Source organism: Thermohalobaculum sediminis, from assembly GCF_023487995.1.
Classification (GTDB): domain Bacteria; phylum Pseudomonadota; class Alphaproteobacteria; order Rhodobacterales; family Rhodobacteraceae; genus Thermohalobaculum; species Thermohalobaculum sediminis.
Genome location: NZ_JAMFKN010000001.1, coordinates 724,376 through 781,819, shown reverse-complemented (window position 1 = coordinate 781,819; position 57,444 = coordinate 724,376). Strand labels below are relative to the sequence as shown.

The window sequence follows — 57,444 nt, the reverse complement described above, 5'->3', positions numbered from 1 at the left end:
TGCGACAACCGCGACGGGTGCCGGCGGGCAGTCGGGTCGATGCGAGGCGTTGTCAGCCGATGCCGGACGTGCATCAATACCCTGGTCCGCGCGGAGGGCCGGCTAGGCTGAGGCGACGTGGCTATTCAGTGTCGCGGGGCCTTCGGGAACCGGACGGGCGCGCGAGCGAAGGAGCCGCCACCACCAGCAACGACAAGACCAACCGGCCTCAGGGCACCGTCCCGAGCGCCGACGATCTGCGTCGGATCCTTCTCGAGAAGGAGCTCGAGGAGATGAACCGCCGCGACAAGGCGCGCGTCGCCGAGGAGAAGAAGCGGGCCGAGTTCATCTCGAAGTTCATGACCGAGCACGTGACCGAGGATGAGCGCGCCCTGATCCGCCGCCTCGTGATGAATGCCGTCAAGGACGGCAAGATGGAGGCGATGGTCTACAGCTTCCCCGCGCGGCTCTGCACCGACGGGGGACGCGCGATCAACAACGGCGACCGCGAATGGCCCGAAACCCTTCAGGGCAAGGCGAGGGAGCTCTACGATCGCTACGAGAACGCCGTGAAGCCGCAGGGCTACCGGCTGAAGGCGATGGTGATCAATTTCCCGGACGACGTGCCCGGCGATGTCGGCCTGTTCCTGAGCTGGGCGCCCGAGCATTTCTGACGCCCGCCGGGCCGACCTCGCCGATGCCGGCTGCCCGGGGCTCGGCCTGCTCAGAAACGCTGGGGAATCGTGCTGCCCTTGAAGCTGTGCTCGCCCATGCCCTTGGGCCGCTTCTGGCGCTTGCCGAGTCGGGGCTTCTCGAAGTCGACCCTCTCGTAAGGGATCGAGTCGAGGAGGTGCGAGATGCAGTTGAGCCGCGCCCGCTTCTTGTCGTCGGACGGGACGATCCACCATGGTGCGTGGTCGGAATGGCTCATCGCGATCATCTCGTCATAGGCGGCGGTATAGTCCCACCAGCGGCGATAGGATTCGAGGTCCATCGGGCTCAGCTTCCACTGCCGCAGGGGGTCCTCGATGCGCTGCCGGAACCGGCGCTCCTGCTCCTCCTCGCTGACCAAGAGGAAATATTTCAGCAGGATGATGCCCGCCTCGACGATCGCGGCCTCGAACCGCGGAATCAGTTCCAGGAAGCGCGTCGCCTGACGCTCGGTGCAATAGCCCATCACCCGCTCGACGCCGGGGCGGTTGTACCAGCTGCGGTCGAAGATGACGATCTCGCCGGCGGCCGGAAGATGCGCGATGTAGCGCTGCATGTAGATCTGGCTCTTCTCGCGATCGCTCGGCGCTGGCAGGGCGACGACGCGGAACACGCGCGGGCTGACGCGCTCGGTGAGCCGCTTGATGATGCCGCCCTTTCCGGCGGCGTCGCGACCCTCGAAGATCACGACGACGCGCGCGCCCGTCTTCTTCACCCAGGCCTGCAGATGGGCTAGCTCGACCTGCAGTGCTTCGAGTTCGCGCCGGTAGCCGAGCGGTTCTCCCGGCGGCGCGGCATCCTGCGGATCGGAACGCTCCCGCGTCGCCCGGTCGTTGCGCTTCTTCCCCATCGGCTCCCCCCTTTCCACGTTCGGCCGATCACCGTGCCGCAGGCCGTGCCGATGTCCTGCACGCGTCGTCCGACTTCACGCTGCTTTTGCGATTCGCGGAAGGCGTCGCGCGCGAGGTGGCGGTTCCGCTCCCCGGCGCCGGTCCGTCGCGACGGCGCGTCTTGACCGTGGCGCCCTTGGGGCATGGCACGCCGATGGGCGTGGCCTGGCCGACGCCCCGGCCGTTCGGCCGGCGGCATTCCGGTGCAAGACGACTGTGGAACGGAGGCCTGAAATGGAAGTATGAAGGGCCTAGACGCCTTTGAGTTGAAGAGTCGTGGCCTGCGGGGGAATTTGATGGGCAGGCATATCGAGGGGAGCCTTCTGATGGAGATCTGCCACCGCGCAACGGCGCTTGCCGCATGGCTCATCGCCACCACGCTGCTGGGACATGCGGCGCTGGCGCAGACGGCTCTTCCGCCGGCGGCTGTTCCGGTCGTGACGTCGGCGGTCTCGCTCAAGCCCGTGTCGCGGGCAATTTCGGTGACGGGTCGGGTCGAGGCGATCGACCGGGTCGAGATCCGGGCGCGGGTGCATGGCTTCCTCGACGAGGTCGCCTTCACGGAAGGGCAGACGGTGCGCGAGGGCGACATGCTCTACCGCATCGAGCGCGACCTGTTCGAGGCGGATGTGCGCCAGGCCGAGGGCGTGCTGGCGCAGGCCCGGGCGGCCAAGACGCTGGCCGACATCGAGCTGGAGCGCGCCGAGCAGTTGCTCGCCCGCGAGGTCGGGACCGAGCAGCAGCGCGACATCGCCAAAGCGGGCGCCGACCGCGCCTCGGGCGCGGTGGCGCAGGCCGAGGCGGCCCTCGCGACGGCCCGGATAAATCTCGGCTACACCAGCATTCTCGCCCCCGTCGCCGGGCGGATCGGCCGCACGGCGGTGACCAAGGGGGCGGTCGTCGGGCCCGACTCGGGGGTGCTCGCCGTGGTGGTGAGCGAGGACCCGATGCACGTGGCCTTCCCGGTGAGCGCGCGCCTGTTCCTGCGGGAGGACACGGCCGACCGCGTCGAACCCTCGCAGGTCCGCGTCAGGCTTCGGCTCCTCGACGGCACCTACCATGCGCATGAGGGACGGATCGACTTCGTCGACGTTTCGGTCGACCAGACGACTGACACGGTGCTGGCGCGCTCGACAATCGCGAACCCCGACCGGGCGCTGATCGACGGGCAGCTCGTGACCGTCGATCTCGAGGCCGCGAACCCGGTCGAGAAGGCGGTGGTGCCGCAGGCCGCCCTGCTCGCCGACCAGGGCGGGGTCTATGTCTTCATCGTCGAGGACGGCAAGGCGGCGGTCCGGCGCGTGCGGACCGGCAAGACCATCGGCGCCGAGATCGCCATCGACGAGGGGCTGAGCGCGGGCGAGCAGGTCATCGTGCAGGGCATAGAGCGCCTGCGCCCGGGCGTGCCGGTGCAGGCCGCGCCCGCGGTCTCGGAACGGGCGGACTGAGCCATGCTGTCCTCGATCTTCGTCGACCGCCCGCGCTTCGCCATCGTCATCGCCATCGTCACGACGGTCGCGGGGTGGCTTGCGCTCGTCTCGATTCCGGTGGCGCAGTATCCCGACATCATCCCGCCGCAGGTCTCGGTCACGACGACCTATCCGGGCGCCTCGGCGGCGGTCGTCGAGGCGACCGTCGCCCAGCCGATCGAGGCGCAGGTCGTCGGCGTCGACAAGTCGATCTACATGAAGAGCGTCTCGGGCGACGACGGCAGCTACACGCTGACGGTCTCGTTCGAGCTCGGCACCGATCCGGACATCAACGCGGTCAACGTCAACAACCGCGTGCAGGTCGCGCTCTCCAAGCTGCCCGAGGAGGTCCGTCGCAACGGCGTGACGGTGAAGAAGAAGTCCTCGGCGCTCCTGGGCGTGGTCGCGCTGTCCTCGCCGAACGGCAGGTACGATCCGCTGTTCATCTCGAACTACGCCACCATCAACCTGCTCGACGCGATCCGCTCGACGCCTGGCGTGGGCGACGCGAACCTGTGGGCGGCGCAGGACTACGCCATGCGGGTGTGGGTCGCGACCGACCGGCTGACCGGGCTCGGGCTGACCACGGGCGACCTGATCGCGGCGCTGCAGTCGCAGAACGTGCAGGCGGCAGTGGGGCGGATCGGCGCGCGGCCGATCTCGGACGACCAGCGCCTGCAGCTCAATCTCCAGACCAAGGGGCGCCTGACCTCGGTCGATGAGTTCGAGAACGTGGTCCTGCGCGCCAACCCCGACGGCTCGGTGCTCAGGCTCGGCGATGTCGGCCGGGTGGAACTGGGCGCGGCCAATCTCGACCGCGACACGCTGCTCGACGGCAAGCCCGCGGCGGCGATTGCGCTCTACCAGAACCCCGGCGACAACGCTCTGGCGACGCTCGACGCCGTCAAGGCGAAGATGGCCGAGGCGGCCACCCGCTTCCCCGAGGATCTCGCGTGGGAGATCACCTACGACCCCACGGTCTTCGTCACCGAGACCATCCACGAGGTGCAGAAGACGCTGGTCGAGGCCTTCATCCTCGTCGTTCTCGTGGTGTTCCTGTTCCTCGGTTCGCTCCGGGCCACGCTCATCCCGACCATCGCGGTGCCGGTGAGCCTGATCGGCGCCTTCATCGTGCTGAACGCGATGGGGTATTCGGCCAACTCGGTCTCGCTTCTGGCGGTGGTGCTCGCCATCGGCATCGTGGTCGACGACGCCATCGTCGTGGTCGAGAACGTCGAGCGCGTGATGGAGGAGCGGCCCGAGCTCTCGCTCCCCGACGCGACCAAGCTCGCGATGCGCGAGATCACCGCGCCGATCATCGCGATCACGCTGGTGCTGCTGTCGGTGTTCGTGCCGATCGCCTTCATCCCCGGCATCTCGGGCGAGCTGTTCCGCCAGTTCGCCGTCACCGTCTCGGCGGCGATGGTGCTCTCGGCGATCAACGCGCTGACGCTGTCGCCGGCGCTTTGCGCGGTGATGCTCAGCCGCCACCACGGCCCGCGCAAGGGGCCGGTCGGATGGGTGATGCGCTCGATCGACCGGGTGCGCGACGCCTATGGCGCGGTGGTGGCGCGGCTGGTGCGGATTTCGATCATCGGCCTCGTGATGGTCGCCGCCGCCAGCGTCGGAACCTGGGGAATGCTGAAGGTCACGCCCACGGGCTTCCTGCCGGAGGACGACCAGGGCGCGTTCTTCGTCGTCGCCAAGCTGCCCGACGGGGCCTCGGTCTCGCGCACCGCCGAGGTGATGGCCGAGGTGCAGGCGATCCTCGACCAGGAGGAGGCGGTCGCCCGTGTCACCACGGTGGTGGGCCTCAACTTCATCGACAGCTACTCCGAGGCGAGTTCGGCCTTCTCGGTGGTCACGCTCGCGCCCTTCGCCGAGCGTCTCGAGGGCGGGCAGGGCGTGCAGGACATCATGGCCCGCGTCGCGCCGCGCTTCCGCGAGATCCGGGGGGCCAATGTCGCCCCGCTCGCGCCGCCGCCGATCATCGGCCTCGGCACCGGCGGCGGCTTTACCTACATGCTGAAGGACCTGCGCGGCCGCGACTCGGCCGAGATGGCGCAGACGCTGCGCGGCCTCCTGGTCGCGGCAAACCAGAACCCCGACCTCGACCGCGTGTTCAGCACCTTCTCGGCCACCAACCCGTCGATTCACCTCGAAATCGACCGCGACAAGGCCGAGATCCTGGGCGTCGGCATCGGCGACCTCTTCCAGGCGCTGCAGGCCTCGCTGGGTGGCTACTACGTCAACGACACGAACCTGTTCGGCCGCACCTGGCAGGTGCAGGTGCAGGCCGAGGCCGCCGACCGCTCGGGGCTCGACGACATCTACCGCATCAACGTGCGCAACCGCGACGGCCAGATGATCCCGCTGCGCAGCCTCGTAGAGGCGCGCGTCGTGGTCGGGCCGCCGGCGCTGATCCGCTACAACAACACCCGCGCGGTGACGATCCTGGGCGCGCCGGCGCCGGGGATCTCGTCGGGCGGGGCGCTGGCGGCGATGGAGGCGGTGGCGGCCGAGACCCTGCCCGACGGCTTTGCCGGCGAGTGGACCGACACCGCCTTCCAGGAGAAGCGGGCCGAGGGGGCGCTGCCGATCATCCTCGGGCTTGCCGTGCTCTTCGCCTTCCTGTTCCTAGTCGCGCTCTACGAGAGCTGGACGATCCCGATCCCGGTGATGCTGTCGGTGTCGATCGGCGTGCTGGGCTCGATCGGCGCACTCCTCGTCACCCGGCTGCCGCTCGACCTCTACGGGCAGATCGGCCTCGTGGTGCTGATCGCGCTCGCGGCCAAGAACGGCATCCTGATCGTCGAGTTCGCCAAGGAGCAGCGCGAGCGCGGCGTGGCCCTCCTCGAGGCCGCGGCCGAGGGCGCGCGGCTGCGCTTCCGGCCGGTGATGATGACCTCGCTCGCCTTCGTCCTCGGCCTCCTGCCACTTGTCGTGGCCGAGGGCGCCTCCGAGCTTGCCCGCCGCGCCGTCGGCACGCCGGTGTTCGGCGGCATGATCCTCGCTTCGGTCGTCGGCATCTTCGCGATCCCGCCGCTCTACGTCACCTTCCAGTGGCTGCGCGAACGCGTCAGGCCCGGCGCGAGGCCTAAACCCGCGACACATCGCGAGGAGGCTGCCCATGCAACCGCCGAGTGAGGCGCCGTGGGGCGCTCGCGGCCCGAAGTCCGGCAGGACGCAACGCGCCGCAGCGCATCCAGAGGTGGAGGCCCAGATGCAGACAGCCGCGCGCCACATAGGCGGGTGGGGCGGGGGGCCGGTCCGGCCGCTCCTGCTGATCCTGGCGTTGTTACTGGGCGCCTGCACCACCGTGCTGGCGCGCAACCCCGTCCCCGAGGACGAGACGACGATCGCCGCGCCATACGGCATCGACGCGGGCGGCAGGATCCTGCGCGACTGGGGCGACGACCTCGTGCCGGGGTCTGGCAATCGCATCGTCGCGCGCTGGGCCGAACTCGCCCGCGTCAAGTATGCCGACGAGATCGCCCGGGGCGGCCCAATCCGCGAGGTGAGCCTCGCCCTGTCGGGCGGCGGGCCCGACGGCGCCTTCGGGGCGGGGCTTCTGAAAGGCTGGACCGAACGCGGCGACCGGCCCGAGTTCACCGTGGTGACGGGAATCTCGACCGGGGCGATCATCGCGCTCTTCGCCTTCCTTGGCCCCGACTACGATGACGAGTTGACCGAGATCTACACGACCTACCAGACGAGCGACCTGCTGCGGCGGACGATCTTCGCCGGCCTCACGGGCGGCACCGCGCTCACCGACACGCGCGGCTACCGGGCGCTGATCGAGCGCTATGTTGACGACGATGTGGTCGCCCACCTTGGCGCCGAGGCGCGGCGCGGCCGCGTGCTGCTGATCGGCACGACCAATCTCGACGCCGCACGACCGGTGATCTGGAACATTGCGGGCATTGCCGCGACCGGGGACCCGAACGCGAAGCGGCTGATCCACGACGTCATCCAGGCGTCGTCGGCGATCCCCGCCGCGTTCCCTCCGGTGCTGATCCCGGTCGAGGGCAGCGACGGCCGCCGCTATGACGAGATGCATGTCGACGGAGGCGCCACCCAGCAGGTGATGTTCTTCAGCCCCAAGGTGCCGATGCGCCAGATCGACGCGGCGGTGGGCGTGCCCTTCGAGCGCACGCTCTACGTCGTGATCAACAACAAGCTGAGGAAGCCCTATGACCCGGTGCGCCCGCGCCTCATCCCGATCGCCGGGACGGCGGTATCGAGCCTGCTCGGCGGCGCGGGGACGGGCGATATCTACAAGATCTTCGCGATCGCCGTGCGCGACGGGATCGACCTCAACGTGCTCGCCATCCCCCCGGAGTTCGACCGCGAGCCGGACGAGCCCTTCGATCCGGTCTACATGAAGGCGCTCTACGACCTGGGCCGCGACTACGGGCGCGCGGGTGACCGCTGGTCGCCGGCACCACCCGATTTCGCGCCGTGGCCCGCGCCTCCCTCGGGCGCCGGCGGCTCGTGACCCGGGCGGTGGGGATCCGGGCCCGGCTGCGCGGCGTCGTGGCGGGCGTCGCGCTCCTGCTCGCCGCGGTGCTCGCCGGCGCTCCCGCCGCAGCCCGCGGGGAGGGGACGCAAGCCCCGACCCCCGACGCCATCGCCCGGATCGTCGCGGCGGCGCAGGACGCGGGCGTGCCGCTGGTGGTTGTCGGCGCGCCGCCGCCCGCACCGGCCGCCGAGCCGCCGCCCGTGGGGCTGGCCGAGCGCGCCGCGCGTCTCTCCAAGGCGATCGGCGACCGACTCGAGCGCGATGCCGAGGACCTCGCCGATGCGCCCGAGACGATGCCCGCCCTGCTCGCGCGCCTCTCGGGCGAGCCCGGCGCGGACTGGGTCTGGCGGGCGTTGGCCGTCGTCGCCGTGACCCTGCTCGCCGGGATTCTGATCGAGCGCCTCGCCGCCGCGCGTCTCATGCCCGCGCTGCTGGGCGATCCCCCTGCGGGCGATGCCGGGCGCAGCGCGCGCCTGCGCTTCGCGCTGGGGCGCGCGGCGATCCTCGCCGGGGCGGCGGTGGCGGGGCTCGGCGCCGCCTTCCTCCTCGCCGCGATCGCCGTGCGCCACGCGCCGGCACAGGTGCAGATCGTGATGTCGGCCTTCGAAGTCGCGATCCTGATCCGCGCGACCCTCCTGTTCTTCCGCGTCACGCTCGCCCCATACGAGCCGGCCGCCCGGCTGCTGGCGGTGGAGGACGGCCTTGCCTTGAGGGCATACCGGGGTGTCGTCCTCGGCGCGGTCGGCACGGGCATGCTGGCCGTGGTCTCCGCCTGGCTCGACCGGATCGAGGCGCCTGGCGGTCTCGCCGACCTCGCGGCGACGGTGGTGTCGGCGATGGCCGCGCTGGTCCTGGGTCGCGCGGCCTGGCGGCTCAGGCATGTCGAGGCGGTGCCCGGCCGTGCGCCGCTGATCCCTTGGCTCGCGCGGTCCTGGCCGCAGCTTGCTGTCCTCTACCTGATCGTCGCCGTCGCCGCGACCGTGGGCGGCCGGCTCTCCGGGGTGCGCACCGAGGGGCTGATCATTGCGCCCATCTCGGCGGCGATGCTGGCGGCGCTGCTCTATTCCCTCTCGCTCCTCGTCGTCGACCGCGCCTTCCCGCCAACAGCCGAGGACGCGGCGCTGCCCTCGTTCCGGGTGTGGGCCGAGCGCTCGGTCCTCGCGCTCGCCGGGATGACGGCGGCCGGAATCCTCCTCGACGCCTGGGGCGCTGGCCCCTTCGAGGCGGACGGGCAGCTGCGTCCCGTATTTACCATCCTCATCGTGCTGGTGGTGGCCTGGATCGGCTGGTCCGCGATCCGCACCGCATTCGACCGGCGCCTCGCGCTCGAGCGAGCGGCCGCCGGACCGGTGAACGAGGATGCCGACGAGGGTGGCGCGGGAGGCACGCGGATCGAGACGATCCTGCCGCTGTTCCGCAACGCCATCCTGATCGCCATCGGCGTCATCGCGGCGATGGTCATGCTGTCGGCGGTGGGTGTCGACGTGGCGCCGCTGTTCGCGGGGGCGGGGCTCGTCGGCATCGCCGTGGGCTTCGGGGCGCAGACGCTGGTGCGGGACATCTTCTCGGGCGTGTTCTTCCTGATCGACGACGCCTTCCGCGTCGGCGAATACATCGACACGGGCGGCGCCAAGGGGACAGTCGAGCGCATCTCGATCCGCTCGATGCAGCTTCGCCACCACACCGGGCCGCTGCACACCATCCCGTTCGGCGAGATCCACCAACTCACCAACTTCTCGCGCGACTGGGTGATCATGAAGCTGCCGATCCGCGTGCGCTTCGGCACCGACACCGAGCGGGTGCGCAAGCTGGTCAAGAAGCTGGGGCAGGAGCTGCTGGCCGATCCCGTCATCGGCGCGAAGTTCGTCGAGCCGCTGAAATCCCAGGGCGTCTACCAGATGGACGAGTATGGCATCGTCATGCGCGTCAAGTTCAAGACGCGGCCCGGCGACCAGTTCGCCGTGCGCAAGGTGGTCTACCAGAAGATCAACGAGCTGTTCGAGCGCGAGGGCATTGCCTTCGGCGGCCGCGAGGTCGTCGTGCGCTCGGCCGATGGCGGGCCGGCCGGTGCCGGCGCGTCGCCGGCCGACCTCGCCGCGGCGGGCGCGGCCGACGCGGCGGCGGGAGGAGTTGGGTCGCGCTGACGGGACCGGCCGCCAGCCGGCCGCCGAACGCAAGGGGAGCGTGCAGGTGCAGGACGAGATCGGAAGGCATCGACGCGTGGTCCGCGACGCGGTCGACATCTACGTGACGCTGGGGCTGATCACGCTTTTCGTCTGGCTCTCGGCGAAGGTGGTGGCGCCCTTCGTCTCGATCCTCGTGTGGTCGATGATCCTGGCGGTGGCGCTCTATCCCGCCTTCGTCTGGATCAAGGACCGGATGGGCGGCCGCAGCGGGCTGGCGGCCACGGCGCTGGCGGTGCTCGGCCTCGTGCTGCTGATCGGCCCGACGGTCGTCATCGCCGACTCGATCATCGGCTCGACCATCGAGCTGGCCGAACGGCTCCGCGGCGAGACGCTCGACGTGCCGCCGCCGGACCCGTCGGTCCGCGACTGGCCGATCGTCGGCAACATGGTCTTCGGCTTCTGGTCGTCCGCCCATGCCGACCTTTCCTCGACGGCCGAGCATTTCGCGCCGCAGATCCGCGAGTTCGCGACCTTCCTGCTCGGGGTGGGGGCGGGGCTCGCGCGCGGCGTGCTGGAGTTCGCGGTCTCGGTCGTGCTCGCGGCGGTGGCGCTCGGCTATGCGGGCGGCCTTGGCGACATCAGCGGCCGGATGGCCGAGCGGGTCGCCTCGGGCCGCGGCCGGATGTTCCTCGATACCGCCAAGGCGACGATCCGCAACGTCTCGCGCGGGGTGATCGGCGTCGCGATCATCCAGGGGGGACTGGCCGCCGGCGGCATGATCGCGATCGGCCTCCCATTCGCGGGGCTGGTGGCGGCGATCGCCATCGCCGCCGCGGTCGTCCAGCTGCCCGCGCTCGCGATCCTGCCGACCATCATCTATGTCTGGACGGCCGAGCCCACGCTGCCCGCGGCGCTCTACACCGCCTACATGGTTCCGGTGATGCTGAGCGACAACTTCCTCAAGCCGATCCTGATGGCGCGGGGGCTGGCCACGCCGATGATCGTCATCCTGATCGGCGTCATCGGCGGCACGCTCAGCTCGGGACTGACCGGCCTCTTCATCGGCCCCGTCATCCTCGCGGTGTTCTACGAGATGTTCCGCGTCTGGATCGCCGATGTCGCCGTCCCGCGCGATGCCGCGGCAGGGACGGCCGGCGACCCGGCGGGCGGCTCGCCCTCGGCCGGTTGAGAAAGATCAAGTCGCTCCGCGCGCAGGCCGCTAGACTGCCCGCCGGGCGCGCGGTCGCGGGCGATCGCATCCGCCGCGTGCGGCGCTCGGCCGGGCGGGGCAGGGGCGCCCGGTTTGATCCGTCCGAGAGGCCAGCCGAGAGGACACGCGACCGCCATGACGAACGACGCCATCGCCGCGACGCCGCGGTCGAAATACGATCGCCTGATCGCCTCGGCCCGCGCGGCCACGCCCGCGCTCACCGTGGTGGTGCATCCCTGCGACGAGCCCTCGCTGCGGGGCGCGGTCGAGGCCGCGGGGCTTGGCCTGATCCGGCCGATCCTGGTGGGGCCCGAGGCCCGCATCCGGGCGGTCGCGGGCGAGCATGGGATCGACCTCGACGGCCACGAGATCGTCGACGCGCCGCACAGCCACGCCGCCGCCGCGCGGGCCGTGGCGATGGTCCGCGAGGGCCGGGGCGAGCTCGTGATGAAGGGCAGCCTGCACACCGACGAACTGATGCACGAGGTCGCCGCCTCGGCCACCGGGCTCAGGACCGAGCGGCGCATCAGCCATGTCTTCGTGATGGACGTCCCCGGCCACGCGGAGACGCTGTTCATCACCGACGCCGCGGTCAACATCTTCCCCGACCTCGACGCCAAGCGCGACATCGTGCAGAACGCGATCGACCTCTGGCGCGGCATCGGGCTGGGCGAGCCGAAGGTCGCGATCCTCTCGGCGGTCGAGACGGTGACGACCAAGATCCCCTCGACCATCGAGGCGGCGGCGCTGTGCAAGATGGCCGAGCGCGGGCAGATCACCGGCGGCCTCCTCGAGGGCCCGCTCGCCTTCGACAACGCCGTGGACCCGGAGGCCGCGCGCATCAAGGGCATCGCGGGGCCGGTCGCGGGGCATGCCCAGATCCTCGTCGTGCCCGACCTCGAGGCCGGCAACATGCTGGCGAAGAACCTGACCTTCCTCGCCCATGCCGACGCGGCCGGCATCGTGATGGGCGCGCGGGTGCCGATCGTGCTGACCTCGCGGGCCGACAGCGTGCGCTCGCGGCTTGCGTCCTGCGCGGTGGCGACGCTCTACGCGGCGTCGCGGCGGAAGGTGGCGGCGGTGCAGGCGGAATGAGCGTGGAGGCGATCCTCGTCATCAATGCCGGCTCGTCGAGCCTCAAGTTCCAGGTCTTCGGCCTCGTCGACGGCGCCCTCGCGCGCCACCTGCGCGGCGAGGTCGAGGGCATCGGCTTGCGCCCGCGCCTGCGGGTCACCGACGCGCAAGGCGGCGTGCTGGCCGAGCGCGGCTTCGATGCGGCCGCCATCCCGGACCTGCCCGCGGCCATCGCCGAGATGCGCGGCTGGCTCGGCGCGCGTGGCGGGTTCCGGCTGCGCGCGGTCGGCCACCGGGTGGTGCATGGCGGGCCGGACCATGCGTGCCCCGTGCTGATCGACGCTGCCGTGCTCGAGCGGCTCGCGCAGTATCAGGACCTCGCGCCGCTGCACCAGCCGAACAACCTCGCGCCGATCCGGCTGGCGATGGAGATCGAGCCCTCGCTGCCGCAGGTCGCCTGCTTCGACACGGCCTTCCACCGCGGCCACGCGCTGCATGCGGATGTCTATGCGCTGCCCCGGGCGTTCTACGACCAGGGCATCCGGCGCTACGGCTTCCACGGGCTCTCCTACGAATACATCGCCGGGCGGCTGCGCGAGATCGCGCCCGAAGCCGCGCGGGGCCGGGTGATCGTCGCGCATCTGGGCAGCGGCGCCTCGATGTGCGCGCTCGCCGACGGGCGCAGCGTCGAGAGCACGATGGGCTTCACCGCGCTCGACGGGCTGCCGATGGGCACCCGGCCGGGCCAGCTCGACCCGGGCGTGGTGCTGCACCTGGTGATGCAGCGCGGCATGGCGCCCGGCGCGGTCAACGATCTGCTCTACCGCGGCGCGGGGCTCAAGGGTCTCTCGGGCGTCTCGAGCGACATGCGCGACCTCATGGCCAGCGCCGAGCCGGGGGCGCGGCTCGCGATCGACCATTTCGTGCACCGCGTCGGGCTCAACGCGGGCATGCTCGCGGCCGCGCTCGGCGGTCTCGACGCCTTCGTCTTCACGGCGGGGGTGGGCGAGAATGCGCCCCGGATCCGCGCCCGCATCGCCGAGCGCCTCGGCTGGCTCGGCGCCGGGCTCGACGCCGCCGCGAACGAGGCCGGGCAGACCGTCATCTCGACCCGCGAGAGCCGCGTCGCCCTCTACGTCATCCCCACCGACGAGGAGCTGATGATCGCCCGCCATACCCTCGCGCTCACCGGCGCCGCGATCGCGTCGTGAAGCGGTGCTCCGGGCAAGGCGGGCCGGTCGCGGGATGGGCGCGAGCGTCGCGCCGGGGTCACTTCTGCACGCGTTCGAGGTAGCGGATGAGGGTGAGGATGCGGTCGGTCACCACGTCCTCGGCTGCGAGTGGCCGGCGTTGCGGATCGGTGGCGTGCTGCGCTTCCGACTTGAAGCGGGAGCCCCAGACGGGCATCGCCCGCGTGCCATGGGCGGCAACCTCGACGCGCCCGTCGATCACCCTGTATGCATGCTCGAATGGAAAGGTGCCGCCATTGCGCTTTGCGAGGGTCGTCAGGTCGGGCGGCGCGACCTTCAGGAGCCAGGACAACGGCCCGTCGCCGGTCGCACGCTCGCCATGACAGACGGCACAGTGCTCGATGTAGTCCTCCGCGCCCGCAGGTGGCGCCGCCTGCTCGGCAAGGCACGGGGTGGCAATCGCCAGACTACAAAAAATCGCATGAACCCCGGCTTTCATCGCTGATCTCCTCACCGGCTGGATGTTGTCCAGACAGCGTAGCCGAAGATGCCCGGGCTGGGAAATTCGGGCAATCGGCGAGCGTGCCGGCATGCGGCGAGCGCCGATCTCCGCGCGCGAGGCCGCACCGCCCGGGGACCGGCAACCGGCCGCCCCCCGGGCGCCATTCGCGCCGTAATCAGGCGATGTCGAAGCGGTCCGCGTTCATCACCTTGTTCCACGCGGCCACGAAGTCGCCGACGAACTTCGCGCCGTTGTCGTCCTGCGCGTAGACCTCGGCCAGCGCCCGGAGCTGCGAGTTCGACCCGAACACCAGGTCCACCCGCGTGCCGGTCCACTTCACCGCGCCGGTCCCGCGGTCGCGGCCCTCGAACACGTCATGCGCGTCCGAGACCGGCGTCCACACGGTGCCCATGTCGAGCAGGTTGACGAAGAAGTCCGCGCTGAGCTGCCCCGGCCGGCTGGTGAAGACGCCATGCGCCGACCCGCCATGGTTGGCCCCCAGCACCCGCAGCCCGCCCACCAGCGCCGTCATCTCGGGCGCGGTCAGGGTCAGAAGTTGCGCCCGGTCGACCAGCATCTCCTCGGCCGAGACGCTGAAGGCCGCCCGCTGGTAGTTGCGGAAGCCATCGGCCGCGGGCTCGAGCACGTCGAAGCTCTCGACATCGGTCTGGTCCTGCGAGGCATCGGTGCGGCCGGGCGTAAAGGGCACCTCGACCGTGTGGCCCGCCGCCTTCGCCGCCTGCTCGATCGCGGCGCAGCCGCCCAGCACGATCAGGTCGGCGAGCGAGACCCGTCTGCCGCCGCCGGCCGCGCCGTTGAACGCCGACTGGATGCCTTCGAGGGTCTCCAGCACCTTGGCAAGCCGCGCGGGCTCGTTGACCTCCCAGTCCTTCTGGGGGGCGAGCCGGATGCGCGAGCCGTTCGCCCCGCCGCGCTTGTCCGAGCCGCGGAAGGTCGAGGCCGAGGCCCAGGCCGTCGAGACGAGCTCCGCCACCGAGAGACCCGAGCCGAGGATCTTCGCCTTGAGCGCGGCGATGTCGGCGGCGTCGATCAGCGGATGGTCGACGGCCGGCACCGGGTCCTGCCAGATCAGGTCCTCGGCCGGCACCTCGGCGCCCAGGTAGCGCGCCTTCGGGCCCATGTCACGATGCGTCAGCTTGAACCAGGCGCGCGCGAAGGCGTCGGCGAACTCGTCGGGGTTCGCGTGGAAGTGACGCGAGACCTTCTCGTAGTCGGGGTCCATGCGCATCGCCATGTCGGCGGTGGACATGAAGATCGGCACGCGCTTCGAGGGGTCGGCCGCATCCGGCGCCATGTCCTCGGGCGCGATGTCCTTCGGCGTCCAGACCCAGGCGCCGGCCGGACTTTTCACCAACTCCCAGTCGTATTTGAACAGGACGTCGAAGTAGCCCATGTCCCACCGGATCGGGTTCGGGGTCCAGGCGCCCTCGAGCCCCGAGGTGATGGTGTCGCGCCCCTTGCCACTGCCGTAGGACGAGAGCCACCCCAGCCCCATCGCCTCGATGGGCGCGGCTTCCGGCTCGGGGCCGACATGGCTCGCCGGGCCCGCGCCGTGCATCTTGCCGAAGGTGTGCCCGCCCGCGGTCAGCGCCACGGTCTCGTAGTCGTTCATCGCCATGCGCGCGAAGGTCTCGCGGATGTCATGGGCCGAGGCCAGCGGGTCGGGCTTGCCGTCGGGGCCCTCCGGGTTGACGTAGATGAGGCCCATCTGCACGGCGGCCAGCGGGTTCTCCAGCTCGCGCTCGCCCGAATAGCGGCTGTTCGGCTTGTCGCTGGTGGCCAGCCACTCCGACTCGGCGCCCCAGTAGATGTCCTCCTCGGGCTCCCAGATGTCCTCGCGCCCGCCGCCAAAGCCGAAGGTCTTGCCGCCCATCGATTCGATGGCGACGTTGCCCGCCAGGATCATCAGGTCGGCCCACGAGATCGCGTTGCCGTATTTCCGCTTGATCGGCCACAACAGCCGCCGCGCCTTGTCGAGGTTGCCGTTGTCGGGCCACGAGTTGAGCGGCGCGAAGCGCTGCGACCCACTGCCCGCGCCGCCGCGCCCGTCAGCCGTGCGGTAGGTGCCGGCCGAGTGCCAGGCCATGCGGATGAACAGGCCGCCGTAATGCCCGTAGTCCGCTGGCCACCAGTCCTGGCTGTCGGTCATCAGCGCGGTCAGGTCCTTCTTCAGCGCCTGAAGGTCGAGCGACCTGAACGCCTTGGCATAGTCGAAGCCCTTGCCCATCGGGTTCCCGGCGGGCGGGTTCTGGTGCAGGATCCGCAGGTTGAGCTGGTTCGGCCACCAGTCCCGGTTCGACCTGATCCCGAAATTCGTGGCGCCATGGACCACCGGGCACTTGCCGGTGCTCGGGCTGTCGTTTCCGTCCATATCTCTCTCCGATCGTGGCTGCGTTGCGTAGAATCCGTCCGGCATGCGGGCCGCCGACAGCCTCGCGGAAAACTGCTCTGCCCGACAGGCGGTGTGACACCGCACCTTCCCTGGCGGGGCCGGGCACTCCCTGCCTCCGGCAGGGCATCGGCACATCCCGGCGGCGACGGGCCGGCGACTCCGCCCTTTTTCTCCGTCTCAGGTCTAGCGAAGTCGCGCCATTTGTTTAAGTTTAATATTCTGATTGCCGTAATAAGCCGAACTTATGAGAAACCTGACCCTCAGGCAGCTTCGCTACTTCGACGCGCTGGCGCGGCACGGCCATTTCGGCCGCGCGGCCGATGCTTGCGCGATCTCGCAGCCCGCCCTGTCGCTTCAGATCAAGGAGCTGGAGGAGTCGCTCGGCACCACCCTGTTCGAGCGGAGCGCCCGGCAGGTGCGGCTCACCGGCCTCGGCGAGGACTTCGCGCTCCGGGTGCGCGAGATCCTGCGCGCGGTGGACGAACTGGGCGACCTTGCGCGCGCCTTCACCGACCGGCTGGCAGGCCGGCTCAGGATCGGCGTGATCCCGACGGTCGCGCCTTACCTGCTGCCCGCGATCATCGGCAATCTCGCGCGCCAGCATGACGGCCTCGACATCCATGTGCGCGAGACGGTGACGCCCAAGCTGTTGCAGGAGCTGGCCGAGGGACGGCTCGACACCGCCATCGTCGCACTTCCGGTGTCCGAGCCCGCGCTGACCGAGGCGGCGCTGTTCGCCGAGGAGTTCGTGCTGGTCCGCCCCGCCGAGGACGAGGGCAAGCCGGTGCCGGACCGCGAGGCCCTGCGCGAGATGCGGCTCTTGCTGCTCGAGGAGGGGCACTGCTTCCGCGATCAGGCGCTGTCGTTCTGCAATCTGCAGGCGGCGCCCCCGCGCGAGATGCTGGACGGCAGCTCGCTCTCGACGCTGGTCCAGATGGTCGGTGCCGGCATCGGCGTGACCCTGATCCCCGAGATGGCGTTGCCGGTCGAGACGCGCTCGGCCGCGGTTTCGATCGCCCGCTTCGGGCACCCCCGGCCGTCGCGCACCATCGGCATGGTGTGGCGCCGCACCAGCCCGCTCGCCCGGCAGCTTCTCCAGGTTGCGGAGGTCGTGCGCCAGTCGGCCGAGGCGCTGCGCCGCCAGCAGGGCGCGCCCGGCCCTGCATCCGCCACCGGCACCTGACCCCTCGCGCCCCTCAGGCGGGATGGAGCGGTGCGTAGTCCGGCTCCCAGTTCACATGCGCGCCAGCGCCGTCGGTGCCGCCCACCGACATCGGCGCGGCGGCGCCCGGCAGCACCGCCACGTCGAACAGCTCGCGGATCGGCCCGCGCAGGCGGATCCATTGCACGACGTCGCCGCTCGCGAGGTCGATCACCTGCACGCCGCACCAGGGCTCGGCATCGCGGGTCCTCAGCGCCTCGTCGAGCGGCAGGCCTCTGAACGAGGCCTCGCGCGGCAGCGACAGGGTGATCACCGCGTGGTTGCCGACGAAGGCCAGCCCACGCAGGAAGCCGGGCAGGAAGGCGATGGGCTCGACGGCCCCCGTGCGGCGATCGACCCGGCACAGTTGCCCGCGCCCGCTGTCGAGCACGTAGAGCTCGCCGCCCCGGACTCGCGGCGAATGGGGCATCGACAGCCCTTCCGCGAGGATCCGGTCGCCCGCCGCGAGGTCGATGACCAGCCCGCCCCCGACACGCCTGTCGCGCCAGCCGCCGATCACGTCGGAGCGGCAGGCGGCGGTGACATAGCGCGCCCGCCCGTCCTCCATCGCCAGCCCGTTGAGGTGGCAGCGGTCCTCGGCGGCGAGGCGCGAGATAAAGGGCGGCTTCCAGACCGGCCGGAAGCCATGCACCGTCGAGACCGTGGCGAGGCAGGAATGCAGCGTGTTGACGAACAGGATGCGCCCCGACGGCTCGACCGCGATCTCGTGGATGTCGGTCTCGCCCACCGTCTGCGCGTTGCGCGGCACGAACAGGCGGTCGAAGCGCCCGTTCGCCCGCTGGCCGGGGGCAAGCACGTTCTCGAGCCGCCAGATCTGAGCCGAGGTCGCCATGTAGAGCCGCTCGGGCGTCGCCCACAGGCCCATCGCCCGGCCGAAGCCGTGCTGGTGGAACGAGACCTGTCCGTTCTCGTGATGCCCGACGAGGAAGAGCTGACCGCTCTGGTACGAACTGAAGGCGAGGCTCACGCGATGCCGCGCCAGCCAGCCCGCGAGCCCGGCCGAGCAGGTGATCCCCGCCGTGCCGTCGCCGGGCCCCGGTTCTGGCGCCCCGCGGTCGGGGGCGGCGGAGGGAAGGCCGTCGTCGCTCATGCCGGCTCCCGGCTCCGTGCGGCATCATGGGGAAACCTGCCCCCGGGACCGCGCCCGGGGACAGGCACGCATCTCAGAAGTCGATGGTCAGACCGACCTGCCCGAACAGGCTGTCGATGCCGTCCGACTGGAAGGCCTTGCGGCCGCGCAGGTCGCCGAACAGCGTGACGGTCTCGGCAAGGCGCACCTGCCCGCGCGCTGCCAGCTCGCCGCTCATGCCGCCGAGATCGCTCTCGACCTCCGAGCCGAAGCCGAAGCGCGTGGCGCTGGTGCCCAGGAACTCGTAGGCGAGCCCGCCGCCGAATTGCACCGACGAGGTGGTGCTGGTCGCGTATTCCAGCATCAGGTTGGCCCGCGCCTCGAGGCTTTCGGCACGGTCGAACGCGACCCGCCCGGCCGGGTCCAGCGCCGTCGGCCGCGCCAGGCTGTCGATGTCGGCGTTGAAGTAGACCACCTGTCCCAGCGGCGCGAGCGAGAGGTTGTCGGCCAGCGCGACCCGCGTGCCCGCCTCGGCGCCCAGCGTGTAGGAGACCGCCTCGCCATCGGGGCCCGGCACGCCCAGGTCGTGCCAGTTCACCATGCCCGTGAGATCCGCATAGGTGTCGCCGTCGCCGGCATACCAGGTGAGCCCGAGGCCCGCGCCGTAGCTCGTGGCATCGAAGGATGCCGACACCACGCCCGGCTGCCCGGCATCGCCGTTCGCGCGCCCGTACTGCGCCATCACCGAGCCGACGACCGAGCCCCCGCCCAGATCGACGCGGGGCAGGTCGACGCCAAGCTGCGTCACGACATGGCTGAGATCGAGCTCCACCGTGCGCCCGCCGCTGCCCGCCTCGCCGTCGTGATAGGCGCCCCCGATCCGGCCCCACAGGCCCGGCGCCGAGCCGTCCAGCCCCGGCCGGCGCAGCGCGTCGCCGGTGCCGATGCGCGCGCCGAGGTCGCCGAACAGGTCGCGCAGCATCGGCGCGAAGACCGCGCCCAGCGCCACCCCGCCCGCAACATCGCCCGCCAGCCCCTGCTCGACCAGCGCCAGCGTGAAGCTGTTGCCGACCTGCTCGAGGTCTAAGATCACGCCGCCGAACTCGACCGGCTGCGCCAGCCGGATATCCGCCAGATTGTCACCCGCGAAGGTGATCAACGGCGCCGAGGTGCCGCCCGGCGCGCCGCCCAGCAGCGGGTTGACCTCGATGAAGGCCGTGCCGGTCACGTCGGCCCCGAAGGTCACGAGGTCCGATGCCGCGACCCGCCCGCCGCCGAACAGCACGTCGAGCGCGATGGTGCCGCCCTGGCCGATCAGGCTGCCGCTGACGTCGGTGCGGTCGTCTGCCGCGCCGTCGGTGAGGTCCAGCCGCCCGGCCAGCGCCAGATCGCCGGTAATCGCGTTCGTTCCCGGGCTGTCGCCGCGCGCCACCAGCCGCGAGGTCGCGTCGATCGAGACCGTGCCGAGGATGTCATCGAGATCGCCGAGCCTCAGGCCCGAGCCGTTCCGCAGGAAAAGGCCCTGCGACGCGCTCAGCACCGACGCGCCCGCGGGGGCCGCGACGAGGTCGGCGCCGTTGTCGAGCGTGATCGTCTCGAAGTTCGCAAACACGGTCGGGTCGAGCGCGCCCGCGAGCCCGTCGAGCGCGAGCGCGTCCACCCCGTCCCCCGCATCGACCAGGCTGAGGCCCGAGATGTCGGCGGTCGAGAAGAAGCTGACAGTGTCGTCGCCGGCGTTCAACCGCGTCGCGCCGCTCAGCCGACCATGCACCTCGAGGGTGTCGACCGATGTGCCGCTCGACAGGATCGAGCTGGCCTGCGTCGACGAGACCGAGCCGGTCTCGGTGATCACGATCGTGCTCGACGTGCCGATCGCCCGGATGCCGGTCGAGCCCGCGCCAAGCGCCGAAACATCGCCCGACACCGTGATCGAGATCGCCGCCAGCGGCGTTCCGTACGGGGACGTGCTGGCGAACACGGCCGTCGCACCCGCTCCGACCGTCGAGACATCGGCGATGTCCATCGTCACCGCCCCGCCATAGCTGCGGGCCTGAACGCCGGACGCGAAATCGGTCGCGGTCGAGACCGACCCGGTCACGGTCACATCGATGGTGTTGCCCGCGCCGGCGCCGAAGTTGCGCGCGAAGATGCCCCGCCCGCCATCGCCGGTCGCGACGATGTCGTTGACGGTGATGTCCATCGTGCCGCCGAAGCTGTTCGCGAGCACGCCGTCGCCGAAACGGCCCGAGGTGGTGATCGTGCCGGTCGAGGTGATGCTGACCCCGCCATCCCCTTCCGTGCGGATGCCGTAGGACAGATAGCCCCGCGTGGTCAGGTCGCCGCTTGCATCGACGGTGATGAACCCGGCGCGCGAGATCGCCTGAACCGCGTTGGAATGATCCCCGCCGGTGTCGACCGGCCCGGTGGCGGTGATCACGACATCGGCACCGGGTGTCGTGCCGAAGCTGCTGCCATAGATGCCGCGCGATGAGTCGCCGGTGGTGGTGACCGCCGCGCCCGAGACGATCGTCACGGCCCCGTCGTAGCTGCGCGCCCAGATGCCCTCCGCGCCAGTCCCGGCGGTCGAGATCGTGGCGCCCGCGCGCGCGTCGACGGTGGTGTCGCCCGAGCCGAACAGCCGCAGGCCCGCCTCGGCGGTTGCATCGGTGTCGATGACAACGCCGCTTTCGATCACCACCGTCAGGTCCGCGACCGGCAGCCCGACATTGCCGTACTGGATCCCGTCGGCAAAGGGATTGCCCGCGGGCGTGCAGGTGACGGTCGCGCCCGGTGCCGCGCCACCGCATTCGTTTGCTGCATGGGCAGGACCATGGCCCGCGGCCATCGCGACCGCGATCGCGAGGCCCGAGGCGCCAAGGCGCAGCGCGCGCCCGGCCCTTCCGTGCGGTAGCGCGGCGGCAGCGCGCACGCCACCACCGCCGGTCACGGGCGATGTGAAGTTCGACGGGTGAAAGTCAGTCATTACACGCTCCCGGAAGCAGAATTAACCATTTTGAATCAGTCTCTTCCCCCCGTCCCGGCGGCGTAGCACCGGGCCGTGATCGCGTCTTTCGAACTTCTCGTGATCAGCGCGTGAGCCCCCGGCCACGCGCAGCACGGGCCCGGCGCGCCGGGTCTGCGGCCGGGGCGGCGGCGTAGGGGTCAAAAAGGGGGTGGCGCCCGCGCAGCCGTCGGGGCCGCCGGGACCGGAATGGGGGGCGGGCTCGCCGCCGCATCCCCGCCATCACGGGTTTCCAGCAGCCAGCGGGCGCCGACGCCCGCTGCGGATCAACCCGCTTGCGGGGTGCCGATGGGAGCGAAGCCCATGCGCCGCGCCGCGGCCAGGCTTGCGCGGTCGTCCGCGCCGAGGCAGAGCGCCACGTCCCGCTCGCCGCCCTCGGCGACATCGGCGAGGATGGCCGCGAGGCAGGCTTGCAGCCGAGCGCCGTCCGGCTCTGCGCCGCACCAGTCGATGCCGTGGATCAGCACGCAGCCGCTGGGGACGAGCCCCGCCGTCTCCATCGCCCGCGCCGCCGCCTCGCCGGGCTTGTCGGCGCGCCACGCGAGCAGGGCCGGCCCCTCGCCGTCGCCCGCGGCATAGAGTACCTCTCCGTCCTGGAAGCGCCCCAGGGCGGTCGACATTGCCGCCCGGCGGCGCGACGCCGGGGTCTGTGCCTTCGCCGCCATCATCTCGGCCCAGGGCTGGCGGCGCACGGGCGGCGCGCCGCGCGGCGGGTTCTCACGCGGCGTGCCGGCGGGACGCGCGAGCCAGATGCATCCTCGCCCCGCCCCGCCGCCGATGGCCGCGCCTAGCGCGCCCAGCCCCTCCTCGCGCAGCGCCTGCCGAGCCGCTCCCAGCCCGCGCCGCCATCGCGCGAGGCGGTCCTGCACCGCCAGGTCCTGCTTTGCCCACAGCGCCTGCACGGCGTGCCGCACGCGCCCCGCCGCACGCGCGCGGAGCGCGGCCATGCGCGAGCCGTGGATCGTCAGCCGCGCGAGTTCCTGCTCGCCGGTCGCGAAGCGCTGCTTGTAGGGGTCGGTCCCGGGGGTGAGGTCGAGCCGCTCGTACCCCGCCTCGCTCAGCGCCTGCGCCAGCTCGACCAGCAGCAGGCTGCCGGGCGAGTTGCGGCTCTCGTCGGGCGCGAAGGCACTGAGGCCCAGCAGGCAGGTCCGTCCGTCGCAGCCGCCGAAATGGAAGGCGATGGGCCGGTCGCCGTTCCACAGCACCGAGAAGTGCACGGCCTCCGGCTCGGCCTGCCGCTCGACGAAGAAGGCAGCCTTGCACGGATCGTCCGCGAAGGGCCGCACGCCGTTGATCACCTCCTGCCGAAAGTCGCACTGGCGCGCCAGTTCCGCCATCAGCGCGCGCGTCCGGGCCGGGTCGCGGATCCGCTCGAAGGAATACCCGCCGGCGCGGCGGTAGCGGTTCATCTTGGCGCGCAGCGACTTGTTGGCGACCAGCTTCTTCATCTTCTCGCCGTCGCGCAGGTCCAGCACGGGCGACATGCGGCGCTCGACCGTCACGTGCAGGCCCGCGCGCGCCAGCTCGGGATCCGCCGTCCAGTCCATCGGCGTGCCCGGCGGCGCCCAGCGCCACGCCCAGCTTGCGAAGGGCAGGGCGCGGGCAAGCTCGGGCAGGGCGCGCGGCAGGAACCCCGCCTCGGCCTCGGGCAGGGCGATCCAGCCGTGATACTCGGCCTGCTCGCCGCCCGCATGCATCAGCCTGCCGTCGCGGACCCGGCGCGCCAGCGGCATCAGCGCGACCGGCGCGCCCGCCGCGTCGCGCGCCGTCACCATCACCGGCTCGTGCCCGGCGCCATAGGCGCGGAACCAGGCCGTCACGAAGGGCCGTTCCTGCAGGAGGGTGAGTTTCGGGTCCGCGGCGGCCAGCCGGTCCCATGCCGCACGGAAGGCCGGGTCGGCCAGCAGCTCCCATCCGCGCGCACCGGCGGAAATCTCGACTCTCACGACTCGCGCACCCGATGAAAGCGGACCGAACAACACAACCGCAGGAAAGCCTAGCCCGCCACGGCGCGCGACGCTACCGAAATGGCGGCGGACACGCGGCGCCCGCCCGGCTTTCCCGGCACGGTCCGCGCGCGGCCGCATGGCGGCGCGCCGGCGCGGAGGCGGACCGATCGGCGTTGCCAGCCTCGCCGCCGCTTGCTAGGCAGCGTCGATGCTCGAGTTCGCCGCCGCCGTCTTCTTTCTCATCGTCACGCCCGGCCCGGGGGTCCTCTCGACCGCCGGGGTGGGCTCGGCCTTCGGCTACCGGGCGGGGCTTGCCTATGTCGCGGGGCTGTGGGCGGGGAACAACCTCGTCGCGGGTCTCGTGATCTCGGGCATTGCCGCGGCGGCGCTGGCCGTGCCGTGGCTTCGGCCAGTGCTGCTCTTCGCCTCGGCGGGCTACCTCATGTGGCTCGGCGTCAAGATCGCCTTCGCGGGCGCGCGGATCGCCTTCATCCATCCCGAGCGCGCGCCCGGTTTCTGGAACGGCCTCGCGCTGCAGCCGATCAACCCAAAGGCCTATGCGGTCAACACCGCCTTCTTCTCGGGCTTCGCCTTCATGCCGGGGGCGCTGGCGTCCGAGACGGCGCTCAAGCTGCTCATCATGAACGCGATCTGGGTGCCGATCCACCTCGCCTGGCTCGCCGCGGGCGTGTTGCTGCGCCGGCTCGACCTCGCGCCCCCGGTGCAGCGGGCGATCAACATGGCGATGGCCGCGGCGATGCTGGCGGTGGTCGCGATCGCGGTGGCCGCGCAGCTCTGACCGGCCCGGCCTCAGCCGGCGGCGAACCCCGCGAGGTGCAGCGCCATCCCGGCCGCCGCGCAGCCGCCCAGCACTGCGAACAGGCCCAGCCGCAGGCGGAACACCGCGACCAGCGCCGCTGCGACCAGAAGGGCCGCGAGCGGGTCGAGCGTGTCCGGCACCGGCAGGTCGATGCTGAGACCCGCGCCCTCGAACACCCGGACCTCGCCGAACAGCACATGCAGCCCGAACCAGAGCGCGAGGTTGAGGATCACCCCCACCACCGCCGCCGTGATCGCCGACAGCGCTCCCGCCAGCGCCGCGTTGCGCCGCAGCCGCTCGACATGCGGCGCGCCGAGGAAGATCCACAGGAAGCAGGGCGCGAAGGTCACCCAGGTGGTCAGGAGCCCCCCCAGCGTCCCGGCCCACAGGGGCCCGAGCGCGCCCGGATCGCGGAAGGCGGCCATGAAGCCCACGAACTGCGTGACCATGATCAGCGGTCCCGGCGTCGTCTCGGCCATGCCCAGCCCGTCCAGCATCTCGCCGGGCGCGAGCCAGCCATAGGTGCCCACGGCCTCCTGCGCCACCCAGGCCAGCACGGCGTAGGCGCCCCCGAAGGTCACCACGGCGAGGCCCGAGAAGAACAGCGCGATCTCGCTGAACACGTGCTCCGGCCCCAGCGCCGCAAGCAGCGCCGCGACCGGCGCGAGCCACAGGAACAGGCAGATCGCCGCGACCCGCAGCGCCTGCCCCGCGCCGGGCCGGGCATGGGCGGGCAGGTCCTCGCCCAGCGCGCTCTCGGCGTCCGGGACGGGGCGCCCGCCCGCCGCCGTGTGCCCGCCCCGGGTGGCGAAGGCCCGCCAGCCCGCGCGCGCGCCGGCGAACCCGGTCAGTGCGGCCGCCGAGATGATCAGCGGAAAGGGCAGGTCGAAGCCATAGATCGCGATGAACGAGGCCGCGGCCAGCGCCACCATCGCGCGGTTGCGCAGGGCGCGCCCGCCGATTCGCACGACCGCCTGCAGCACGATCGCCAGCACCGCGGCCTTGAGCCCGAAGAACAGCGCCGCGACGATCCCGCTGTTGCCGTGGATCGCGTAGATCCAGCTCAGCGCCATGATCGATACGACGCCCGGCAGCACGAACAGGATGCCGGCGATCAGCCCGCCCAGCGTCCGGTGCATGAGCCAGCCGATATAGATGCAAAGCTGCTGCGCCTCGGGCCCCGGCAGCAGCATGCAGAAGTTCAGCGCGTGCAGGAACCGCTCCTCGCCGATCCAGCGCTTCTCCTCGACCAGGATGCGGTGCATCACCGCGATCTGGCCCGCCGGCCCGCCGAACGACAGGAGCGCGATCCGCGCCCAGACCGCCGTCGCCTCGCGCAGGCTGGGGTAGGGCACCGCGGCGCCCTGCGTGGCGCCGGTCCCCGCCGCGGCGCCGCTCATCGGCCGTGGCCAGCGGCGGCAGGCTCGGTCGGCGTTCCTGCGGCGCGCGTCGTCGGCATCGTCGGGGTTCCCCTCGCTGCCCCGGCGGGTCCTGCGCCGCGCGGGATCGGCCGGATGCCGGCCGCTCACGACGCTAAGCGCGGCGCCGGGCCTGTCAAGGGCTCGCGCCGCCGGGGGCGGCACGGGCGCGGGTCAGGCGGTGGCGTCCTGCGCCGCCTCGGCCCGGAACTCCAGCAGGAGCGGCAGCAGCGGGTGCGGGAAGCGCCGCTCGGGCGTGACGGCGTAGAAGCTCTCGGCGATCCCGGGCAGGCGGCTCAGCTCGACCAGGCGCCCGCTCGCCAGCTCGTCGCGCACCACGATCGGCGGCACCACCGCAAGCCCCGCATCCTCGCGCGCCATCAGGCGGATCATCGCCATGTCGTCCACCTCGGCGGCGATCTGCGGCCGGATGCCGAGGCGCGCGAACAGGGCGTCGAGTTCGGGCCGCAGTCCGCTCTCGGGCGTCGGCAGGATCATCGGATGCGCGGCCAGAAGGTCGGCCAGCCGCGCCCCCTCGATCCGCCGCGTGGGCGTACCCACCAAACTCGCCTGCTGCTCGGCCAGGCGGTGGGCGACGACCGGCATCGCGGCGTCGGGCTGGGGCGGGCGGGTCATCAGCGCGACGTCGAGCGCCAGCGTCCCCAGCCCGCGCATCAGCTCGGCCTGACTGGCCGAGCGCAGGATCACCTCGACATCCGCCCGCCCCAGCACCGGCCGCAGGAAGGCCGCCTGGAAGTTGCGGGAGAGCGTGGCGAGCGCGCCCACCCGCAGCGCCTGGCGCGAGCGCCCGGTCTCGCGCAGGGTGCCGATCAGCTCCTCGCCCGCCGCGTGGATCGCGTCGGCATGGTCGAGCGCGATCCGCCCCGCCTCGGTCAGCACCAGCCGCCGTCCCCGTCGCTCGAACAGCGCATGGCCCAGGAACTCCTCGAGCCTGCGGATCTGCACCGACAGCGCCGATTGCGAGAGGTTCATCCGCTCGGCCGCGCGCGTGAGGTTCCCGTCATGCGCGACGGCCCGGAAATAGCGCAGGTGGTGGAGATTCAGTCCATGCATTCGTTCTAAAATATCGAATGAAATCCCAAAAACAATGAATTTTACTTAAATCGATCACCGAGCTACCTCCCGCCGCAGATCGCATTGCCGAACGGAGGGATGGCGTGCCGACCGATCTTCTGCTGCTGCCCGCACCTGCCGCGCTCATCGCCGCGGCGCTGATCGCCGCCACCCGGCCGGGGTCTCGGCCGCGCCTCGTGCCCGCTGCGGCCGAACTGGCCGGGCTCGTGGCGGCCCTCGCCTCGGCCGCCGCGGCGGTGGGGCTCGCGCTCGGCGGGCCCGCGACCGGCGCGACGCTGGGGGCGTGGGGCTTCGGCTTCTCGCTCCGGCTCGACGCGGTCAGCGTCACGCTCGCGCTCACCGTCTCGCTGGTCGGCTGGGCGGTGCTGCGCTACACCCGCCGCTACCTCGACGGCGAGGCCCGGCAGGGCGCCTTCACCGGATGGATCTGCGCCACCGTCGCGGCCGCGCTCATGCTGGTGCAGTCGGGCAACCTCGTGCAGCTTGCCGCCGCCTGGGTAGCGACCAGCCTTTGCCTGCACCGGCTGCTGCTGTTCTATCCCGCGCGCCCGGCGGCCCGGCGCGCCGCGCGCAAGAAGTTCGTGATGGCCCGCGCGGGTGACGCGGCGCTGCTCGCGGGCTGCGCGATCCTGGCGGCGGGATATGGCACGGGCGACATCGCGGCGATCCTCGACGCCGCGCGGGCGGGCGGCCCGGCGCCCCACGCGGTGGCGGCGGCGGGGCTCTTGGGGCTCGCCGCGCTGGTGAAATCGGCGCAGTTCCCGACCCATGGCTGGCTGACCGAGATGATGGAATCTCCCACCCCCGCCTCGGCGCTGCTGCATGCCGGGGTGGTGAACGCGGGCGGCTTCCTGCTGATCCGCTTCGCCGAGGTGATGCTGCTCGCGCCCGGCGTGCTGGCGGGGCTCGCGCTCATCGGCGGTTTCACGGCGCTGCTGGGCGGGCTGGTGATGCTGACGCAGCCTGCGGTCAAGACCTCGCTCGCCTGGTCCACGGTGGCGCAGATGGGCTTCATGATCCTGCAATGCGGGCTTGGGCTGTTCGGGCTCGCGCTGCTGCACATCGTGGCGCATTCGCTCTACAAGGCGCATGCCTTCCTGGCCTCGGGCCATGCGGTCGAGGCGGTGGCGGCGCTGCGCCGCCCCGGTCCGGTGGCGGTGCCGGGACGGGCGGCGGTGGGCCGCGCCTTCCTCGCGGCGCTGGGGCTCTACGCGGTCGCGGGCGCGGCCTTCGGGCTCCTCGGCAAGCCGCCGCAGGCGATCGCGCTCGGCGCCATCCTGATCCTGGGCGTGGCCTATCTCTTCGCGCAGGGCCTCGCGGACGCGGCGCCCCGGGCGCTCACGCAGCGGGTCACGATGCGCGCGCTGGCCGCGACGCTGGGATACTTCGCGCTGCACGAGCTTGCGGGGCTGGTGGCCGGGGGCACGCTGCCACCCGTGCCCGCGCCGGGGCCGCTGGAATGGCTGGTCATGGCGCTGACGGTGCTGGGCTTCGGCGCGGTGGCGCTGGCGCAGGCGACGCTGCCGCTGTGGGCGGGGCATCCGGCGGTGGCGCCGCTGCGCGTGCATCTCGCGAACGGCCTCTATGCCAATGCCGTGTTCGACCGGCTGACCGGCGGCTGGTCCGCCCGCAAGCCCGTGTGAGAAGGGGACCGACATGCGCCACGAAACCGATTTCAGCCCCGCGGCCGGGCGCGGCCCGGACGACGCCGCGATCTGGGCCGCCACCCAGCGGGCGCTCGAGGCGATCCCGCCCGCCTGGCCGCTTGCCGCCACCGTCGCGGTGAACCCGTTCCTCGGGCAGGCGGGCGAGGGACTTGCGCAGGCCGCGGCCCGGCTGGGTCGCGCCGCGGGCATCCCGCTCACCCAGCCGCGCGCGGCGATCCTCGCGCGCATCGAGGCGGGCGAGATCACGGCGGCCGACCTCGCCGGCGCGCTGGCCTCGGCACCCGCCCGGCACCGCCCAGCGGATGTCGCGGCGCTGGTCGCCGCCGCCCGTAACCCGGCGGTGCCGCCCCGGGCCATCCCGACCGTGGCCGACCTCGCGGCCGAGGCGACCGGCACCGACTGGCCCGGCATCATCGCCGACCGGATCACCGCCTGGGCGGGCGCGCGCTTCGACGCGGGGCAGGCGCTGTGGGCCGCGCCGCGCGAGGGGGGCGCCTATGCCGACTGGCGCGCGGCGGCGATCCACGACCTCACGCCCGGCATCCTCGGCCTGCCGGGCTTCTCGGCCCATGTCGCGGCAAGCCCCGCCGCCGCCGACGCCGCCATCGCCCGCGCCGTGCGGCGGCTGGGCCTTTCCGGGACCGCGCTCGACGGCTGTTTTCACCGCCTGCTGATGACGCTGGGCGGCTGGGCGCAGCATGCCCGCTACCTGATGTGGCAGGCCGCGATGGAGGGCGGTGCCGACACCACCCTGCGCGACCTTCTCGCGATCCGGCTGGTCTGGGAGGAGGCGCTGTTCGACCGCCACGGCGCCGCCATCGCCGAGGGTTGGCGCGCGGCCCGCGAGGCCCATGCCGCGCCCCTCGCGCCGACGCCCGATCAGGCCATCGACGCGATCCTGCAGGAGGCGGCCGAGCGTGCGGCCCAGCGCCGCCTGTCGGACGCGCTCGCCGCGCCCGCCGCCGGCGCCGCGCAGGCGCCCGCGATCCAGGCCGCCTTCTGCATCGACGTGCGATCCGAACCCTTCCGCCGCGCGCTCGAGGCCGCCGACCCCGGCATCGCCACGCTGGGTTTCGCCGGGTTCTTTGGCCTCGGCGTCGCCCATCGCGGCTTCGCCTCCGACACCGCCGAGCATCGCCTGCCGGTTCTGCTCGCCCCCGGCGCCGCCAGCCGCGCGGGCGCGCCCGGCACCGCGGTCGAGGCCGACGCCCGCATCCGGGCCCGCGCGCGCCGCGCCTGGGGGCGCTTCAAGCTCGCCGCCGTCTCGTCCTTCGCCTTCGTCGAGGTCGCGGGGCCCGTCTATGCCGCGCGGCTGATGCGCGACGCGCTGGCGCTGGGCGGTCCTGCCGCCGCCGACCCCGCGCCGCGGCTCGATCCGCAGCCCGAACATGCGAGCCGCGTGGCGATGGCCGCACGGGTGCTGCGGGCGATGTCGCTCACCCGCGATTTCGCGCCGCTGGTGCTGATCGCGGGCCATGGCGCGGCGGTGGCGAACAACCCGCAGGCCAGCGCGCTGCAATGCGGCGCCTGCGGCGGCCATTCGGGCGAGGTGAACGCCCGGCTGCTCGCGGGCCTCCTGAACGACGGTGAGGTCCGCGCGGGCCTCGTGTCCGAGGGGATCGAGATCCCGGCCGGGACCCATTTCCTCGCGGGGCTGCACGACACCGTCTCCGACAGCGTGACACTGTTCGACTCCGACCACCCCGCGCCCGCGCATTGCGACCGGATCGCCCGGCTGGGCCGCGCCCTCGCCGCTGCCGGCGTGATGGCCCGCAGCGCCCGGGCGCTGCGGCTGCCCGGCGCGCGCGAGGGCCGCGACCTCGTGCGGCGCGGCCGCGACTGGGCCGAGCCGCGCCCGGAATGGGGCCTCGCCGGCTGCCGCGCCTTCATCGCCGCACCCCGCGCGCGCACGGCGGGGCGCGACCTCGGCGGGCAGGTGTTCCTGCACGATTACGACTGGCGGAAGGACCAGGGCTTCGGCGTGCTCGAGCTGATCCTGACCGCGCCCGTGGTGGTCGCGAGCTGGATCGCGCTGCAATACTACGGCTCGGCGGTTGCGCCGGCCGTGTTCGGCTCGGGCAACAAGCTCCTGCACAACGTGGTGGGCGGGATCGGCGTGCTCGAGGGCAATGGCGGGCCGCTGCGCGCGGGGCTCGCCTGGCAGTCGGTGCATGACGGCGAGCGGCTGGTGCACGAGGCCCTGCGCCTGACGGTCGCCGTCGAGGCCCCGCGCGAGGCGATCTCGGCCGTCCTCGCCCGGCACGAGGGGCTGGCGTCGCTGGTCGCGAACCGCTGGCTGCACCTTCTCGCGATGGACGACGCCGGCCGCCTCGCCTGGCGCCATGCGGGCGAGGCGGGCTGGGTCGCCGCCGACGCGCCGCCCGCCGCCCGCGCGGCCTGAGCCGGGCGGCGCGCCGCCCCTCAGCCCAGCACGTCGCGCACGGCGCCGGCGGTCGCCTCGACGATGCGCCCGGCCTCGTCCTCGGTGAGGCAGAAGGGCGGCGCGAAGCCGATGATGTCGCCCTGCGGCATGGCGCGGGCGATCACGCCCCGGCGCAGCATGGCGGCGGCGACCTGCGGCCCCACCTTGCGCGCGGGGTCGAAGAAGCGCCGCGCCTCGCGGTCCTCGACGAATTCCACCGCCTGCAACAGGCCCTCGCCGCGGATGTCGCCGACATTGACATGCCCGCCCAGCGCCTCGCGCAATCCCTGCTGCAACACCGGCGCCACCCGGCGGACATTGCCGATCAGGTCGAGGTCGTCGATCAGCCGCAGGTTCGCCACCCCCGCCGCCGCGCCGATCGGATGGGCCGAATAGGTCCAGCCATGGCCGATCGCGCCGAACTCATCGGTGCCCTGCTCCAGCACCTTCCAGACGCGGTCCGACACGATCGAGCCCGACAGCGGCGCATAGGCCGAGGTGAGCCCCTTGGCGATGGTGATGATGTCGGGGCGCATCCCGTAGAAGTCCGACCCCCACATCGCGCCCAGCCGCCCGAAGCCCGTGACCACCTCGTCGGCGATCAGCAGCACGTCGTATTTCGCCAGAACCTTCTGGATCGCCTCCCAATAGCCCGCGGGCGGCGGCACCAGCCCGCCGGTGCCGAGCGCCGGCTCGCCGATGAAGGCCGCGACCGTCTCGGGGCCTTCCGCGAGGATCAGCTCCTCCAGCCTGCCCGCGCAGTGCGCCACGAACTCGGCCTCGCTCATGGCGGGGTCCGGGCGGCGGAAGAAATAGGGCGCCTCGGTGTGCTTCACCTGCGCCAGCGGCAGGTCGAACTTCTTGTGGAACAGGTCGAGCCCCGTGAGCGAACCCGTCATCAGCCCCGAGCCGTGATAGCCGCGCCAGCGCGAGATGATCTTTTTCTTCCCGGGCCGCCCGAGGATGTTGTTCATGTACCAGACCAGCTTGACGTTGGTCTCGTTCGCATCCGACCCGCCCAGCCCGAAATAGACCTTGCTCATCCCCTCGGGCGCCCGGTCGAGGATCATCTTCGCCAGCCGGATCGACGCCTCGGTGCCGTGGCCGACATAGGCATGGTAGTAGCTCAGCTCATGCGCCTGTCCGGCGATGGCATCCGCGATCTCGCGCCGGCCATAGCCCACGTTCACGCAATAGAGCCCGGCAAAGGCGTCGAGCAGCCTCGTCCCGTCGCGATCGGTGATGTGGCAGCCCTCGCCCCCGGTGATGATGCGCGAGGGGGTCTCGCCCCGCGCGTGCTGCGCCAGGTGCGTCGAGGGATGGAAGAAGGTCTCGCGGTCCCACTTGGCCAGCGTGTCGTTCGTCAGCATGTCCGTCTCCTTTCGCGCCGCGGGCGCGTTCCCGTCATGCCCAGTCGCGGCAGACGTACTTGACCTCGGTGAAGGCCTCGAGCCCGAGGCGCGAGCCCTCGCGCCCAAGCCCCGACTGCTTGAATCCGCCGAACGGGATCGGCGCGCCGGTGACCTTGGTGCGGTTGACCGCGACCATGCCGAACCTCAGCGCCCGGCTGACGCGGTAGATGCGCCGCGGGTCCTGCGTGTGGACATAGGCGACCAGCCCGTATTCGCCCTCGTTGGCGCGCGCGACGGCCTCGTCCTCGGTGTCGAAGGAGGCGATCGCGGCCACCGGCCCGAACGTCTCCTCGCGCCAGATCAGCGCCTCGGGGGGAACGTCCGCCAGCACCGTGGGCGCGAAGCACAAGGGGCCCGCGGGATGCGCGGCCCCGCCCGTCAGCACGCGCGCGCCGCGCGCCACCGCGTCCTCGACATGGGCGCGCTGTTTCTCCAGCGCGCGGGCGTTCATCAGGGGGCCGATGTCGGGGTCGTCGATGCCGCGGCCCACGCTCAGCCGGGCGGTCGCCTCGGCGAAACGTGCGCAGAACTCGGCATGGACCGGCCGCTCGACCATGATCCGGTTGGCGGCGAGGCAATCCTGCCCCGAGGTCGCGAACTTCGCCTTGATCCCTTCCTCGACCGCCTGGCCCAGATCGGCATCGGCGAAGACGACGAAGGGCGCGTGCCCGCCCAGCTCCATGGTGAGGCGCTTGATCGTGCCGGCGCACTGGCCGTAGAGCAGCCGTCCCACCTCCGTCGAGCCGGTGAAGCTCAGGGCCCGCACCCGCGGCTCGCGCGTCCAGGGGCCGACCACCGTCTCGGGCCGGCCTGTCACGACGTTGAACACCCCCGCGGGCAACCCCGCGCGCTCGGCCAGCACCGCGAGCGCGAGCGCCGAGAAGGGCGTCTCGGACGACGGATGCACTAGCACCGGGCAGCCGGCGGCCAGGGCCGCGGCGGCCTTGCGGGTGATCATCGCGCAGGGGAAGTTCCAGGGCGTCACCAGCGCCGCCACGCCCACCGGCTCGCGCCACAGCTCGACCTCGGCGTCCGGAAGGTGCGAGGTCACGCTCTCGATGTTCGGGCGCTTCGCCTCCTCGGCGTAGAACTCGACGAAGGACGCCGCATAGTCGATCTCGCCCCGCGCCTCCGAGATCGGCTTGCCCTGCTCGGCCGTCATGATCCGCGCGAGGTCCTCGCGCGCCGCCACGATCAGCTCGAACCAGCGGCGGATCAGGCGCGCGCGTTCCTGCGGCAGCAGGCCGGCCCAGCCGCCCCAGGCGGCATGCGCGGCCTCGGCGGCAGTGGTGCTCTCGGCCTCGGACAGCGCGGGCACATGGCCCAGCGTCGCCCCGTCGAAGGGGTCGGTCACCGCAATCCGCGCGCCGTCCGCCGCCGCGATCCAGCGGCCGCCGACAAAGGCCTGCCCGCGAATCAGCGCGGCATCGTTCAGCCTTGGCCCTGAGCCCATCTCTCGCCTCCGTGCATGGATTGTCCGCCGCGACCGGCGCGGCATTTCCCCAAGATTACCGGGAGGCTGGTGGAAGGTGGTTCTGATCTTGGGGCGGGGCGCAAAAGATCACTCCGCCCGCCCGCGGGGTCGCGGAAGATTTCTCTAGATGCCAGGCGTCTCGCCCAGCTCCAGCGGCGGGGGCGTGTGCTTCACGTCCTTGGTCACGAAGTAGGTATAGTACCGCTTCACCCCGGCATCGGCATGCAGGATGCCGTCGAGCAGGCGCTGGTAGGCGTCCACGTCGGGCGCCGCGATCTTGATGACATAGTCGATGCCGCCGCCCACGGCGAAGCACTCGAAGATCTCGGGGATGGCCGCGACCAGCGCCTCGAAGCGGTCGAAATCCTCGCTCCGGTGACTGTCGAGCTCGATGGTCACGAAGGCGTAGGTGCGCGGGGCGAAGAAGTTGAAGGCGATGCGCGCGCCATAGCCCTCGATCACGCCCGCGTCTTCCAGCCGCTGCAGGCGCGCCCAGCAGGGCGTGGCCGACAGGTTCACCCGGCGCGCCAGCTCGGATTTCGTGATGCGCCCCTCGCGCTGCAGGATGGCGAGGATCTTGAGGTCCCGGTCGTCCAGCTTGATCGTGCGCCCTGGCATCCGCCCATCGGTCTCCGCGCGCTGCACCGAGGGCGCACGCAGCCCCTTGCCGCGTCCGTCCCGGCCAGACTGCGAGGCTAGCGCAACTGTCCCCGCCACTCCAAGCGGGTTGAGCGCGGCGCGCGCGCCGGAAGGGATCATTTCACCAGCACGCATGTCACCGGCGAGAGGCTGCCCACCTTGTGCGAGACCGAGCCCAGCAGGAATCCCTCCACGTCACCGAGCCCCCGCGAGCCCATCACGATGGCGTCGGCCTTCATGTTCTCGGCAAATGCCACGATCTCGCGCGCCGGCTGGCCGCGCTGGGCGAAGGCCTCGACGCGCGGCGCGCCCGCCTCCGCCGCCCGGGCCTTGGCGGCGCGCAGCACCTCGGCCGCGTGCTCCTTCAACGCGCTGTCGGGCGTCTCGCCCCCGCGCGCGCGCACCATCGACAGCGAGGCCTCCAGCGGGGAGTGATGGCGATAGACGCAGATCAGGGTGATCGCTCCCCCGAACTTGGCCGCCAGCCCCGCCGCCGTGTCGATCGCCCGGAAGGACTGCTCCGACCCGTCCACCGGGACGAGGATCCGCTCGAACATGCCCACCTCCCTCAGCGGAACGCCAGATCGCGCAGGAACAGCGCGATCTGCGGGAAGAAGATCAGCGCCGCGCTCACCCCCACCAGCATCACGACGAAGGGCGGCGTGCCGCGCACCACGTCGACATAGGGGCGGCGGAAGATCGCGATCGCCGTGAAGATGTCGCAGCCGAAGGGCGGCGTGGCCGAGCCGATCGCCACCTGCAGCGTGATGATCACGCCCACCAGCACCGGGTCGATGCCGGCATTCGCGACCAGCGGCGCGAAGATCGGCGTCAGCACCAGGATCACGACGATCGGATCGACGAACATGCAGCCCACGAAGAAGGCGATCGAGATCGCCACCAGCACCATCACGGGCCCCGCATCCGCCAGCCCCAGCGCGCCGATGATCTGCTGCGGGATCTGGTTGAACGAGATCGCCCAGGAAAACGCCGCCCCCGCAGCCACCAGGATGAACACCACCGCCGTGATCAGGCCCGTCGATTTCGCGATCTCGACCAGCTCCGCCAGCTTGAGAGACCGGAAGACGATGAACTCCAGGATGAAGGCATAGACGACGCAGACCGACGCTGCCTCGGTGGGGCTGAAGATGCCGCCATAGATACCGCCCACCACGATCACCGGGAAGCCCAGCGGCCACAGCGCGCCCTTGACCGCCTCGACCCGCTCGGCCCGGCTCGCGCGCGCCATGACCGGGATGTCGTGGCGCCGCGCATAGATCACGCAGTAGACCGAGAACAGCAGCAGGATCAGCAGCCCCGGCCCGACGCCCGCGATGAACAGTTCCGAGATCGAGGTGCCCGAGATCACGCCATAGATGATCATGGCGATCGAGGGCGGGATAAGCATGGCGATGTCGGAGGCATTGACGATCAGCGCCAGGGTGAAGCTGTCCTTGTAGCCCGCCTCGAGCATCCTCGGCCGCAAGGGCCCGCCGATCGCGACGACGGTGGCCTGCGTCGAGCCCGAAACCGCGCCGAACAGCGCGCAACTGGTGGCCGCCGTCACGCCCAGTCCCCCACGCAGGTGGCCCACGAAGCGCATCACCAGGTCGATCAGCCGATCGGCGGAATGGCCCTTGGTGATGATGTCGGCGGCAAGGATGAACATCGGCACCGCCACCAGCGCCGAGGGGCGGATGCCGGCCAGCATCTGCTGCACCATGATCTCGGGCGGGATCGGCATGTAGATGAAGAAGGCGACGAAACTGCCGGCGATCAGCGGCACCATCATCGGAAAGCCCAAGAGCAGGAGGACGATCATCACGCCCAGCATCGCGGCGGTCATGGCTGTGCTCCTCCTGCGGGCTCAGACCTCGGTCGGGCTGTCGTCATAGCTGTCGACGACCGAACTGCTGACATAGACGTCGCTGCGGGTGACGTTCACGACGGCCGTCATCACGTACTGGATGCCGGTCACCACGAAGCCCACGGGCGCCCAGACCAGCGTCAGCCAGATCGGCACGCGCAGGGCGGGGGCCACGCGTCCGGTCTCGTGGACGCTCTGGACATAGGCCAGAGCGTACCAGGCCAGCACGAACATCGCGGCCGCGGTGACCAGCGCGATCACCACCATCAGCGCCTTGCGCGCGCGGTCGGGCATGGCGTCGTAGAAGGCGCTCATGCGGATGTGCCGGCCCTGGCGCGCGGCATAGCCGATGCCGAAGAAGGTGATCAGCACGATCAGGAACTGGTTGAGCTCCTCGGCAAAGAAGATGCTCTGGCCGAACAGGAAGCGCCCGACGACGTTGGCGACCGACAGCACCGCCATCAGGATGACCCCCGCCGCCAGCACCGCCGCCTCGAGCCGCGCGATCAGCCCGTCGAGCGCTGCAAGCGGCTTCAGCCAGCCCCTTGCGGGGACGGCGGTGCGCTCGTCCTGATCCTGCGTTCCGCTCTCGCTCATGCGCGATCCTGCTCGACCCGTCGGGGAGGGAACGGGCGGCCCGTTCGCCGGGCCGTCCGCGGCGCTCCGGGGAGCTCAGCTTCCGCCCACGCGCTCCTGCGAGGCCTCGATGTCGGCCTCGAAGCCCTCGAGCACGGCCTTGCCGCTGTCGCCCACCATCTCGATGTACTTCGCTCGGACCTTCTCGGCGGCCGCGCGGAAGGGCGCGCGCTGCTCGTCGGTCAGCACGGTCACTGTCATCGAGGGCTTGGCCTCGAGGATCTTGGCCTGAGCGCTTTCCGTGAGGCCCTGCTGATACTCGATGATGAAGGTGTAGGCGGCATCCGCCGCGGCCTCGACCACGGCGCGGTCGGCGTCCGACAGCCCGTCCATGAACGCCTTGTTGGCGATCACGGCGGTGGTGAAGCTGTTGTGGCCGGCATAGGTGATGTGGTCGGTCACCTCGTACATCTTGGTCGACTCGACGAAGAACACCGGGTTCTCCTGCCCCTGGATCATGCCCAGCTGCAGCGCGCCGAACACCTCGCCCCAGGGCAGCGGCGTGGCCGTCGCGCCGAAGGCGTTGTAGGTCTCGACCAGCAGCGGCGAGGTCATCACCCGGAATTTCACGCCGTCGAGGTCGGCGGGGCTCGTCACCGGCTCCTTGGTGGTCATCACCACCTCGCCCTCGGGATACATGTCCACCAGCTCGAGGCCCTGGTCGGGATACTTGCCCGCCAGCGTCTCGTTGATGGTGGGCGAGGTCGCGAAGAAGTCGGCCAGCACCGCCGGGTCCTCGGGCAGGACATAGGGCATCAGGAAGACGTTGAGCTCGGGGATCTCCGACCCCATGAAGCCGGGCGAGGCATTGGCGAACTGCACCGCGCCAAGCTGCGTGAGCTCGGTGATGTCGGCCGACTCGCCCAGCGTGCCGAACGGGAAGATCGCGACCGTATGGTCGGAATTCGCCTCGACATGTTCCTTGAACTTGGTGGCGTAGACGCCCTGCACCTCGTGGATCGCCTCCTCGAGCGCGAACTTCCACTCGGCGGCCTGCGCGGCCGCGGCGCTCAGCGCGGCCGCCGCCGCGCCGCACATCAATGCACGGGTCAGTCTGGTCATTCTCGTTCTCCCTGTGATTCACCAAGTGCGGAACCCGTCGCGACCCCCGCCGCGACCGGCCGCCAGCCCGGTCTTGCTTGTTCCCCAAAGCATTGCCGAGCGGGCGCCCCCGGTGAAGCGAGAGGTTTTCTGTTTTTCCGCCGAATACGGGATGAATTTCCCGTCTGCGGCCCGAGAATGGAAGAACCCGCTATTTGAACCAGATTGCGGCCAATACTGCCATCCACGCATAGTTCCCGGGTGGAATCATCAAAGGGCGCGGCGACCATGCGGGCTCGCTTTTCCGACATCTGCGGCGGGCCGATCGGCGCGGCGGGGCGGTGCGGATGAACGCGCCCGACTTCGCCGACATCCTCGCCGCTCGTCGCCGCATCGCGCCCCATGTCCTGCGCACGCCGCTCGGGCGCTCGGACACGCTCTCGGCCCGGCTGGGGGCGGAGGTGTTCCTCAAGCACGAGCACCGGCAGACCACGGGCGCCTTCAAGCTCAGGGGCGCCACGAACGCGCTCCTCGCCCTGCCGGCCGAGCGCCGCGCGGCGGGCGTGACCACCGCCTCGACCGGCAACCACGGCCGCGCGCTCGCCTGCGCCGCCCGCGCGTCGGGCGTTCGCGCGGTCGTCTGCCTCTCGCGCCTCGCGCCGCCCAACAAGGTCGCGGGCGTCGAGGCGATGGGCGCCGAGGCCCGCGTGATCGGGGAGAGCCAGGACGAGGCGATGGTCGAGGCCCGCCGCCTGGTGGCCGAGGACGGCATGACCCTGATCCCCCCCTTCGACCACCCGGACGTGGTGGCGGGGCAGGGCACCTGCGGGCTCGAGATCGTCGAGGACCTGCCCGACCTCGGCACCGTGCTGGTCCCCCTCTCGGGCGGCGGGCTGATCGCGGGCGTGGCCCTTGCCGTCAAGACGGCGCGGCCCGCCGCGCGTGTCGTGGGCGTCTCGATGGCACGCGGCGCGGCGATGGCCGCAAGCCTGCGCGCGGGCCACCCCGTCGAGGTGCGCGAGGAGGCCACGCTCGCCGACAGCCTCGGCGGCGGCATCGGGGTTGGGAACCGCGTGACCTTCCCGATGGTCCGCGATCTCGTGGACGACGTGATCGAGCTCGACGAACCCGCGATCGCCGAAGGGATCCGCTGGGCATACCGGGTCGAGGGCGAGGTGATCGAGGGCGCGGCCGCCGTTGGCATCGCGGCCCTCCTCGCGGGCAAGGCGGCGCCCCGCGGCCCCACCGTCGCGCTCCTGTCGGGGCGCAACATCGACATGGAGCTGCACCGCCGGATCGTCTGCTCCGACACGCCATGGGAGGGCTGAGCATGCCGCGCATCCGCATCGCGACCGAGGCCGACCTGCGCGCCGCTGTCCGCCTCGACGCCGAGGCCGTCGACTGCGTCGAGAGCGCCTTCGCGGCGCTGGCGAAGGGCGGCGTGGTGATGCCGCCGATCCTGCGCCTCGACATCCCGGCCGCGAACGGCGAGGTGGACGTGAAGACCGCCTACCTCCCCGGCGTGCCCAGCTTCTCCATCAAGATCAGCCCCGGCTTCTTCGACAACCCCAAGCTCGGCCTGCCCAGCGTGAACGGGCTGATGACCCTGTTCAGCGCGACCACCGGGCTGCTGGAAGCCGTGATGCTCGACAACGGCTATCTGACGGACGTGCGCACCGCCGCCGCGGGCGCGGTGGCCGCACGCCACCTCGCCCGCGCGGATGCGACCTCCGCCTGCATCATCGGCGCGGGCGTGCAGGCGGGTCTGCAGCTAGAAGCCCTCACGCTGGTCCGCCCCATCTCGCGCGCCACCATCTGGGCCCGCGATCCGGCGAAGGCGCAGGCGGCGGCCGCCGGGCTCGCCGCCCGCCTGCGGATCGAGGTCACCGCCGCCGCCGACCCCCGCGCCGCCGTCGCTGCCGCCGACATCGTGGTCACCACCACCCCCTCGACCCGGCCCCTCGTGTTGGCCGACTGGCTGCGCCCCGGCCAGCACCTCACCGCCATGGGCTCGGACGCCGAGCACAAGAACGAGCTCGACCCCGCCGCCATCGCGCGCGCCGACCTCTACGTGGCCGACAGCCTCGCCCAGACCCGCCGGCTGGGAGAACTCCACCACGCGCTGGCCGGCGGCACCGTCGCCGACGAGGCGGGGCTGGCCGAGCTTGGCCGCATCGTGACCGGCCAGACCGCCGGCCGCACCGCGCCGGAGCAGCTCACCGTCTGCGACCTCACCGGCACCGGCGCGCAGGACACCGCCATCGCCACCTACGCCATGGCCCGCCTCGCCAGCGAGGGCGCGGGCACCGACTTCGACGCCTGACCTCCAGCCAAGGACCCGACCATGCGCGCCACGCTCCGTTTCGACCAGCCCGAGTTCGACGCCCGTCTCGCCAGGACCCGCAAGGCGATGGAGAAGGCCGGGATCGACCTCCTGTTCGTCACCGACCCCTCCAACATGAACTGGCTGACCGGCTATGACGGCTGGTCGTTCTACGTCCACCAGGGCGTGATCGTCCCCATCGACGACGACCCCGTGTGGTGGGGCCGCGGTCAGGACGCGAACGGCGCAAAGCTCACCTGCTGGATGCGCGACGAGCGGCTGATCGGCTACCCCGACCACTACGTCATGTCGACCGAGCGCCACCCGATGGACCACCTCGCGGGCCTCATCCGCGACAACGGATGGGGCGCGCGCCGCATCGGCGTCGAGATGGAGAACTACTACTTCTCGGCCAAGGCCTTCGCGCAACTGACGGCGGGGCTTCCCGACGCCCGCTTCACCGACGTGACCGCGCTCGTGAACTGGCAGCGCGCGGTGAAATCCCGCGCGGAACTGGGCTACATGCGCGAGGCCGCCCGGATCGTCGAGGCGATGCACGCCCGCATCCTCGACAAGGCCGAGGTCGGCATGCGCAAATGCGACCTGGTGGCCGAGATCTACCACGCCGGCATCCGGGGCGCCGACGGGGTGGGCGGCGACTACCCCGCCATCGTGCCGCTCCTGCCCTCGGGGGTGGACGCCTCGGCCCCGCATCTCACCTGGGACGACCGGCCGATGCGGCTGGGCGAGGCCACCTTCTTCGAGATCGCCGGCTGCTCGCGCCGCTATCACTGCCCGCTGTCGCGCACCATCTTCCTCGGCCGCCCGACCCAGACCTTCCTCGACGCCGAGGCCGCGGTGCTCGAGGGCATGGAGGCGGGGCTCGAGAAGGCCCGCGCCGGCAACACCTGCGAGGACATCGCCCTCGCCTTCTTCCGCGTGCTTGCGCGGCACGGTATCGTCAAGGACAACCGCACCGGCTATCCCATCGGCCTGTCCTACCCGCCCGACTGGGGCGAGCGCACCATGAGCCTGCGCGCCGGCGACCGCACCGTGCTGGAGGCGGGCATGACCTTCCACTTCATGACCGGCCTCTGGATGGAGGACTGGGGCCTCGAGATCACCGAGAGCATCGTGATCGGCGAGACCGGGCCCGAATGCCTCGCGAACGTCCCCCGCAAGCTCTTCGTCAAGGACTGAGCCGATGCACCAGCCCGTGATGGGCCTCACGCCGCCCAGCCCCGTGCAGCCCACCATCGACATCGAGGCCCCGGGCGCGCGCCACGGCCACCTGCGCCTGCCCTGGAGCCGCAACGACAGCGCCTGGGGCAACCTGATGATCCCGATCAGCGTTGTGGTGGGTGGCCCGGGCCCCACGGCGCTGATCACCGGCGCCAATCACGGCGACGAGTACGAGGGCCCGCTCGCCATCCTCGACCTCGCCCAGGCCCTGCGGCCCGAGGAGGTGACGGGCCGCGTCATCCTTCTGCCGTTCATGAACTACCCCGCCTTCCGTGCGGGCACGCGGGTCTCGCCCATCGATGGCGTGAACATGAACCGCTGCTTCCCCGGAGGGCCCGACCAGTCGATCACCCGCCAGATCGCGGATTTCGTGTTCCGTGCCCTCGTCTCGCGCGCCGACATCGTGCTCGACTACCACTCGGGCGGCAGGACGCTCGACTTCCTGCCCTTCGCGGCCAGCCACGTGCTGGGCGACCCCGACCACGACGCCCGCTGCTCGGCTGCCGCGCGCGCCTTCAACGCGCCCTACACGGTCAAGATGCTGGAAATCGACAATGTCGGGATGATGGACACGGCGGTGGAATCCCTTGGCAAGACGTTCGTCACCACCGAGCTGCGCGGCGGCGGCACCTCGACCGCCGAAAGCGTGGGCGTCGCCCGCAAGGGGCTGAGGAACGTCCTGATCCACGCCGGCATCCTCGACGAGCCGCCGCAGGTGGGTCCGTCGCGGTTCCTCGACATGCCCTCGCTCGACTGTTTCACCTTCGCGCGCGAGGCGGGGCTCCTCGAAATGCTGGTCGATCTCGGCCAACCGGTGCGCCGCGGCCAGACGATCGCCCGCATCTGGCCGGTGGACCGCTCCGGCGCCGCGCCCGAGCCCTGCATGGCCGGGCTCGACGGCGTGCTGGCCGCGCGACACTTCCCGGGGCTGGTGCAGCCCGGCGACACGGTGTCGGTGGTGGCGGTGGAGGATGCCGAGGCGGCGGCGGGGTAGGGGCCGATTCCAGTCCCCGTGCCGTGCGGGCGTCAGCGCGCCCGGTTCCCCGGCGCTTGCGCCGGTCCGTCCCGCGACACGACATCAAGACGGCGCGCACCGCCTGAGGCGCCCGCACCACGCAAGGAGCGGGTCGCAGGGCGTCATGCCCGCGATCAGAGCGTCGCGGCCGCGCCTTCTTCCAGGCTGCCGACACCTCCGGCATCTCTTCCGAACGTCGCCGGGGCAGCGCGTCATCGACCCTGAACCAGGGAAGCTGGCTGTCCACGTAGATGTGCTCGCTCGGCGTCACCTCTTCCGGGTGGTCCAGCGAGCAGACATCGACGTTGATGGCCCACTCGTTCCTGCCGTCCCGCGGCCGCCACACGATGCGCGACCCGCTATGTCCACAGAAACCGCGCTCGGCCTTCGCGGACGATGCGTAGAATTTCGGCGGCTCCAGCGTGAATCTCAGGGTACCCGCCTTGATCGGCACCCCGATCTCCGCGGGCTGCCCGCTGGTCTTCTGGCAATCCGTGCAGTGGCAGTAGTATGCACTCGCGAGGAACGCCTCGGCCTCGTAGCGCACCGCGCCGCAGTGGCATCCCCCGGTAACGCGCTTCGGACGATCGGCCATTCTGCGATCTCTCATGATTTTCCGGAAACCAATAATTGATACATCTCGGCCCGGGACTCCGAAAGCTCGCCCGAAACCCGCTTGCAGTTCTCGTCCCACGGATCGACACTTCCGCTCACCCGGCGTCATTTCGCGCCGGGCGAGGGGGACCGCCATCATGCCGGCAAGCATTCCGACTCACGACAACTGGAAGAAGTTCAAGAAGGCCCACGGCGTCGAATCGAACGCCGTGAGTTCCGTCAACGTGGGCAAGGCGCTCGACGCCTTCCACAAGGTCTATGGCCGCGACATGGCGGCGAACGCCAAGGCTGCCGATACCTGCGCCAGCGAACTGACCAAGTATCTCGCCAAGTTTCCCGACAACGCCGCGAAGAACCCCAAGGCGTTCAAGGACGCCTTCCGGAAGGATTACGTCGACGCCGCGGTGAAGTCGAAGGAGGAATTCCAGACCATGGGCGGCGAGACCCAGGCGTTCGGCGGCCGGGTCGCGTCGCTCCTCGACATCAGCGGCAAGCTTAAGCCGGGGACCGATCTCGGCACGCTCCAGAAATACCGCCAGGGCCCGGTGCGCGGCATGCTCGCCGCCGCGACCACGGTCAAGCATTACGACCCTAAGGACCTCGTGAAGCTCTGGAAGCCGATCGACGACACGATCAACAACCTCGGGACCGGCGTGGCGCAGGATACGCTCGACAAGGTGGTCAAGCTCTGCCACGTCACCGCGCAGAAGACCCTCCAGATCTGCAAGAAGGATGGGCTTTTCTGAGTCCGGCTTGCCGCCGGACCTCGCCGCCGCCGACCACAGCGCGCCCCGGGACCGACCCCGGGGCTGATGCCAGCTTGCGCGGGCTCAAACTCTTCAGGAAAGACCCCGCTGCCCCGGCCCCCGAGCCGGGCCCTCGATGGGATCGCCGAGGCCCGAAGGCCCTGGGTCACGCCCGGGGCGCAGCCCCGACTGGACTGCGTGAGTCCGGATCGGCGCGACGTGATGCCATGCCTCGGATCAGGGCGCCGGATATGCTGCCACGCGGGAAAGCCCGGCTCACAGCTTGGGAAAGAACAGCCCCTTGGGCGAGAGCGTGAAGATCTCGCACCCTTCCTCTGTCACGCCGATCGAATGCTCGAACTGCGCCGAGAGCGAGCGGTCGCGCGTCACCGCCGTCCAGTTGTCCGCCAGCGTCTTGGTCTGCGGCGCGCCCAGGTTGATCATCGGCTCGATGGTGAAGAACATCCCCGGCGCCAGCTCGGCCCCTTCGCCGCGGCGGCCGTAATGCAGCACGTTCGGCGCGTCGTGGAACACCCGCCCCAGCCCGTGGCCGCAGAAGTCGCGCACGACCGAGCAGCGCTCGCCCTCGGCGTAGGTCTGGATTGCCGCGCCGATGTCGCCGAAATGGTTGCCGGGGCGGACCTCGGCGATGCCCAGCATCAGCGCCTCGTGCGTGACCTCGATCAGCCGCGCCGCCCGGCGCGAGGGCTGGCCTGCCGAGAACATCCGCGAGGTGTCGCCATACCAGCCGTCGAGGATCACGGTCACGTCGATGTTCAGCACATCGCCGTCCTTCAGCGCCTTCGGCCCCGGGATGCCATGGCAGACGACATGGTTGATCGAAGTGCAGATCGACTTGGGGAACCCCCGGTAGCCCAGCGGCGCGGGCTTGGCGCCATTGCTCACGATGAAGTCGTGGCAGATCTCGTCCAGCTCCTCGGTGCGCACGCCGGGCTGCACATAGGGGCCGATCAGGTCGAGGCACTCGGCCGCCAGCCGCCCGGCCGCGCGCATCCCCTCGAAATCCGACGCATCGTAAAGCCGGATTCCCTCGCGCGTGCGTTTCTCGGCGCCGTGGGTTCGCACTGATCTGTCCATTGCCGTCCTCGCCTTCCCCTTACTCCACGATCGGGATGGCGCGATCAAGGACGATCTCGCCGGGCGAGATCGCGCAGGCCAGCGCCATCGCCTCGACCCCCGCCGCCCGCGCCTCGGCGAAGGCCGCCGCATAGGCCGGGTCGATGTCGCCCGCCAGCGCCATCCGCTCGCAGTCGGTGCGCTGCACGCAGTAGAGCATCACCGCCCGCCCGCCATCCGCGACCACGCGCGCAAGCTCGCCCAGGTGCTTCGCGCCCCGAGCGGTCACCGAGTCGGGAAATTCCGCGAGCCCCGCGCGGCGCATCAGATGGACATTCTTGACCTCGACATACGCATCGGGCCCCTCGCCCGACAGCAGGAAGTCGACCCGGCTGCGCGTGCCGTAGCGCACCTCGGCACGGACCTGCGAATAGCCCGTCAGCCCCGGCACCCGGCCCGCTCGCAGCGCCTCGCCGACCACGCGGTTCGGCACGCCCGTGTCGATCCCCGCCCAGTGCCCGCCCAGTTCGACCAGCCGCCAGCCATAGCGCAGCTTGCGGGCGGGGTCGTCGTTGGGCTCGACCCAGACGCGCATCCCCGGCTCGGCCAGCCCGATCATGCTGCCCGGATTGGCGCAATGGGCCACCACCGTCTCGCCATCGATCTCGATATCGGCGAGAAAGCGTTTATACCGCCGGATCAGGGTGCCGGGGATCAGGGCTCTGTCGAAGCGCATGGCGCGACCCTAGGCCCCCGCGCCGCCGCCGCCAAGAGGGAGCACGATGACCCAGCCCACCGCCGCCATGCTCGTGATCGGGGACGAGATCCTCTCGGGCCGCACGCGCGACGCCAATGCCCACCTGCTCGCGCAACGGATGACCGGCCTCGGCATCCGCCTGGTCGAGATCCGCGTGATCCCCGACATCCGCGCGACCATCGTCGCATCGGTGCGCGAGCTTTCGGCCCGCGTGACCTACCTCTTCACCTCGGGCGGCATCGGGCCCACGCATGACGACATCACGGCCGACGCGGTGGCCGAGGCCTTCGGCGCCCCCATCGGCGTGCGGGACGACGCCCGCGCGATCCTCGAGGCCTACTACAAGCCCGGCGAGCTGAACGAGGCGCGCCTGCGCATGGCCCGCATCCCCGAAGGCGCGACCCTCATCGACAACCCGCTCAGCCACGCGCCGGGCTTCGTGATCGGCAACTGCCACGTCATGGCGGGGGTGCCCTCGATCTTCGCGGTGATGCTCGAGGGGCTGGCGCCGCGGCTCGTGGGCGGCCCGCCGATCCTGTCGCACAGCTTCCGCGTCATGCTGCCCGAGGGCGAACTGGCCGAGCCGCTGGGCCGCGTCGCCGCCGCCCACCCCGACATCTCGATCGGCTGCTACCCGTTCTTCCGCCTGACCGCGGGGGCCACCATCATCCTGCGCGGCACCGATCCCGGCGCGCTCGCCCGCGCCGCCGACGAGATGCGCGCCATGCTGGCCGCCCGCGCCCCCCAGATCGAGGAAACCCCGCCCGGAGCAGCGACGGAGGACGCGCGATGACCCACCTCGCAGACAGGACCGCCATCGTCACCGGCGCGAGCCGCGGCATCGGCGCCGCCACCGCGCGGCTGTTTGCCGAGGCAGGCGCCGCCGTCATCCTCGCCGCCCGCTCGACGGCCGAGACCGGGGCGCTCGCGGCCGACCTGCGGGCCGCCGGCCACCGGGCCGAGGCGCTGGCCTGCGACGTCGCGCGCTACGCCGATCTCGAGGCCGCCGTTGCCATGGCGCGTGACCGCTTCGGCGGGCTCGACATCCTGGTGAACAACGCGGGCCAGATCGAGCCCATCGCGCCTCTGGCGGCCTCGGACCCCGCCGCCTGGGGGCAGGCGATCGACGTGAACCTCAAGGGCACCTATCACGGCTTGCGCGCGGCGCTCCCGGCAATGGGGCAGGGGGGCGTGATCGTCAACATCTCGTCCGGCGCCGCCCACAACCCGCTGGAGGGGTGGAGCGCCTACTGCGCCGCCAAGGCGGGGGCGGCGATGCTGACCCGGGCCGCCCACCTCGAATGCGCCGGGCGCGGCATCCGGGTGGTGGGCCTCTCGCCGGGGACGGTGGCGACCGAGATGCAGCGGGTCATCAAGCGATCCGGCGTCAACCCGGTGAGCCGGCTGGAGTGGTCCGACCACATCCCGCCCGACTGGCCCGCGCGCTGCATCGCCTGGCTCTGCGGCCCGGAGGGCGCCGAGTTCGCGGGCACGGAGGTGAGCCTGCGCGACGAGGGCATCCGCCGCCGGGTGGGCCTGATCGCCTGACGCGCGCGCGCCCTGACGCCGCTCCGCCGCACCGCCACCAACCCGCTGCCCCGGCCCCGAGCCGGGGCCTCACCCCCACCCACCCCTTTCTCCGCAGCCCCGGCCCCCGAGCCGGGGCCTCGCCGCACCCCGGCGGACAGGGCATCCCCATGCCCCGAAATGCCCCGCCCCGGTCACCGTTTCGCAACCCCCCCGGAATGCCCCCGGCGCGGCCCCGCCGATGCCCCGGCCTGCCCGCCCGTTAACCTCGCCGAAATGCCCCCGTGCGACACTGACGGCCCACCCCCTCGCCAGCGCCCGGACCGACCATGCCCCCGACACCCGCCGACGACGACCCGCCCGAGGGGCCCTATGACCGCGCCCTGTCCGACCTCATCGACCGGCTCGACGCCGTGCTGGCCGAGGAGCACCGGACGCGCGACAAGCTCAGGCGCCTGCGCGCCCAGTACAGCGCCCACGCCGCCGCCATCGAGAAGGTGGTCCGCCTCCTGCCGCGCGAGCAGCAGCGCGGCTGGCTGGTCAAGGCCGCCTGGGCCGAGCGCCGCCACGACGACACCCGCGAGGAAGCCGCCGCGCGCCCCGACCCCACCGGCCGCCTCGGCGCCATCAAGCACTGGATCGTCGAGAGCGGCTTCGACCACTTCACCACGATGGAGGTGCAGAACTTCCTGGAACGCGAGGGCTACGAGGCCCTGCCGGGCTATGTCTCGAAAACCTGCCAGCGCATGGCCCGGCAGGGGTACCTGACGCGCGGCAGCCACGGGCGGTATCACGTCAACCACATCCACCGCGAGTTCGTGGACATGGCGCTGGAGATGATTGGGAAAAAGGTGAAGCGGTTTGGGGTGGGGTGATGCGAAAACATTATATAATTTTTTGCTGTCCAATCGTCTTTATTTAATTCTTTTAATAAACTATATTAATTATCGTTTTTATAAATTTTTTGACCATCTTCGATCTTTTATCCCCATGAAAGATCTTGCGGCGTAAAGATTGAAAAAATATCCGAGAGGAAGTTTACTTCCAAATTGCTCACCAATTCTATCACTATAGTATTTATGCTCAGGATATACATCACCGCCATAGATGCCAATGATCGACCATTTGCTATCCCGCCTAATTAAAACGGGAGACCCTGACATTCCAATTACCCCTGCGCCGTCAATGAGAGCTCGGTGACCTTCGTATGATAGCGACGCGATTGAACGCTTTAGAAAGATGGGCGCCGGACCATAATTCGATCCTGAAAATCCAAATGGAAATCCTGCAATATAAACGTCCTCTCCGATGCTCGCCATGTCCATAGAAATATCTTCCTCAATATAAAACATATGATCAATTCCTGGAAAACTTTTAATCCTCAATCGCACAACATCGTATAATTTAGGAATCACGATATTTCCTGGTTCGTTATCATGGTTGATTTCTTGTTGCCATTTTGGCGCTCCATGTGGATCGTATAAATCGAAATCGTGAGCTTGTTCTCCTCCGATTGCTGCGACGCCGGGAGCTCTCTCGGTATATTCTCTGGCGTGGATGCGTATAGATTTTCTAGTAATTGAATAAATTGGAGGTATTTGTCTTGGGTCAACGCCAGTTATGACATGCCAGCAAGTGTATAAATAGTATCCATCTGATTCCTTTATTCCAAATGCCGTCGCTCTTGATATTAATAATCCATCTTTATCAAGGCGTGTAATATAAAAAGATTTCATTTCAGGATAAAAGTTGGCGTGCTGAATTGTAGGAATTCTGCTCAATGAATCCTCCCGAAGGCAAGTCAGAGCCGCTAAACGTCAATGCGCCTCAGCCCAACTCTGCCCCGTCCCTGCATCCACGACAAGAGGCACCGAAATCTCCACCGCCGGGGCCGCCGCCCCTTCCATCACGCGCTTGACGACCTTCTCGGTCGCCTCGGCCTCGGCCTTCGGGACCTCGAACAGCAGCTCGTCATGCACCTGCAGCAGCATCCGGCCCGAGAGTTTATGACTCGTTAACGCCTCGGGGATGCGGATCATCGCCCGGCGGATCACGTCGGCGGCCGTCCCCTGGATCGGCGCGTTGATAGCCGCGCGCTCGGCAAAGCCGCGGCCGGGGCCCTTCTGGTTGATCCCCGGCGTGTGGATCCGGCGTCCGAACAGCGTAGTGACGAAGCCCTTCTCGCGCGCCTCGGCCTTGGTGCGCTCCATGTAGTCGCGGATGCCGGGGAACTTCTCGAAATAGGCGTCGATGAAGGCCTTGGCCTCGGCTTGCGGGATGCGCAGGTTGTTGGCGAGGCCGAAGGGCGAGATCCCGTAGATCACCCCGAAATTGATCGCCTTGGCGCGGCGGCGCACCATCGGGTCCATCCCCTCGATCGGCACGCCGAACACCTCGGACGCCGTCATCGCGTGGATGTCGAGCCCGTCGCGGAACGCCTTCTTCAGCGCCTCGATCCCGGCGATGTGGGCGAGGATGCGAAGCTCGATCTGGGAATAGTCGAGCGAGAGGATGACGTTGCCCTCCTCCGCCACGAAGGCGGTGCGGATCTGGCGCCCCTCCTCGGTGCGGACGGGGATGTTCTGCAGGTTCGGGTCGGTCGAGGCGAGCCGCCCGGTCGAGGTGGCGGCAAGGCTGAACGAGGTGTGGACGCGCCCCGTCTCGGGGTTGATATGGGCGGGCAGGGCGTCGGTGTAGGTCGATTTCAGCTTCGACAGCCCCCGCCAGTCCAGCACCCGCGCCGGCAGGTCGTGCCCCTGCGCCGCCAGCGTCTCCAGCACGTCCGCCCCCGTGCCCCAAGCCCCGGCCTTGCCCTTGACGCCGCCCTCGAGCCCCATGTCCTCGAACAGGATCTCGCCCAACTGCTTGGGCGAGCCCACGTTGAAGGGCCGGCCCGCGAGCTTCTGGATCTCGTCCTCCAGCGCCGCCATCTTCTGTGCGAAGCCGTTCGAGAGGCGCGAGAGCACGTCGCGGTCCACCCGCATGCCCGCAAGCTCCATGTCCGCGAGCACCGGGACGAGCGGGCGTTCCAGCGTGTGATAGACCGTCGAAACCCGCTCGGCGGCGAGGCGGGGTCGTAGCCGGTGCCAAAGCCTCAGCGTGATGTCCGCGTCCTCAGCCGCGTATTCGGCCGCCTTGCCGAGGTCCACCCGGTCGAAGGTGATCGCCGTCTTGCCCGAGCCGATGAGCTCCTTGATCGGCACCGGGCGGTGACCCAGGTGTCGCTCCGACAGCTCGTCCATTCCATGCCCGCCCAGCCCGCTGTCGAGCGCGTAGGAGATCAGCATGGTGTCGTCGAAGGGGCGCGCGTCGAGCCCATGCCGGCGCAGCACCTTGAGGTCGTATTTCAGGTTCTGCCCGACCTTGAGGATCGCATCGTCGCACAGGATGGGTTTCAGAAGCGTTAACGCCTCCTCGAGCCCCATCTGCCCCGGCGCTCGCTCGGCAGCGCCCAGCAGGTCGCCCTCGCCGGTGAAGTGGCCCACGGGCACATAGGCCGCGCGGCCGGGGGCGGGCGACAGCGCGATGCCGACGATCTCGGCCTTCATCTCGTCGAGCGAGGTGGTCTCGAGGTCGATGCACAGGATCCCGCTCTCGCGCGCCTCGGCGAGCCAGTCGCCGAGCGCGGCGGCGTCGCGCAGGATCGCATAGCCGCCACGGTCGATCGGGGGCATCGCGCGGACGGCGCCGGGCCCCTCGGCGGCAGCGCCGCCGACGCCCGCGGCGGGGCTCGATGCCCCGGCGGGGGCGGCCTCGGGGCGCGGCTTCGCCTCGATCACCGGCGCCTCGACCCCCAGAGCCTGAGCGATGCGGGTGGACAGCGTGCGGAACTCCATCTCGGCAAGGAAGCCGAGCAGCTTGTCGGCATCCGGCTTCTCGACGGGGAAGTCGTCGACGGCGATCTCGACTGGTACGTCCTGCTTCAGCGTCACCAGCTCGCGCGAGAGGCGGATCTGGTCGGCCTTCCCGGTCAGCGTCTCGCGGCGCTTGGGCTGCTTGATCTCGTCGGCCCGGGCCAGCAGGGTGTCGAGGTCGCCGTATTCCTCGATCAGCTGCGCCGCGGTCTTGATGCCGATGCCCGGCGCGCCGGGGATGTTGTCGACCGAATCCCCCGCCAGCGCCTGCACGTCGATCACCCGCTCGGGCGGCACGCCGAACTTCTCGCGCACCGCGTCGGGGCCGATGGTCACGTTCTTCATCGGGTCGAGCATGGTGATTCCCGGACCCACCAGCTGCATCAGGTCCTTGTCCGACGAGACGATGGTCACCTCGGCCCCCGCATCGGCGGCCTGCCGCGCATAGGTCGCAATCAGGTCGTCGGCCTCGAAGCCCTTCATCTCGATCGCCGGAACCCCGAAGGCGCGCGTGGCCTCGCGGATCAGCGGGAATTGCGGGCGCAGGTCCTCGGGCGGGGGCGGGCGCTGTGCCTTGTAGTCCGGGTAGAGGTCATTGCGGAAGCTCTTCGAGGAATGATCGAAGATCACCGCGAGATGCGTGGGCCCGGAATTGCCGAAGCCCATCAGCATCTTGTGCAGCATGGCGCAGAACCCCGCGACCGCGCCCACCGGCAGGTCATCGGACTTGCGCGTCAGCGGCGGCAGCGCGTGGTAGGCACGGAAGATGTAGCCCGAGCCGTCGATCAGGTAGACATGCGAGCCCTTGCCGAGCGTCATGCGCGTCCTCTCTGCTGCCGGGCCGTGCCGGTCGTTCCGGGGATGCCGCGGGATGCCTCGGGCGGGCGGGCCGCGCTCAGTGGGCCTCGGCGCCCTCGGCTAGCACGAAACGCTTGTCGCAATAGGGGCATTCGACGAAGCCCTCCAGCCCGATGGTGAGGTAGACGCGCGGATGGCCGAGCGGTCCCTCCTTGCCGTCGCAATGCACCTTGGTGGTCTTCACGATCTCGACCTCGGGGGCCTCGTTCTTCATCGCCTGCCTGCTCCCTGAACCCGTGGCCGGTTTGACCCGGTCCGCGGCGGCATGATAGCGATCCCGGGCCGGGCGGCAAGCCGCGCCGGTCCCGTCCGCCCTGCCGGAGATCGTTGCATGCCGAGAAACGCGATCGAGGTGCGCGCGCTGGTCAAGACCTATGCGGCGTCGGGCCGCGAGCCGGCCAAGACCGCGCTCAGGGGCGTCGATCTCGACATCCCGGCGGGATCGATCTTCGGGCTCCTGGGGCCGAACGGGGCGGGCAAGTCGACCTTCATCAACATCCTTGCGGGGCTGGTGACCAAGACCTCGGGCAGCGTGCGGATCTGGGGGTTCGACCAGGATGTGAACCCGCGCCAGTCGCGCGCCGCCATCGGCGTCGTGCCGCAGGAGCTCAACATCGACCCGTTCTTCACGCCCATCGACCTGCTCGAGGTGCAGGCCGGGCTCTACGGCGTGCCGAAGTCGCGCCGCCACAGCATGGAGATCCTGACGCGCGTCGGCCTCGCGGACAAGGCGCGCGCCTATCCGCGCACGCTGTCGGGTGGCATGCGGCGGCGGCTCTTGGTCGCCAAGGCGATGGTCCACGCACCGCATGTGCTGGTGCTGGACGAGCCGACGGCCGGGGTCGACATCGAGCTCAGGCAGATGCTGTGGGACCATGTGCGCGAGCTCAACGCCGCCGGAACCACGGTGATCCTGACGACGCACTACCTCGAGGAGGCCGAGACGATGTGCGACCGCATCGCCATCATCAACCATGGCGAGCTGGTGGCCTGCGAGGACACGCCCGCGCTGCTGGGACGCATCGACGTCAAGACGCTGGTCGTTCGGCTCGCCGTGGCGCCGGCGGTACTGCCGCCGATGCCCGAGGGCGTGAGCACGACGCTAAGGGCGCCCGACCTGCTGGCCCTGCGCTACAATCGCCACGTTGCGCGCGCGATCGATCTGATCGGGGCGGTGCAGGCGGCTGGCCACGAGATCGTCGACCTCGCCACCGAGGAGCCGAGCCTCGAGCAGGTGTTCCTCGAACTCACGCGGGCGCGGTCGCCGGCGTGACGGCTTCCCCTTGCAATCGGCCGGCGGGGCGGTGAAAGTCGCGCCCGGCCGGGAGGTGAAAGTCGCGCCCGGCCGGGCGACGCCGGCGCCCGCGAGCGGCCTTTCGGAGAGTGCGATGAGCTACCACTACGACGACCAGAACGTCTTCGCGAGGATCCTGCGGGGCGAGATCCCCTGCGCGAAGGTGCTCGAGACCGAGCACTCGCTCGCGTTCAAGGACATCGCGCCCAAGACGCCGGTGCATGTGCTGGTGATCCCGAAGGGGCCTTACGTCAATGCCGACCATTTCGGCGCCGAGGCGAGCGATGCCGAGCTTGCCGACTTCGCCCGCGCGGTGGCGCAGGTGGCACGCATGACCGGGGTTGCCGGCGCGGCCGGCGGGCAGGGCTACCGGCTGATCTCGAACACCGGCGCGGACGGGGTGCAGGAGGTGCCGCACTATCACGTCCACGTGCTGGGCGGGCGGCGGCTTGGCCGCATCCTCGAAAAGGCGACGGGCGAGTAAGGGCGCATCCCGGGACGCCGCTGTGCCGCGGGCGCGATCCGGGGTGTCTCGTGACACGGGCGGCGCACTGCCTGCAGGGGGCCGAATCGGGCCGGGACCAGTCTGCGGCTCCGTGTCCCGGACGTCGGCCCGTCCGCGCCGTCCGGCAGATCACTCGGCCAGCATACTGGCCAGGGCGATCATGTCGGGCGCCACGAAGTCCCAATCCGCAGTGGGGGCAAGATCGCGCACCTGCCCGGGCCCGTGCTCGGCGGGGCGGGGCACGAAAGCGGTCCCCAGCCCCTCGGTCCGGGCGGCGGCGAGGTCGTCGTTGTGGGCCGCGACCATCAGCAGCTCGGGTGGGGCGAGCCTGAGCGCCGCCACCGAGCGGCGGTAGGCCAGCGGATCGGGCTTGTAGGCGCGCGCGACATCGGCGCCGAGGATACAGTCCCAGGGCAGTCCGCCAAAGCGGGCAAGGCGCGTCATCAGCGCGATCGAGCCGTTCGAGCAGGGGGCGACGATCATCTGCCGCCGGATCGCCGCGATCCCCGCCACGCTGTCGGGCCAGGGCGGCAGCTTCTCCCAGGCCGCGTTGAGCGCCCATGCCTCGGCCTCGGTGAACGCATCCGCGATCCCGAGCCGGGCGAGCACGCGGCCCAGATTCTCGAAATGCAACTGGTCGAGGGCAACGTAACCCCGCGCGCCCGAGCGCACGGTCTGCATCGCCGGTTGGTATTCCGCGCGCCAGGCATCGGCGAAGGCATGCGGGTCGGTGTCGAGCCCCTTCGCCGCGAAGGCGTCGCGCGCGGCCGCCGCCACGCCCTCGCGCCAGTCCACGACGGTGCCGAACACGTCGAAGATCGCGGCACGGATCACTGCATCCGCCCTTCGGCGCGCAGCAGCGCGCGGCCCGCCTCGGTTGCCTCCACCGTGCCATCGGCGGCGTGGCGCGCGATCAGGCCATAGTCGAGCGCGTCCTCCCACACCGTCAGGCGCGGGCAGGAGGTGCGCCAGGCGGCCATCACCTCGGCATAGGGCCTCGGCCCCGGCGCGAGCCATTCGACGAGGTCGAGCACGAGCGCGCGGTTCTCGATCTGCATGGGCGAGCCTCCCTGACCGCCCGAGCATATCGGCCCGGCGGAAGGGGGAAAAGCGTCATCCGATCCGGCCGCGGTTCGTGCCGATCTGCCCGCGATGCAGCAGGACGTGGTCGACGAGCACGCAGGCCATCATCGCCTCTCCGACCGGCACGGCGCGGATGCCGACGCAGGGGTCGTGCCGGCCCTTGGTCACGATCTCGGTCTCCTCGCCCGCGATGGTGACAGTGCGGCGGGGCTTGAGGATCGACGAGGTGGGCTTGACTGCGAAGCGCACCACCACGTCCTGCCCGGTCGAGATGCCGCCGAGGATGCCGCCCGCGTGGTTCGACAGGAACCGCGGACCATCATTGCCCATCACGATCTCGTCGGCGTTCTCCTCGCCGGTGAGGGCCGCCGCCGCGAAGCCGTCGCCGATCTCGACGCCCTTGACCGCGTTGATCGACATCATCGCCGCCGCGAGGTCGGTGTCGAGCTTGCCATAGACCGGCGCGCCGAGGCCGGCGGGGACATTGCGGGCGACGACCTCGACGACCGCGCCGACCGAGTTGCCGGACTTGCGCAGACTGTCGAGATAGCCGGCCCAGTCGGCAGCCGCCTTGGCGTCCGGGGTCCAGAACGGGTTGCGCCCGATCTCGTCCCAGTCCCAGTTCGCGCGGTCGACGGCATGGGGACCCATCTGGACCATTGCCCCGGTGATGGTGAGGCCGGGCGCGAGCGCCTCCAGCGCCGCCCGCGCGATGCCGCCCGCCGCCACCCGCGCCGCCGTCTCGCGCGCCGAGGACCGCCCGCCGCCGCGATAGTCGCGCAGCCCGTATTTCACCCAGTAGGTGTAGTCGGCATGGCCAGGGCGGAACTTGGCCGCGATCTCGGAGTAGTCCTTCGAGCGCTGGTCGGTGTTGCGAATCATCAGCTGGATGGGGTGGCCGGTGCTGAGGCCCTCGAAGACGCCCGACAGGATCTCGACCTCGTCGGGCTCGCGGCGCTGGGTGGTGTAGCGGCTCTGGCCCGGCTTGCGGCGGTCGAGCCAGTGCTGGATCGCCTCGGCCGAGACGGGAATACCCGGCGGGCAGCCGTCGACGGTGGCGCCCAGCGCCGGCCCGTGGCTCTCGCCCCAGGTGGTGACGCGGAAGATGTGGCCGTAGGTGTTCATGCGGTCTCGACCCATGGCAGGCGTTCGGAATCCGGTGCTCGGCTCGCTCCCCCGGCAAGGGGAAAGGCCGCGCGGTCTCCGGTGTCCCGCTGGCGATAGCCGATCCGGCGGAAAAGAAAAACCCCGCCCGGTGAGGGGCGGGGCTGCTCGTGTCGCCGCGGGCCGTGGCTCAGTGGTCCTTGCCCTTCACCGGCGCCCAGATCTTGCGGTTGGTGTAGTAGAGCAGGACCGCGAGCACGATCAGCATGAGCACGTTGCGGAAGCCCGCCTCCTTGCGCTCGACCAGCTTCGGCTCGGCCGCCCACATCAGGAAGGCCGAGACGTCCTCCGCCATCTGCTCGACCGTCGCCTCGGGCGCGACATAGCCCGAGCCGCCGCCATGGTCGTCGCCCTCGCCGGCTCTGTGGGCCGCATACTCGATCAGCCCCTCGGACAGCGGCGGGGCCATCGAGATCAGCCCGCCGGGGAAGGCGTGGTTCTCGTAGAGGATCGTGCCGGCCTGCTCGACCTCCTCGCCGGAATAGCCGGTGAGCAGCGAGTAGATGTATTCCGGCCCGCCCGTGCCCTTGAAGAGCTGGTTGAGGCCGAGTCCGAACGGCCCGTGGAAGCCCGCGCGGGCCTTGGCCATCAGGCTCAGGTCAGGCGCGCCCGCCGCGGTGTTCGGCGGGAACTTGTCCGAGAGCCGCGCGGCGCGGGTGTCGTCGAGCTCGCGGTCGAAGACCTCGTAGTTCTCGGCAAAGGCCTTGGCCTGCTCCTCGGGGAAGGCGGGGCCGGTCTCCGACATCAGGTCACGGAAGGCCACGTATTTCAGCCCGTGGCAGGCGGCGCAGACCTCGTTGAAGACCTGGAAGCCGCGCTGCAGCTGGTGCTGGTCGAACTTGCCGAACGGGCCCTCGAAGCTGAAGGCCACGTCCTCGACATGGGTCTCGGCGCCGGCCGCGAGCGCCACGCCCGGAAGGGCGAGGCTCGCTGCGAGCATGGCGGGGATGATGCGGGTCTTGAGCATTCTCGTTGTCTCCTCGCCTCTCGCTTACTCGGCCGGCGTCGCGGCCGCCTTGGCCGACGGATGCTCGGCGTCGAAGGCGTCCTCGATGGTCGCGGGCTCGGCCTGCGGCTTCTCGGTCAGGCCGAGCAGCGGCAGGATCACCAGGAAATAGGCGAACCAGTAGATCGTGCCGATCAGCGAGATGGTCGGGACCAGGCCCTCGGCGGGCTGGCCGCCGCACCACATCAGCACGAAGAAGTTCGCGACGAAGAGCCAGAAGTACCACTTGAACTGCGGCCGGAAGCGGCCCGAGCGCACGCGGCTGGTGTCGAGCCACGGAACCAGCGCCATCACCGCGATCGAGCCGAACATGGCGAGCACACCGCCCAGCTTCGAGTCGATGAACAGGATGTCGAAGGTGATGGCGCGCAGGATCGCGTAGAAGGGAAGGAAGTACCATTCCGGCACGATATGCGCGGGCGTCACCAGCGGGTTCGCCTCGATGTAGTTGTCGGGGTGGCCCAGGTAGTTCGGCATGAAGAACACGAACACCGCGAACAGGATCAGAAACACCACCAGCGCGTAGAGGTCCTTGACCG

At 70.7% G+C, this 57,444-nt stretch carries 47 protein-coding genes and 1 pseudogene (1 of these 48 running past the window's edge); 22 read left to right on the top strand and 26 right to left on the bottom strand.

Annotated elements, in window-relative coordinates:
• Positions 1-128 precede the first annotated feature (128 nt).
• Positions 129-653 (top strand): hypothetical protein, encoded by a 525-nt coding sequence (locus M1105_RS03725; protein ID WP_249578994.1) that lies wholly within the window; start codon positions 129-131, stop codon positions 651-653.
• A gap of 50 nt (positions 654-703) precedes the next feature.
• Here M1105_RS03725 and ppk2 read toward each other — a convergent pair whose 3' ends face one another.
• Entirely contained in the window at positions 704-1,540 is an 837-nt protein-coding gene (ppk2, locus tag M1105_RS03720) for a polyphosphate kinase 2 (protein ID WP_249578993.1), read from the bottom strand.
• Between the two features lie 336 nt (positions 1,541-1,876).
• Here ppk2 and M1105_RS03715 point away from each other — a divergent pair, with 336 nt between their 5' ends.
• The 7 genes from M1105_RS03715 (at position 1,877) to M1105_RS03685 (ending at position 13,192) form a co-directional block, all read left to right on the top strand.
• Positions 1,877-3,028 carry an efflux RND transporter periplasmic adaptor subunit gene (locus tag M1105_RS03715; RefSeq protein WP_249578992.1) on the top strand — a complete coding sequence of 384 codons (1,152 nt, stop codon included), beginning with the start codon at positions 1,877-1,879 and terminating at the stop codon, positions 3,026-3,028.
• A 3-nt stretch (positions 3,029-3,031) separates the two neighbouring features.
• On the top strand, positions 3,032-6,196 hold the full coding sequence (locus M1105_RS03710) for an efflux RND transporter permease subunit (RefSeq protein ID WP_249578991.1): 3,165 nt from the start codon (positions 3,032-3,034) through the stop codon (positions 6,194-6,196).
• Positions 6,197-6,272: 76 nt separating this feature from the next.
• Positions 6,273-7,547, top strand: coding sequence for a patatin-like phospholipase family protein (locus M1105_RS03705; RefSeq protein ID WP_249578990.1), 1,275 nt, complete (start codon positions 6,273-6,275; stop codon positions 7,545-7,547).
• Positions 7,511-9,715, top strand: coding sequence for a mechanosensitive ion channel family protein (locus tag M1105_RS20775; RefSeq protein WP_249578989.1), 2,205 nt, complete (start codon positions 7,511-7,513; stop codon positions 9,713-9,715). The genes M1105_RS03705 and M1105_RS20775 overlap by 37 nt, the downstream gene beginning before the upstream one ends.
• 46 nt (positions 9,716-9,761) lie before the next feature.
• Entirely contained in the window at positions 9,762-10,886 is a 1,125-nt protein-coding gene (locus tag M1105_RS03695) for an AI-2E family transporter (RefSeq protein ID WP_249578988.1), read from the top strand.
• A 156-nt stretch (positions 10,887-11,042) separates the two neighbouring features.
• Positions 11,043-12,002, top strand: a complete 960-nt coding sequence (locus M1105_RS03690) for a phosphate acetyltransferase (protein ID WP_264759457.1) — start codon at positions 11,043-11,045, stop codon at positions 12,000-12,002.
• Positions 11,999-13,192: an acetate/propionate family kinase gene (locus M1105_RS03685; RefSeq protein WP_249578987.1), complete on the top strand. Its 1,194-nt coding sequence runs from the start codon at positions 11,999-12,001 to the stop codon at positions 13,190-13,192. Before M1105_RS03690 ends, M1105_RS03685 begins: the two co-directional genes overlap by 4 nt.
• Before the next feature lie 58 nt (positions 13,193-13,250).
• On the opposite strand, the gene M1105_RS03680 is transcribed toward M1105_RS03685, so the two are convergent.
• Both M1105_RS03680 and katG read right to left on the bottom strand, forming a co-directional pair.
• Positions 13,251-13,670 carry a c-type cytochrome gene (locus tag M1105_RS03680; RefSeq protein ID WP_249578986.1) on the bottom strand — a complete coding sequence of 140 codons (420 nt, stop codon included), beginning with the start codon at positions 13,668-13,670 and terminating at the stop codon, positions 13,251-13,253.
• A gap of 178 nt (positions 13,671-13,848) precedes the next feature.
• A complete protein-coding gene (katG, locus tag M1105_RS03675) occupies positions 13,849-16,065 on the bottom strand; it encodes a catalase/peroxidase HPI (RefSeq protein ID WP_249578985.1) in 2,217 nt (738 codons plus the stop codon).
• Between the two features lie 265 nt (positions 16,066-16,330).
• Here katG and M1105_RS03670 point away from each other — a divergent pair, with 265 nt between their 5' ends.
• Positions 16,331-17,269 carry a hydrogen peroxide-inducible genes activator gene (locus M1105_RS03670; RefSeq protein WP_249578984.1) on the top strand — a complete coding sequence of 313 codons (939 nt, stop codon included), beginning with the start codon at positions 16,331-16,333 and terminating at the stop codon, positions 17,267-17,269.
• Positions 17,270-17,282: 13 nt separating this feature from the next.
• On the opposite strand, the gene M1105_RS03665 is transcribed toward M1105_RS03670, so the two are convergent.
• The 3 genes from M1105_RS03665 to M1105_RS03655 form a co-directional block, all read right to left on the bottom strand.
• Positions 17,283-18,398, bottom strand: a complete 1,116-nt coding sequence (locus M1105_RS03665; RefSeq protein WP_249578983.1) for a TIGR03032 family protein — start codon at positions 18,396-18,398, stop codon at positions 17,283-17,285.
• A 73-nt stretch (positions 18,399-18,471) separates the two neighbouring features.
• A complete protein-coding gene (locus M1105_RS03660; protein ID WP_249578982.1) occupies positions 18,472-21,360 on the bottom strand; it encodes an autotransporter outer membrane beta-barrel domain-containing protein in 2,889 nt (962 codons plus the stop codon).
• A 305-nt stretch (positions 21,361-21,665) separates the two neighbouring features.
• Entirely contained in the window at positions 21,666-23,345 is a 1,680-nt protein-coding gene (locus M1105_RS03655; RefSeq protein WP_249578981.1) for a GNAT family N-acetyltransferase, read from the bottom strand.
• Between the two features lie 211 nt (positions 23,346-23,556).
• Between M1105_RS03655 and M1105_RS03650 the strand changes: the two genes are divergently transcribed.
• Entirely contained in the window at positions 23,557-24,147 is a 591-nt protein-coding gene (locus tag M1105_RS03650; protein ID WP_249578980.1) for a LysE family translocator, read from the top strand.
• 11 nt (positions 24,148-24,158) lie between these two features.
• On the opposite strand, the gene chrA is transcribed toward M1105_RS03650, so the two are convergent.
• Together chrA and M1105_RS03640 are read right to left on the bottom strand one after the other, a co-directional pair.
• Entirely contained in the window at positions 24,159-25,568 is a 1,410-nt protein-coding gene (chrA, locus tag M1105_RS03645; RefSeq protein ID WP_249578979.1) for a chromate efflux transporter, read from the bottom strand.
• A 192-nt stretch (positions 25,569-25,760) separates the two neighbouring features.
• Positions 25,761-26,660, bottom strand: a complete 900-nt coding sequence (locus tag M1105_RS03640; RefSeq protein WP_249578978.1) for a LysR family transcriptional regulator — start codon at positions 26,658-26,660, stop codon at positions 25,761-25,763.
• 104 nt (positions 26,661-26,764) lie between these two features.
• Between M1105_RS03640 and M1105_RS03635 the strand changes: the two genes are divergently transcribed.
• Complete coding sequence (locus M1105_RS03635) at positions 26,765-28,324, top strand: proton-conducting transporter transmembrane domain-containing protein (RefSeq protein ID WP_249578977.1); 1,560 nt, start codon at positions 26,765-26,767, stop codon at positions 28,322-28,324.
• Positions 28,325-28,337: 13 nt separating this feature from the next.
• Positions 28,338-30,749, top strand: coding sequence for a YbcC family protein (locus M1105_RS03630; RefSeq protein WP_249578976.1), 2,412 nt, complete (start codon positions 28,338-28,340; stop codon positions 30,747-30,749).
• 20 nt (positions 30,750-30,769) lie between these two features.
• Here M1105_RS03630 and M1105_RS03625 read toward each other — a convergent pair whose 3' ends face one another.
• The 7 genes from M1105_RS03625 to dctP form a co-directional block, all read right to left on the bottom strand.
• Positions 30,770-32,140, bottom strand: coding sequence for an aspartate aminotransferase family protein (locus M1105_RS03625; protein ID WP_249578975.1), 1,371 nt, complete (start codon positions 32,138-32,140; stop codon positions 30,770-30,772).
• 34 nt (positions 32,141-32,174) lie between these two features.
• Positions 32,175-33,635 carry an NAD-dependent succinate-semialdehyde dehydrogenase gene (locus M1105_RS03620; protein WP_249578974.1) on the bottom strand — a complete coding sequence of 487 codons (1,461 nt, stop codon included), beginning with the start codon at positions 33,633-33,635 and terminating at the stop codon, positions 32,175-32,177.
• Positions 33,636-33,779: 144 nt separating this feature from the next.
• The gene (locus tag M1105_RS03615) at positions 33,780-34,274 is read right to left on the bottom strand and encodes an Lrp/AsnC family transcriptional regulator (protein WP_249578973.1); all 495 of its coding nucleotides are present in this window, start codon (positions 34,272-34,274) and stop codon (positions 33,780-33,782) included.
• A gap of 137 nt (positions 34,275-34,411) precedes the next feature.
• Positions 34,412-34,852, bottom strand: a complete 441-nt coding sequence (locus tag M1105_RS03610) for a universal stress protein (RefSeq protein WP_249578972.1) — start codon at positions 34,850-34,852, stop codon at positions 34,412-34,414.
• An 11-nt stretch (positions 34,853-34,863) separates the two neighbouring features.
• Positions 34,864-36,141 carry a TRAP transporter large permease gene (locus tag M1105_RS03605; protein WP_249578971.1) on the bottom strand — a complete coding sequence of 426 codons (1,278 nt, stop codon included), beginning with the start codon at positions 36,139-36,141 and terminating at the stop codon, positions 34,864-34,866.
• A 21-nt stretch (positions 36,142-36,162) separates the two neighbouring features.
• Complete coding sequence (locus tag M1105_RS03600) at positions 36,163-36,759, bottom strand: TRAP transporter small permease (RefSeq protein WP_249578970.1); 597 nt, start codon at positions 36,757-36,759, stop codon at positions 36,163-36,165.
• A gap of 75 nt (positions 36,760-36,834) precedes the next feature.
• On the bottom strand, positions 36,835-37,860 hold the full coding sequence (dctP, locus tag M1105_RS03595) for a TRAP transporter substrate-binding protein DctP (protein WP_249578969.1): 1,026 nt from the start codon (positions 37,858-37,860) through the stop codon (positions 36,835-36,837).
• Positions 37,861-38,186: 326 nt separating this feature from the next.
• Here dctP and eutB point away from each other — a divergent pair, with 326 nt between their 5' ends.
• Genes eutB through doeB form a run of 4 tightly spaced genes read left to right on the top strand, consistent with a single transcriptional unit; the run spans position 38,187 to position 42,398 of the window.
• Positions 38,187-39,167: a hydroxyectoine utilization dehydratase EutB gene (gene eutB, locus M1105_RS03590; protein WP_249578968.1), complete on the top strand. Its 981-nt coding sequence runs from the start codon at positions 38,187-38,189 to the stop codon at positions 39,165-39,167.
• A gap of 2 nt (positions 39,168-39,169) precedes the next feature.
• Entirely contained in the window at positions 39,170-40,162 is a 993-nt protein-coding gene (locus M1105_RS03585; protein WP_249578967.1) for a cyclodeaminase, read from the top strand.
• Between the two features lie 21 nt (positions 40,163-40,183).
• Positions 40,184-41,362: an ectoine hydrolase DoeA gene (doeA, locus tag M1105_RS03580; RefSeq protein ID WP_249578966.1), complete on the top strand. Its 1,179-nt coding sequence runs from the start codon at positions 40,184-40,186 to the stop codon at positions 41,360-41,362.
• Between the two features lie 4 nt (positions 41,363-41,366).
• Positions 41,367-42,398, top strand: a complete 1,032-nt coding sequence (gene doeB, locus M1105_RS03575; RefSeq protein ID WP_249578965.1) for a N(2)-acetyl-L-2,4-diaminobutanoate deacetylase DoeB — start codon at positions 41,367-41,369, stop codon at positions 42,396-42,398.
• Between the two features lie 274 nt (positions 42,399-42,672).
• On the opposite strand, the pseudogene M1105_RS20900 reads toward doeB, so the two are convergent.
• Positions 42,673-43,014, bottom strand: a pseudogene (locus M1105_RS20900) (GFA family protein); the annotation flags it as partial.
• 157 nt (positions 43,015-43,171) lie between these two features.
• Here M1105_RS20900 and M1105_RS03570 point away from each other — a divergent pair.
• Entirely contained in the window at positions 43,172-43,780 is a 609-nt protein-coding gene (locus M1105_RS03570) for a hypothetical protein (RefSeq protein ID WP_249578964.1), read from the top strand.
• A gap of 276 nt (positions 43,781-44,056) precedes the next feature.
• Here M1105_RS03570 and map read toward each other — a convergent pair whose 3' ends face one another.
• Together map and sfsA are read right to left on the bottom strand one after the other, a co-directional pair.
• Positions 44,057-44,878 (bottom strand): type I methionyl aminopeptidase, encoded by an 822-nt coding sequence (gene map / locus M1105_RS03565; protein ID WP_249578963.1) that lies wholly within the window; start codon positions 44,876-44,878, stop codon positions 44,057-44,059.
• 19 nt (positions 44,879-44,897) lie between these two features.
• Complete coding sequence (sfsA, locus tag M1105_RS03560) at positions 44,898-45,593, bottom strand: DNA/RNA nuclease SfsA (RefSeq protein WP_249578962.1); 696 nt, start codon at positions 45,591-45,593, stop codon at positions 44,898-44,900.
• Between the two features lie 46 nt (positions 45,594-45,639).
• Here sfsA and M1105_RS03555 point away from each other — a divergent pair, with 46 nt between their 5' ends.
• The 3 genes from M1105_RS03555 (at position 45,640) to M1105_RS03545 (ending at position 48,016) form a co-directional block, all read left to right on the top strand.
• Positions 45,640-46,407 carry a competence/damage-inducible protein A gene (locus M1105_RS03555; RefSeq protein ID WP_249578961.1) on the top strand — a complete coding sequence of 256 codons (768 nt, stop codon included), beginning with the start codon at positions 45,640-45,642 and terminating at the stop codon, positions 46,405-46,407.
• Positions 46,404-47,162 carry an SDR family NAD(P)-dependent oxidoreductase gene (locus tag M1105_RS03550; RefSeq protein WP_249578960.1) on the top strand — a complete coding sequence of 253 codons (759 nt, stop codon included), beginning with the start codon at positions 46,404-46,406 and terminating at the stop codon, positions 47,160-47,162. The genes M1105_RS03555 and M1105_RS03550 overlap by 4 nt, the downstream gene beginning before the upstream one ends.
• A gap of 308 nt (positions 47,163-47,470) precedes the next feature.
• Positions 47,471-48,016 carry a hypothetical protein gene (locus tag M1105_RS03545; RefSeq protein ID WP_249578959.1) on the top strand — a complete coding sequence of 182 codons (546 nt, stop codon included), beginning with the start codon at positions 47,471-47,473 and terminating at the stop codon, positions 48,014-48,016.
• A 78-nt stretch (positions 48,017-48,094) separates the two neighbouring features.
• On the opposite strand, the gene M1105_RS03540 is transcribed toward M1105_RS03545, so the two are convergent.
• From M1105_RS03540 to M1105_RS03530, 3 genes are all read right to left on the bottom strand, one after another.
• Positions 48,095-48,922: a serine protease gene (locus M1105_RS03540; protein ID WP_249578958.1), complete on the bottom strand. Its 828-nt coding sequence runs from the start codon at positions 48,920-48,922 to the stop codon at positions 48,095-48,097.
• Positions 48,923-48,958: 36 nt separating this feature from the next.
• On the bottom strand, positions 48,959-51,814 hold the full coding sequence (gene polA, locus M1105_RS03535) for a DNA polymerase I (protein WP_249578957.1): 2,856 nt from the start codon (positions 51,812-51,814) through the stop codon (positions 48,959-48,961).
• Between the two features lie 76 nt (positions 51,815-51,890).
• On the bottom strand, positions 51,891-52,067 hold the full coding sequence (locus M1105_RS03530; protein WP_249578956.1) for a zinc-finger domain-containing protein: 177 nt from the start codon (positions 52,065-52,067) through the stop codon (positions 51,891-51,893).
• A gap of 117 nt (positions 52,068-52,184) precedes the next feature.
• On the opposite strand from M1105_RS03530, the gene M1105_RS03525 reads away from it, so the two are divergent.
• Together M1105_RS03525 and M1105_RS03520 are read left to right on the top strand one after the other, a co-directional pair.
• Entirely contained in the window at positions 52,185-53,126 is a 942-nt protein-coding gene (locus M1105_RS03525) for an ABC transporter ATP-binding protein (protein WP_249578955.1), read from the top strand.
• Positions 53,127-53,241: 115 nt separating this feature from the next.
• On the top strand, positions 53,242-53,631 hold the full coding sequence (locus tag M1105_RS03520; RefSeq protein ID WP_249578954.1) for an HIT domain-containing protein: 390 nt from the start codon (positions 53,242-53,244) through the stop codon (positions 53,629-53,631).
• A 150-nt stretch (positions 53,632-53,781) separates the two neighbouring features.
• On the opposite strand, the gene M1105_RS03515 is transcribed toward M1105_RS03520, so the two are convergent.
• The 5 genes from M1105_RS03515 to M1105_RS03495 form a co-directional block, all read right to left on the bottom strand.
• Positions 53,782-54,486 (bottom strand): haloacid dehalogenase type II, encoded by a 705-nt coding sequence (locus tag M1105_RS03515; RefSeq protein WP_249578953.1) that lies wholly within the window; start codon positions 54,484-54,486, stop codon positions 53,782-53,784.
• Entirely contained in the window at positions 54,483-54,710 is a 228-nt protein-coding gene (locus tag M1105_RS03510; RefSeq protein ID WP_249578952.1) for a hypothetical protein, read from the bottom strand. Before M1105_RS03510 ends, M1105_RS03515 begins: the two co-directional genes overlap by 4 nt.
• Positions 54,711-54,765: 55 nt before the next feature.
• Positions 54,766-55,860, bottom strand: a complete 1,095-nt coding sequence (gene aroC / locus M1105_RS03505) for a chorismate synthase (RefSeq protein ID WP_249578951.1) — start codon at positions 55,858-55,860, stop codon at positions 54,766-54,768.
• A 169-nt stretch (positions 55,861-56,029) separates the two neighbouring features.
• Positions 56,030-56,866 carry a cytochrome c1 gene (locus M1105_RS03500; protein WP_319936761.1) on the bottom strand — a complete coding sequence of 279 codons (837 nt, stop codon included), beginning with the start codon at positions 56,864-56,866 and terminating at the stop codon, positions 56,030-56,032.
• A 24-nt stretch (positions 56,867-56,890) separates the two neighbouring features.
• A protein-coding gene (locus tag M1105_RS03495; protein ID WP_249578950.1) for a cytochrome b crosses the window boundary here: on the bottom strand, positions 56,891-57,444 show its 3' end. It continues 745 nt past the right edge of the window; 554 of the gene's 1,299 nt are visible here — the last part of the coding sequence; its start codon lies off the right edge, out of view; the stop codon is at positions 56,891-56,893.

Bases quoted from the DNA above. Each gene is read 5' to 3' on its own strand.
- M1105_RS03680 (WP_249578986.1), bottom strand. From the start codon at position 13,670: ATGAAAGCCGGGGTTCATGCGATTTTTTGTAGTCTGGCGATTGCCACC.
- M1105_RS03620 (WP_249578974.1), bottom strand. From the start codon at position 33,635: ATGGGCTCAGGGCCAAGGCTGAACGATGCCGCGCTGATTCGCGGGCAG.
- M1105_RS03665 (WP_249578983.1), bottom strand. From the start codon at position 18,398: ATGAGCGACGACGGCCTTCCCTCCGCCGCCCCCGACCGCGGGGCGCCA.
- M1105_RS03710 (WP_249578991.1), top strand. From the start codon at position 3,032: ATGCTGTCCTCGATCTTCGTCGACCGCCCGCGCTTCGCCATCGTCATC.
- katG (WP_249578985.1), bottom strand. From the start codon at position 16,065: ATGGACGGAAACGACAGCCCGAGCACCGGCAAGTGCCCGGTGGTCCAT.
- M1105_RS03630 (WP_249578976.1), top strand. From the start codon at position 28,338: ATGCGCCACGAAACCGATTTCAGCCCCGCGGCCGGGCGCGGCCCGGAC.
- map (WP_249578963.1), bottom strand. From the start codon at position 44,878: ATGGACAGATCAGTGCGAACCCACGGCGCCGAGAAACGCACGCGCGAG.
- aroC (WP_249578951.1), bottom strand. From the start codon at position 55,860: ATGAACACCTACGGCCACATCTTCCGCGTCACCACCTGGGGCGAGAGC.
- M1105_RS03670 (WP_249578984.1), top strand. From the start codon at position 16,331: ATGAGAAACCTGACCCTCAGGCAGCTTCGCTACTTCGACGCGCTGGCG.
- doeA (WP_249578966.1), top strand. From the start codon at position 40,184: ATGCGCGCCACGCTCCGTTTCGACCAGCCCGAGTTCGACGCCCGTCTC.
- M1105_RS03625 (WP_249578975.1), bottom strand. From the start codon at position 32,140: ATGCTGACGAACGACACGCTGGCCAAGTGGGACCGCGAGACCTTCTTC.
- M1105_RS03530 (WP_249578956.1), bottom strand. From the start codon at position 52,067: ATGAAGAACGAGGCCCCCGAGGTCGAGATCGTGAAGACCACCAAGGTG.
- M1105_RS03715 (WP_249578992.1), top strand. From the start codon at position 1,877: ATGGGCAGGCATATCGAGGGGAGCCTTCTGATGGAGATCTGCCACCGC.
- M1105_RS03600 (WP_249578970.1), bottom strand. From the start codon at position 36,759: ATGAGCGAGAGCGGAACGCAGGATCAGGACGAGCGCACCGCCGTCCCC.
- M1105_RS03520 (WP_249578954.1), top strand. From the start codon at position 53,242: ATGAGCTACCACTACGACGACCAGAACGTCTTCGCGAGGATCCTGCGG.
- M1105_RS03555 (WP_249578961.1), top strand. From the start codon at position 45,640: ATGACCCAGCCCACCGCCGCCATGCTCGTGATCGGGGACGAGATCCTC.
- M1105_RS03685 (WP_249578987.1), top strand. From the start codon at position 11,999: ATGAGCGTGGAGGCGATCCTCGTCATCAATGCCGGCTCGTCGAGCCTC.
- M1105_RS03550 (WP_249578960.1), top strand. From the start codon at position 46,404: ATGACCCACCTCGCAGACAGGACCGCCATCGTCACCGGCGCGAGCCGC.
- doeB (WP_249578965.1), top strand. From the start codon at position 41,367: ATGCACCAGCCCGTGATGGGCCTCACGCCGCCCAGCCCCGTGCAGCCC.
- M1105_RS03525 (WP_249578955.1), top strand. From the start codon at position 52,185: ATGCCGAGAAACGCGATCGAGGTGCGCGCGCTGGTCAAGACCTATGCG.
- M1105_RS03650 (WP_249578980.1), top strand. From the start codon at position 23,557: ATGCTCGAGTTCGCCGCCGCCGTCTTCTTTCTCATCGTCACGCCCGGC.
- sfsA (WP_249578962.1), bottom strand. From the start codon at position 45,593: ATGCGCTTCGACAGAGCCCTGATCCCCGGCACCCTGATCCGGCGGTAT.
- chrA (WP_249578979.1), bottom strand. From the start codon at position 25,568: ATGAGCGGCGCCGCGGCGGGGACCGGCGCCACGCAGGGCGCCGCGGTG.
- M1105_RS03570 (WP_249578964.1), top strand. From the start codon at position 43,172: ATGCCGGCAAGCATTCCGACTCACGACAACTGGAAGAAGTTCAAGAAG.
- eutB (WP_249578968.1), top strand. From the start codon at position 38,187: ATGAACGCGCCCGACTTCGCCGACATCCTCGCCGCTCGTCGCCGCATC.
- M1105_RS03640 (WP_249578978.1), bottom strand. From the start codon at position 26,660: ATGCATGGACTGAATCTCCACCACCTGCGCTATTTCCGGGCCGTCGCG.
- M1105_RS03615 (WP_249578973.1), bottom strand. From the start codon at position 34,274: ATGCCAGGGCGCACGATCAAGCTGGACGACCGGGACCTCAAGATCCTC.
- M1105_RS03500 (WP_319936761.1), bottom strand. From the start codon at position 56,866: ATGCTCAAGACCCGCATCATCCCCGCCATGCTCGCAGCGAGCCTCGCC.
- M1105_RS03545 (WP_249578959.1), top strand. From the start codon at position 47,471: ATGCCCCCGACACCCGCCGACGACGACCCGCCCGAGGGGCCCTATGAC.
- M1105_RS03510 (WP_249578952.1), bottom strand. From the start codon at position 54,710: ATGCAGATCGAGAACCGCGCGCTCGTGCTCGACCTCGTCGAATGGCTC.
- M1105_RS03705 (WP_249578990.1), top strand. From the start codon at position 6,273: ATGCAGACAGCCGCGCGCCACATAGGCGGGTGGGGCGGGGGGCCGGTC.
- M1105_RS03690 (WP_264759457.1), top strand. From the start codon at position 11,043: ATGACGAACGACGCCATCGCCGCGACGCCGCGGTCGAAATACGATCGC.
- polA (WP_249578957.1), bottom strand. From the start codon at position 51,814: ATGACGCTCGGCAAGGGCTCGCATGTCTACCTGATCGACGGCTCGGGC.
- M1105_RS03585 (WP_249578967.1), top strand. From the start codon at position 39,170: ATGCCGCGCATCCGCATCGCGACCGAGGCCGACCTGCGCGCCGCTGTC.
- dctP (WP_249578969.1), bottom strand. From the start codon at position 37,860: ATGACCAGACTGACCCGTGCATTGATGTGCGGCGCGGCGGCGGCCGCG.
- M1105_RS03605 (WP_249578971.1), bottom strand. From the start codon at position 36,141: ATGACCGCCGCGATGCTGGGCGTGATGATCGTCCTCCTGCTCTTGGGC.
- M1105_RS03660 (WP_249578982.1), bottom strand. From the start codon at position 21,360: ATGACTGACTTTCACCCGTCGAACTTCACATCGCCCGTGACCGGCGGT.
- M1105_RS03610 (WP_249578972.1), bottom strand. From the start codon at position 34,852: ATGTTCGAGCGGATCCTCGTCCCGGTGGACGGGTCGGAGCAGTCCTTC.
- ppk2 (WP_249578993.1), bottom strand. From the start codon at position 1,540: ATGGGGAAGAAGCGCAACGACCGGGCGACGCGGGAGCGTTCCGATCCG.